Here is a 57,671-nt window from a genome sequence, read left to right on the forward strand (position 1 = left end):
GGGGCGGCAGCCACGGCCACGCCACCCTTGGGTACGCGCGACAGGCGCACGACTTCTTCGCCTTCCTTGATCTCAAGTTCCGCGAGGTTGGATTCCTCGAGCAGGTCAATGAGCTTCTTGATCTTGCGCAGGTCCATGGTTCAAACCTTTTCGTTAGGGCCGCGGTGGCGACCGGAATGGGAATATGGGGGCGAAAGCCCGGGCTTCAGGAGGCGGACGCGCCGGCGCGGTCCAGCCGGTTCAGGGCGGCATCCAATGCCAGCCGGTAGCTGTCCGCGCCAAAGCCGCAGATCACGCCCACGGCGATGTCCGAGAGGTACGAGTGCCGACGGAACGCCTCGCGGGCGTGCACGTTGGAGAGGTGCAGCTCGATGAACGGGATGGCCACGCCCGCCAGCGCGTCGCGCAGGGCGATGCTGGTATGGGTGAAGGCGCCCGGATTGATCAGGATGATCGCCGTGCCGTCCAGGCGTGCCTGGTGGATGCGGTCGATCAGGGCGTGCTCGGCGTTCGACTGGAACGATTCCACGGCATGCCCGGCGGCCTGTGCGCGTTGCGCCAGCAGGGCGTCGATATCGGCCAGGGTTTCGCGGCCATAGACGTCCGGCTCGCGTACGCCCAGCAGATTGAGATTGGGTCCGTGCAGGACCAGGATCTTCGCCACGCCCATACCTTGAACGCGCCGGTGGTGGCCGGCGTCCGGCGCGGAGTGTGCGCGTCCCGGCGGATGTTGTCCAGTTCGGCGCAGTTCGGCGATGTTTGAAGGAGAAGTTAAGGTTAAACCGTGCGGAGACGTATGGCGGCGCAAACCGCATCAGGGCGCGGCTGGCGCTGCCCAGGCCTTCAGGTCGTCCGCGTCCAGCACGCCGCGCCGGTTGAACACCACGCGGCCGTTTTCATCCAGTAGCACGCTATATGGCAGCACTTCGCCGACGTTACCCAGGCGTAGCGAGGTGCTGGGGCTGTCCAGGCTGCCGAGCAGGATGGGATAGTTCACTGGATGAGCCGCCAGGAAGGCGCGCACTTGCGCCGGTTCGTCCATGGCGATGCCGAGGATGATCGGTCCCGTTTTATCGGCGTGTTCGCCGACGTTCGCCTGCGCCTGCGCCTGCACCAGCGCCGGCATTTCCTTGAGGCAGGGCCCGCACCAGCTTGCCCAGAAGTTGAGCAGTACGCGCTTGCCGCGATAGTCGGACAGGCGATGTTCCTTGCCGTCGAGGCCGGGCAGGGCGAGATCGGGCGCGATCTGGCCGGCCTGCGTCACCTGCACGCCATCGGGTACGCGCGCCCGCTGGCTGGCGTGCTGCAGCCAGCCGCCCACCGCGGCCACCAGCACTGCGGCGCCGAGGATGGCCCAGTTGCTGCGGCTCATCATGGGTTGGCGGCGACCGGCGTGCCTGCAGCCTTGGTCAACGCGTCTTCGACCAGCGACGAGGTGAGCACGGTCGGCAACATGCGGCCCTCGCCGCCGTCCTTGGGGAACACGACGTAGAGCGGAACGCCCGGCGAGTGGTATTGCTGCAGGAAGGCGGCGATGGTCGGGTTCACGTCGGTCCAGTCGCCTTTCATGTAGACCGCGCCGGTCTTCTTGAGCAGGTCGCGGAAGGCATCGGTATCGAGCACGGCGTGCTCATTGGCCTTGCAGGTGACGCACCAGTCCGCCGTCATGTCCACGAACACCGGCGTGCCGGCCTTGCGCAGTTCGGCGAGCTTCTCGGGCGTATAGGCGACCACACCGTCCGTCGCCACGACGGCCTGCGTCGGCGCCTGCACCTTCGAGAGATAGAACAAAGGCAGCACCGTGAGCAGCGCGAGCAACACCACGGCCACGCGGCTGATCGCGCCGCGCGAACGGCTGCGCTCGAACCACCACAGCGTGGCCGACAGCAGCACCACCGCCACCAGCACCAGGCCCACCGCATCGGCACCGCGCTGGTGCGCGAGCACCCAGATCAGCCATACGGCGGTGAGATACATCGGGAACGCCAGCACCTGCTTGAGCGTCTCCATCCATGCGCCGGGGCGCGGCAGCATGCGCGCCAGCGCGGGCACAAAGCCGATCGCCAGGAATGGCAGCGCCAGGCCGATGCCCAGCGTCAGGAACACCAGCAACGCATTGATCATCGGCGCGGCAAACGCATAGGCCAACGCACTGCCCATGAATGGCGCGGTGCACGGGCTGGCCACGGCCACGGCAAGCACGCCGGTGAAGAAATCACCCGCATGGCCCGAGCGTGAGGCGAGACCCGAGCCCATATTGCCCAGCGAGGTGCCGAACTGCACCACGCCCGACATCGACAGGCCCACCGCCACCATCACGCAGGCGAGCACGCCCACCACCACCGGCTGCTGCAGCTGTGCGCCCCAGCCCAGCGCATGGCCGGCCGAGCGCAGCGCGACGATGGCGATGCCGATCAGCGCGAACGTGCTAAGCACGCCGGCCGTATAGAAGAGCGCATGCGAACGCGCCTTGGCGTGGCTTTCGCCGCTTTCCAGCAGACCCACCGCCTTGATCGACAGCACCGGCAGCACGCACGGCATCAGGTTAAGCACCAGGCCGCCGCCCAGTGCCAGCAGCAGTGCGGTGAGCAGGCTCACCTGCAGCGCGCCGGTGGCGAGACCGGCGGGCGGCATTTCCGGCGCCGGCATGGCGGCGCTGCCGCTGGTGGGCGTGGCCGCGCTGAGGTCGATAGTGAGCGCGCGGGTCATCAGCGGATAGCAGATGCCACCGTCCTGGCAACCCTGGAAACTCGCCTCCAGGTTCACCGTCTTCAGGGCCGCGGTGTCGCCCTCGATGGTCACCGGCACGTCGATCTGGTCGAAGAACACCGTGGTCTTGCCGAAGTGCGCATCCTCGTGTTCCACGCCGGCCGGCCACTCGGGCTTGGCCAGGCTGAGGCCGTTGGCGTCCTTCAACTTGAGTGCGGTCTGGTCGCGATAGAGGTAGTAGCCCTTGGCCATGGTCCAGCGCAGCAGCAGGTGCTGGTGGTCCTTGGCGAGTGCCTCCAGGTGGAACGCTTGCTCCGCTGGCAGGGTGGCGCCGTCGGTACCGCCCTTGGCGGCGCCGAGCTTGCCGAGTGCCGCGGCCATGGCATCGCCACCACCGGCGCCAGCGCCGGCTGGCACGGGCAGGCTCAGCTGCTCGGTATGCGGCGGATAGCAGATCTTGGGCGCCACTTCGTGGCAACCCTGGTACTGCACGCTGAGCTTCAGCTCGGTGGTGCCGGCCGCCACGGTGTACGGCACGGTGGCGTCGACGCCGTGGTGGTAGGTCTCCACGTCGCCCAGGTATTCATCGTGGTGCTTCTCGCCGTCGGGCAGCTGCGCCTCGCCCAGCGTGGCACCGTCCGCCGCCTTGAACTTCATGCGGCCGCGGTAGAGGTAGTAGTCTGGCGCAATGGTCCAGTGCAGTTTCACCACGCCGGGCGTGGAGGCGTCGGCGGTGAGCTTGTACGCTTCGGTGACGGGCAACAGACCGTCGAGATCGTCCTGGGCCAGCGCGGGCAGCGCGCCGAGCAGCAGGCAGAGCAGGGTGAGGAAGCGGGCGGCCAGTCGGCCAGGATGGATCAGGCGCATTGCGGCTCCAACAAGGAGAGACCCGCGCCGGGGCGCAGGTGAACCGGGATTATGGCTCAGCTTGCCGGCGGGCCGGGGAAAACCCGCCAGGGCTCAAGAGTGTTCTACAACTACTTCGGTGGAAACGGCTCCGCGGTTACGGCGAAGACGCAACAAGCCGGTGGTGAGTGCCACGCCAAGCAGGATAACGATGCATCCGCCCGCCATCGCCAGCGTCACCGGCTCATGCAGGAACACCAGGCCCCACACCACGCCGAACACCGGGATGAGGAACATCACCACCATGCTGCGCGAGGCCCCGACGCGGGCCATCAACCCGTAGAACAGCACATAGGCGAGCGACGTGCACAGGGCTGCCAGGCCCAATACGGCCAGCCATGCCGTCCATCCCGGGGTCCGGGTGGGCCACATCCAGACGGTAAAGGGCAGCAGCAACACGGCGGCGGCGAGCTGGCTGCCAGTGGCAACGCTGAGCGGCGTGACGCCACTGCGCAGGCGGCGATGGCTGTAGTGCGCACCAAAGGTGTAGCAGACATTGGCACCCAGGCAGGCTGCCATCGCCCAGCCCATGGCATGCGTGCCACCACCAAAGCCCACCGTGCCAGCCACCAGCCACACCACGCCGGTAAAGCCGATCACCAGTCCGCTGGCCTGCATCGGGTTCAGCTTCTCGCCCAGCAGCATCCAGCCCGACAGCGCGACCAGCAGCGGCGCAATCGCATCGGAGATGGCAGAAACGCCTGCCGGCAGGCTTTGCGCCGCGAACGAAAACAGCACGAACGGAAGTGCCGAATTGGCGATGCCGACGATGGCGATGTCGCGCCAGTGCGTGCGCATCTCGGTCAGTCGTGTGCGGGTCAGCAGCGGCGCCGAGCAGATCGCTGCACCGATGGCGCGCATGCCGGCCAGCGCCATGCCGCCGAACTCATTGGCGCCCATGCGCATGAACAGGAACGAGGCCCCCCACAGGGCTCCCAGTACGACGAGTGCAGTGATGTCGGAGGTTTTCATGGCAGTTCTTTGCTCGTCATTCCAGCCCAGGCCGGAATGACGGGGGTGAGAGGTGGCTTTCGATTTGGAAGTCTAGCCGCCCGTTGCGTCAGAACCTGTCAGCAGTCTTCAGGCCTTCGGTGCCGCGCCTTGACCAAACAGCACGCGACGCTCTTCCTCGGACAGCGGCTGCTTTGGCGTGTATGCGTTCTCGACGCCTTCATAGGTACGCACCGTGGCGGGACGCTGCGACATGGCGATGAACCAGCGCTCCAGGTTCGGAAAATCCGCCAGGTTCTGGCCGTGCGCCTCGTGCGGCACGATCCATGGATAGCAGGCGATGTCGGCGATGGAGAAGGCGCCCGCAATGAACTCGCGTCCATCGAGTCGTGTGTCGAGCACGCCGTACAGCCGGGACACTTCGCGCGTGTAACGGTCGATGGCGTAGGGCACCGGCTCGGGCGCATACACCTTGAAATGCCCGGCCTGGCCGGCCATGGGGCCCAGCCCCGCTACCTGCCAGAACAGCCACTCCAGCACTTCCACGCGGGCGGCCGTGTCCTTGGGAATGAACTGGCCGATCTTCTCGGCCAGGTACAGCATGATCGCGCCCGACTCGAACACCGCCACCGGCGCACCGCCGCCAGCGGGCGCGTGGTCCACGATGGCCGGGATCTTGTTGTTCGGGGAAATGGCCAGGAACTCGGGCTTGAACTGCTCGCCCTTGCTCAGGCTCACCGGCGTGATGAAGTAGGGCAGGCCGGCCTCTTCCAGAAACAGCTTCAGCTTCAGGCCGTTGGGCGTGGCGGCGAAGTACAGCTCGATCATGGCAAGGCTCCGATGAGTGGATGGCGACAGTGTCGGGGTTTCACTGGTCTTGAAAAAGATCCAGAACAGGGGAAATCTTTAGGACCAGTCAACCCGTCCGGACGCAGGCATGGAACAACCCCTGGCCTTTTCGCTGGATATTCCCCTACGCGGTCGCTTGCAGGCGTTGCACGGGCAGTTGCGTGCGGCCATTCTCGACGGCCGTCTTCGCACGGGGCACCCGCTGCCGTCCACGCGCACGCTCGCGACCTCGCTGGGCCTGTCCCGCAACACCATCGTGGCGGCGTATGACCGCCTGCTCAGCGAGGGCTACATCGTCTCGCGCCAGGGCGCCGGTTATGTCGTCGCCCATGCCGGGCCGACGCAGGCGAGTCCGTCGCGTTCCAGCGCGGGCGAAGAAAAGCGCCTGCAACCGCAATGGCGCGGGGCGATGTTTCCCGCGCCGATGAACGCCTTGCCGCCTGCCCGCTACGACTTGCGCGTAGGCCTGCCCGACGCGTCGCGGTTTCCGTTTGAAGCCTGGCGCAAGTTGTCGGCGCGAGCTTTGCGCGCGTTGTCGCGCGCGCCATCGTTCTACGGCGCGGTCATGGGGCGCGAGGCCTTGCGCGAGGCGATTGCGGGGCATGTGTCGTTCACGCGCGCGGTGACCTGCAGCGCGGCCGACATCATGGTCACTGCCGGCGCCCAGCAAGCATTTGATCTGCTGGCGCGCATTCTCGTTACGCCGGGTCGCACGGTGGTGGCGGTGGAAGATCCCGGCTACCCGCCGCTACGCCAGGCCTTTGAAGCGGCTGGCGCACAGGTCGTGCCCGTGCCGGTGGACGATGAAGGTTTGATCGTCGAACAGATCCCACCCAACGCACGCGTGATCTACGTGACGCCGTCGCACCAGTTTCCTTCCGGCATGGCGATGTCGCCCGCGCGCCGCGTGGCCTTGCTGGCGTTCGCGCGACGGCATGAAGCAGTGATCATCGAAGACGACTACGACGGCGAATTCCGCTACGGCGGACGTCCGCTCGATGCGTTGCAGACGCTGGATCGCGACGGCTCGGTGTTCTACGTCGGCACGTTTTCCAAGAGCCTGTTTCCCTCGCTGCGCCTGGGCTATCTGGTGGCGCCTGCGTGGGCCATGCCGGCGCTGGCCTGCGTGAGGCAACTCGGCGATCGGCACAACGATGTGCTCGCACAGGACACGCTGGCGCTCTTCATCAACGAGGGTCATCTCGCGCGCCACGTGCGCAAGATGCGGCGCATCTATGCGGAACGACGCGAGGCGCTGCTCGAAGCACTGGCGCAACGTGCCGGCGAAGCGCTGCATCCACTGGCATCGGATGCCGGGCTGCACATCGCCGTGCAACTGCGGTGGCCCGTGCCCGCCAGCCAGCTGGTGAAGGACACCCAGGCACTCGACATGTGCATCGAAGCACTGGGCGATTACGCCATCGGCAACACGAAACCGAACGGCCTGGTGTTCGGCCTGGGCGGCATGCCGGCCACGCGCATGGACGAAGCCGTGCGCGTGCTGGCCGGGTTGTTGGAGGCGCATCGCCCGACTTAGCACTGGTCCATTCGTTTCCACGAAAACTGGATCTGTTGTCGGACCACCGGCGGGCGGAACATGGGCTCACCTTTCAAGGACGTGCTGCCATGCGCTATCTGTTCTTTCTTTACCTGGGCCTGGCCTGCGCGCTGGCGCATGCCTCGGAGTCCGGCCAATCGCGCGCCGAATCGGCCGGGCGCAGCCTGGTCGGCCAGCCGGCGCCGCGCATGGTGGTGAAGACCATCGACGGCGAGACCATCGACCTGGGTGCGCTGTACGGCAAGAAAGCCGTCTACCTGAAGTTCTGGGCCACCTGGTGCGTGCCCTGTCGCGAACAGATGCCGCATTTCGAGCGCACCTACGAGCAGGCCGGGCCGGACATGGCGGTGATCGCCATCGACGTGGGCTTCGACGACAGCGTCGAGGACGTGCGCAAGCTGCAGAAGCAACTCGGCCTGGGCATGCCCATCGTGTTCGACGACGGCACCCTGGACGAAGCGTTCCACTTGCGCGTCACGCCGCAGCACGTGGTGATCGGCCGTGACGGACGCATTGCCTACGTGGGCCACATGGCCGACGAGAAACTCGACGCGGCCTTGGCGCAGGCGCGTCGTCCATCGTCGGCACAACTGGCGCCCGCCGTCGCACCGAAGGACGAGCCGCACTACGAGGTGGGCGATCGTGTGCCGGCGTTCGACGTACACACGCTCGACGGCACATCGCTGCCGGCCTTCGATGCCAAACGACCGACCGTGCTGCTGTTCCTGTCGCCGTGGTGCGAGTCGTATCTGGCCACGAGCCGCCCCGCCATCGCGCAGAGTTGCCGCAGCGCCCGCGAACGCGCCGAGGTGCTGGCGCGCGACACGCACGCACGCTGGCTCGGCATTGCCTCGGGCTTGTGGGCCAGCCACGACGAGCTGGCCGATTACCAGCGCGAGCATCACATCGCCATGCCGCTGGCGCTGGATGATTCGGGTGCCTTGTTCCGCCGCTTTCGCGTGATGCGCGTGCCCACCGTGATCGTGCTGGATACGCAGGGCAAGGTGATTCGCCGCTCGGAAGAGGTGGAGGCCGCGCTGCCGATGCAGCAAGCCGTCACGGTCACGAGGCGCTGATCATGCGTGCGTCCCTGTTTCTCGCCGCGATGTTCGCTCTCGCCGTCGCCGTGCCCGCCGCGGCGACGCAGGATGATTCACTACTCACCGCCGCGTTGACGCAGGCGCCCGGCAAATCGCTGGAAGCGTTGCGCGTGAGCTACGCGCCCGGCGAAGCATCGAAGCCGCATTCGCATGACCGCGATGCCTATGTGTACGTGTTGAGTGGCCGCGTGCGCAGCCAGGTGGAAGGGCAGCCGTTGCGCGTGTATGCAGCAGGCGAGAATTGGTTCGAGCCGGCAGGTGCGCGTCATCTGGTGAGCGCGAATGCCAGCGATGGCGAGCCGGCGACGATCCTGGTGATCTTCGTCGGCACGCCGCACGCTCAGCCCGGGTCGCGCACCCAGTCCAGGTAAGGACGATGGCCATCGGCGACGGGCACCGCGATCAGTTCGGGCAGCTCGTAGGGATGCAGCGCGAGCAGGCGCTCTTTCAGTGCGGGGAACTGGCCGGCCGTGGTCTTGATCAGCAGCAGTTCCTCGTGGTCGGTGACCACCTGGTCTTTCCAGCGATAGGTGGAGGCGATGGCGGGAATGCGGTTCACGCAGGCAGCCAGCCGTTCGCCCACCAGGGCATCGGCCAGCTTCTGCGCGCTGGCGGTGTCGGGGCAGGTGCAATAGCAGAGCAGCACGGTATCGGACATCACGACCTCGACATCAGCCCATAGTGGGCGAATTTCTCCAGCACGGCGGCCACCTCGTCGTCGGTAAGCATCACCGGCGTGCCCACTTGCAGGGCCAGCACGTACTGCCGCGCAAGATTCTCCACTTCCACGGCGCGCCACATCGCCTGCGCCAGCGAGCTGCCCAGCGCGATCATGCCGTGGTTGGCCATCAGGCACGCGAGCCGGCCTTCCAGCGCCGCCACGACCGCATCGGACAGCGCCTGCGTTCCATAGGTGTGGTAACCGGCGCAGCGGATCGAGCCGCCGCCGCCCACCGCGATCATGTAGTGCGCGGGCGGAATATCCCTGCGGCACATGGCCAGCGCGGTGGCGTAGGGCGGATGCACGTGCACGATGGCCTGAGCATCGGGCCGGGCCAGGTAGATGTCCCGGTGAAAACGCCACTCGCTGGAGGGTCGCTGTCCGTCCGGCCAGTGGCCGTCCCGGTCCACCGGCACGATGGCTTCCGGCGTGATCTCCTCGTACGGCGTGCCGCTGGGCGTGATCAGGAAACCCTCGCCACAACGGGCACTTAGGTTGCCGGAGGTGCCCTGGCTCAGGCCCGAGGCGGCGAGCTTGGCGCCCTGGGTCACCAGATCCTGGCGTAGCGTCTGCGCATCACTCACGGGCCAGTCGCCTCAAGGAACAGGCGGGCATGGTCGTGCGTCCCGTGGCCCCTGTCGATAGTGCGGGATGGTGAAATTTCGCCCCGGCGTGCCTTGAAACACCCGACGGGTCCCCCCATTGGAAGTTTCAGCCATCGGACGGGCGCCTCTTGCAGGGGGCTTTTGCGTCGTTAGAATTGGCACTCACCTCCGGGGAGTGCTAACAGCGCCAGCAACAGGCGCCGCTCCGGGGTCCCGAATCTTGTTCAACCATCCAACTGAAGCTGGAGCCCACCCATGAGCAAACTGCGTCCGCTGCACGATCGCGTCATCGTCAAGCGCCTCGAAGAAGAGCGCGTCTCCGCTGGCGGCATCGTCATTCCCGACAGCGCCACCGAAAAGCCGACCCGCGGCAAGGTCATCGCTGCCGGTGCCGGCCGCATCCTGGAAGACGGCAAGGTCCGCCCGATGTCCGTGAAGGAAGGCGACACCGTGCTGTTCGGCAAGTACGCCGGCCAGGAAATCAAGATTGACGGCGAAGAGCTGGTCTTCCTGAAGGAAGACGACATCGTTGCGATCATCGAAGGCTAAGAGCCAGGAAACAGCGGAAAGAAAAGGAGTAGTGAGAGTTAGAGCGCGATTGTCGCGCGCACTCCACGACTCACGTAGTTCCCGCTGTTCTCTCACCCCTCACTCCTCTTAACTTACTTCTAAAGGTTTTTACTTATGGCAGCTAAAGAAGTCCGCTTCGGCGAAGACGTCCGCGCCCGCATGCTCAAGGGTGTGAACACCCTGGCGAACGCTGTGAAGGTCACCCTGGGTCCGAAGGGCCGCAACGTGGTGATCGAGAAGAGCTTCGGCGCACCGACCGTGACCAAGGACGGCGTGTCCGTGGCCAAGGAAATCGAACTGGCCGACAAGTACGAGAACATCGGCGCGCAGATCGTCAAGGAAGCCGCTTCCAAGACCTCCGACGTTGCCGGCGACGGCACCACCACCGCCACCGTGCTGGCCCAGGCGTTCATCCAGGAAGGCCTCAAGGCCGTTGCCGCCGGCATGAACCCGATGGATCTGAAGCGCGGTATCGACCAGGCCGTCAACGCCGCCGTGGCCGAGCTGAAGAAGCTCTCCAATCCCACCGCTGACGACAAGGCCATTGCCCAGGTCGGCACCATCTCCGCCAACTCCGACGCCAACATCGGCGACATCATCGCCACCGCGATGAAGAAGGTCGGCAAGGAAGGCGTGATCACGGTCGAAGAAGGCTCGGGTCTCGAGAACGAGCTCGACGTGGTCGAAGGCATGCAGTTCGATCGCGGCTACCTCTCGCCGTACTTCATCAACAACCAGCAGTCGCAGCAGGTTGAACTGGACGACCCGTTCATCCTCATCCACGACAAGAAGGTCTCCAACGTCCGTGAGCTGCTCCCGGTGCTGGAAGCCGTCGCCAAGGCCGGCAAGCCGCTGCTGATCGTGGCCGAGGAAGTGGAAGGCGAAGCCCTCGCCACCCTCGTGGTCAACACCATCCGTGGCATCGTGAAGGTTGCCGCCGTGAAGGCGCCGGGCTTCGGCGACCGCCGCAAGGCCATCCTGGAAGACATCGCCATCCTCACCAATGGCCAGGTCATCTCCGAGGAAGTGGGCCTGCAGCTTGAGAAGGCCACGATCAACGATCTGGGCCGCGCCAAGCGCGTGGTGATCACCAAGGAAAACACCACCATCATCGACGGCGCCGGCGAAGCCGAGCGCATCCAGTCGCGCATCGGCCAGATCAAGGCGCAGATCGAAGAGACCTCTTCGGACTACGACCGCGAGAAGCTGCAGGAACGTGTGGCCAAGCTGGCTGGCGGCGTCGCCGTCATCAAGGTTGGCGCGGCTACCGAAGTCGAGATGAAGGAAAAGAAGGCCCGCGTCGAAGACGCCCTGCACGCCACGCGCGCAGCCGTTGAAGAAGGCGTGGTGCCGGGCGGCGGCGTCGCGCTGATCCGTTCGCTGAAGGCGCTGGAAGGCCTGAAGGGTCAGAACACCGACCAGGACCTGGGCATCGCCATCACCCGTCGTGCGCTGGAAGCCCCGCTGCGCGCCATCGTCGCCAACGCCGGTGACGAGCCCTCCGTCGTCCTGAACAAGGTGAAGGAAGGCAATGGCAACTTCGGCTACAACGCGGCGACCAGCGAGTTCGGCGACATGATTGCCTTCGGCATCCTGGACCCGACCAAGGTGACTCGTTCGGCCCTGCAGTTCGCCGCCTCGGTGGCCGGCTCGATCATCACGACCGAAGCGGCCGTGACCGAAGTGCCGAAGAAGGACGAAGGCCATTCGCACGGTGCGCCGGGCGGCATGGGCGGCATGGGTGGCATGGACTTCTAAGTCCTCGCCTCACCGGCACCGCAATACGAGAAACCCCCGCCTTGTGCGGGGTTTTCTTTTGCCCGCGAAAAAAAGATCAAAAAAATGCCGCCAACCATTTCCGTTTTGCCGCACTGGCACGTCTTAGCTCTCGTCACAGTCACGTACGAGTCGGGAAGCCTTGAACGAACGGAATCTTCAGCCTGGGGAGGAACCCCTGGACGCCGATCTGGTGTTCGCTGCTAGCGGCTGCGCCTACGCGGCGCAACGCTCCCTGGAGCGCGAACTCTGGTGGGCGGGCTCGCCCGACCCGCAGGTGGCTGGACCCAAGGAGAGTGCGGCCACGGATGGCCACCCTGGTTTGTCGGTGTGGTGGCGCTCGCTGCGCCGGCGCACCGATTGGAGCGGCCATGCCGGCCAGCGCATGCTGGCGGCGGCGAAATATCTGGTGCGTGCCGCGTCGATGCCGCTGATGCACCCGTGGTACCTCGCGTTCCTGTCGTCGCATCCGCTGTTGCAGGCCTGCGTAGGTCGCGATCCGCGTTTACAGGAGCGTCACCTGCATCGCTTCGTCAATCGTCAGTGGCATCGCGTCGATCGCGTACTGGCTTTGCAGGCGCACTATCGATTGCTGTTGGAGCGCTGGCCGGCGGAGCTGATCGAGGCGGTGTACGTGCATGGCCGCGCCACGCTCGGTGCATTGCGGCTGAAGGATGGCGGCGAAGTGCGCCTGCATGTGCGCCCACCCGCGCCCATGACCTGTGAAGGCGAGCTTGCCCTCGAGTTGACCGATGCGCAGAACCACACGCTGTATCGCCTGGTGATGACGCTGATCGACGACGATACGCTGGCCATCGGTTGTATCCAGGGGCCGGCGGGTGCGGGCGCACGCGAGTCCGTGCGCGAGCTGACGCGCAACATGCATGGCATGCGACCCAAGCAACTGATGCTGGTGCTGGCCTATGCGTTCGCAGGACAGTGCGGCCTGCGCCGTATTCTCGCCGTAGGCAACGCGGCGCATCCACTGCGGGGGCGCGCGCAGCTGTTCTCCGATTACGATGGCTACTGGCTGGAGCAGGGCGGCGCGCCCGTGGAGGGCGGCTGGTTCCTGATGCCGGCCAGCTTGCGTCACCGCACGGAAATGGAACGGGATAGCAAGCGCCGCGCCTTGTTCCGGCGCCGCGCGGAACTGCGCTGGGAAGCGGTCAAACTATTGAACGACGCGTTGCGCCCGGTACCGTGGTGGCGCGACGCGATGGAAGCATCGGCAGCCATGGACGTCTCGCCGTCGCTTCCCGACGTAACCAGGGCAGCCTAGTGGACAAACCAGCCAGCACGCCTGCCAACGCGGGCGTGAACCTCGATCCGGCGTTCGCGATGCGCATCGCGGATCTGTTTCGCGATCACAACCGCGCGCTCGTGGCGTTCCTGCAGTGCCGTCTCCATTCGATGTCGGACGCTCAGGAAGTCGCGCAGGAAGCGTATGTGCGCCTCGTGACCATGGAGAGGCCCGAGCAAGTGGATTCGCTGCGCGCCTATCTGTTTCGCATCGCCTCCAACCTGGCGGTGGATCGGCTGCGCGCTCGCCAGGTGCGCGCCGATCATCCGCAGGTTGCGCCAGATGAGGACCTGCACCTCGCGCCCATTCCCGAACGCCACGTGCATGCCACGGGGCAATTGCAGCAACTGCACAAGGCGTTGCGCGAGCTGCCGGCCAAGACCGGGCGCGCCTTCGTCATGCACGTCATCGATGGCTGCGAGATCAGTGCGATCGCGCGGGCCATGAAAATCAGCGAGCGCATGGTGCGCTATCACGTTGCCCATGCCCTGGCGCATTGCCGGGCGCGGGTGGACGAACCGGAGATGCCATGATGGCCAACACATCCCACGAACAAACCCTGCGCGTCGCCGCCGATTGGTGGGTGCGATTGCGCGACCCTGCTGCGACGGAACGGACCACCGAGCAGTGGCTGGCCTGGACCGACGAAGACGCCGAGCACCTCGTCGCCTTCGAGCGCGTGACCGAACTGGCCGCGCGCTTGCAGGCGCTTGGCGAAGTTTCGCGCGAACGATTGGTAGCGGAATTCGCACCGGCCCAGTCGCCGCCGCGCCGCTGGTGGGTGCCTGCCTCCGTGGCCGCCGCACTGGTGCTGGCCGTCGGTGGCTACGCGGGATGGCGCGCCATGCAAGATACCGACACCACGCAAACCTACGCCAGCGCCATCGCCGCCCAACGCAGCGTGACGCTGGAAGACGGCACGCGCGTGACGCTGGGCGGCGCGACGCGCTTGAGTACGCACTTCAGTCGCGGGCGTCGCGAGGTGGAGCTCGTCGACGGCGAGGCCTATTTCGAAGTGGTGCACGATGCCGCCCGACCGTTCGAGGTGCGCGCCGGCGACGTCACCATCGAGGACATCGGCACCGCGTTCAACGTGCGCCGCACGGGCAAGTACGTCACCGTCGCCATGGCCGAAGGGCGCGTGCGCGTGGCCGATGCCACGGGCGGGGCGCACAACAGCCTCGAGGCGGTGGCGGGTCAGTCGGTGATCTACGACCCGTCGCGCTCGGCCATGAACATGGTCGCCAGCGATCCGGCGGCCGTGGCGACCTGGCGCCAGGCGCGGCTGGAATTCGACAACGAGCCGCTGTCCGTGGTGGTGGCCAACATCAACCGCTATCGCGCGCAGCCGCTGCACATCGCCGACGCCGATCTGAAAGCGCTGACGTTTACCGGCACGGTGAAAACCGATGCCATCGACGACTGGTTGCATGCGTTGCCGCAAGTGTTGCCGCTGCGGGTGAACGACAGCGGTGGACAGACCGTGCTGTCCGATGCGCGCCGCAAGCCCGCGCCACATTGAGCCTTTGCCGATGACTGGACAGTCTTTCGAAAGAAAGCATTTATGCAGGTGAAGTGAGCACACAAGCGCCGCATCGCATGTCAAACTCGCGGTTTTCGCTTGCCATGAAGCGGGGGCTATGAGGAAGCGTGCGAAGCTGCTGCTGTCGGGCAGCCTGTCGATGTCGATTTGGCTGACCGTGCCGGGCACGGGCATGGCCGTCGCGTCGATCACGCAGGATGCCCCGCGCATCGACTTCGCGATTCCGGCGCAGCCGCTCGCCACCGCGCTGATCGCCTTCGGCAAGCAGGCCAACGTGCAGGTGTTGACGGCGGGCTGCACCATCGCCCGCTTCCGCTCGCTCGGTGCCACGGGCAACCTCACGGCACCAGCGGCGTTGTCGAAACTCCTCGAAGGCACGGGGCTCGTCTACGAATTCACCGATAAGGGCACCGTGGTGGTGACCTTGCCTGAGCCGCCCGGAAAAACCGCATCGTCCAAGCCACGTCCGGAAGCGAGGGAGCTGACGGCGGTGGAGGCCAACGCACTGACCGGTCGCGACGTGGGCTTCAAGGCGTCGCTCACCAGCGTGGGTTCGCGCAACGATGCCGAACTCATCGACGTGCCGCAGTCGGTGAGCGTGGTGACGCGCGAGCTGATGGATTCGCAGCAATCGCTGACTGTGGAAGACGCAGTACGCAACGTGGCCGGCGTGGCCTTCGTCGAAGGTTCGGACGGCCTGCCGCTGTTCCAGATCCGCGGCTTCTACACCGGCAACGGCCTGATCGACGGCATGCCCAACAGCAATGCGGGCTCCGGCGATTTTCCGCCGCTGATCGGCCTGGAACGGGTGGAAGTGATCAAGGGCCCGCAATCGATCCTGGGCGATTCCACCGGCAACAGTTTCGGCGGCCTCGTCAACGTCACCACCAAGCAGCCGCAGAGCGAGCCGCTGCACGAAATCAGTTACTCGCTGGGACAGCAGGGCATGGTGCAGGCCGGCCTGGACATGACCGGGCCGCTGGGCCATGTGTCGGGCCTCACGTATCGACTGGTGATGTCGGGCGATTACGCCGATCGCACGCCGCAGGGCTACCGCAACCGCCGCAGCGGCTACCTGGCGCCGTCGATCGGCTGGAGCAGCGCAAGCACGCAGCTAGTCGTGGGCGCGCAGCGCATTCTCAATCGACTGCCGATGCCTGATCACGTGGTGATGCTGGGCGACACGCTGTCCAGCGCCACGCCGTTCGGGCTGCTTACCGGCAACGAATACGACTACGCCAACTACCAGACCAACCGCCTGTACTACCTGCTCGACCAGCAGCTGGGCAACGCATGGACATGGCGCAGCCGTGGCCAGTACGTGGAGCAGCAGAACGACCTGCAGAGCTGGACGATGACCAACCCCACGCCGATGGGCAACGTGTCGCCGTATGCGGAGGCCTATCGCTACAACGACACCTACTACTCGCTGCAGAACGATTTCATCCGCGTGTTCGGCACCGGCCCGGTGACGCATACGGTGACGCTGGGCATGGACTATTCGCGTTCGCGCGTGGGCCACACGGACGACTTCTGGCATTCGTACAACGACGGCGCCGTCTACAACTTGTTCAGTGATGCCGCGTTGCCGCGCGTCTCGGCCGTGGTGCAGCCGGAAGACAATGTGCCGCTGTCAGGCACGCCCTGGTCGGTGGACAACGGCTTGTTCCTGCAGGATCAGCTGTCGCTGGGCGAGCGCTGGGACATGTTGCTGGGATTGCGCCGCTCCGCCTACGAAGTGTCGACCACCGACGCGCAAGGCAATCCATGGACGCCCAAGCGCATCAAGTGGGTACCCAACGCCGGCATCGTCTACAAGCTCACGCCCGATGTCGCGCTCTACGGCTTCACCAGCAACGGCTTCCAGCCGTTGTCGTATCTCGGCGAGAACGGCCGCCCGCTGGTGCCCGCGCTGTCGCGCCAGCTCGAAGCGGGCGCCAAGTTCAATCTGTTCCACGAGCAGGCGTGGCTGACTGTGTCGCTGTATCGCATCATGCTCGACCACAGCTACTTGTTTCTCGAAGCCATGCCGAACTTCGCCAGCTTCGGGCCGGGGCAGACCAATCGCGGTGTGGAGATCGAGTTCGCCGGGCGTGTGGCGCCGGGTTTCGACGTCACCAGCAGCTACACCAACGCGCAGATCACCAACCACGACGGCACGCAGCCCACGGGCGCGCCGCGCCAGCGCTTCAACCTGTGGGCCAGCTACTGGTTCCAGGGCGGCGTGTTGCAGGGCTGGGGCGTCGCCGGCGGCGTGCAGGCACGTAGCCGATCGCTGGGACAGAGTCTGGATTACTCCACCTATTACCCATCGCCGGGCCAGGCGGAAGTCGATGCCAATGTGTCGTATCGCACGGACCGTTGGCGAATGACGTTGGGCGTCAAGAATCTTTTCGGACGCGACCTGTATTCCGCCGACTTCAATGAAACCTTCGTACCGCTGCGCACGCGTCGCAGCGTGATGCTATCGGGCACGTACGACTTCTGATCTTGCCCAAGAAAAACCCCGGGAGTTGCCTCCCGGGGTCTGGGTTTACATCGTGCGGAGCGAGTTACTGCTGGGCGGCCGGCGCGGCGGCATCCGTCTTGGTGGCGTCGGTGGCAGCGGCCTTGGCCTTGTGGCTGCTGTGCTTGGCCTTGTGCGCGGTATCGCTGCTCTTCATCGCGGCCTGATCGGTAGCCTTGGCCGTGTCCTTCGCTGCCGCGCCAGTGGTGGTCGCGCTGGCTTCGGTCTTCGTCGCTGCAGCGGCGTCCTGTGCAAACGCGGGAACGGTCAGGACGGAAGCAGCGGTGACGAGGAGAGCGGCAAGCATGGTCTTACGCATGAGGTAAACCTCCAGTGTGGGAATGCCAGCGAAGGCGTTGCTTCGTGGCTGGAATCGAAGCTAGAGGCACATCGCCATACCTAACCTGAACCGACCGGGCTCCCTTTAGCGCGCAGACAGATCGATGAATCCACGTTATGACGCGTGCGCGAAATCGTTTTCGTACCGCTTGAAAACCGCGAAAAACGGCGGCCTTGCTCGTTTTCGTTTGGACGTCCATTCCCTTGATGGCGTTAGGATGCCGTTATTGGTGGCTGCCCACGGCTTCGACGCCATCGGCCGGAACCAGCGGCGCCTCTTCCATGAAGCCTGCCGTCTGCAGGTCGACCTTGGGCAGCAGCGCATCGAGCTTGCCCTTCATGCGCAACAGCGCGACGTTAGCCATGTCGTCGTCTTCCTGGTGCTCGGAGTTGTCCTCCGCTTCCAGCGGTGCGCCGGGTGCGCGGGTCAGGCCGGCGAGCTGCGGGGCGATCACCTGGGTGAGCGCGAAGTAGGCATCGTCGCGCACGCCGGCTTGTTCGAGCAGGCGGCCGGGCAGCATCCACGAGGCAAGCGCCTCCCGCTTCGCCGGCAACGGATTGTGTGGATCCACCAACAGCCACGTGCCGGCCTGGCTGAGCATGTCCTTGCCATCGACGAAGCCGGTGGTGTTGTACGTATCGGTCAGCGCGGGCAGGTGATCGCCGTAGAACAGCAGCAGCGTTGGACGCTCGCGATGGGCGAGCAGTTCGGCCAGCCGGCCCAGCTCCTGGTCAGCGTGACGCATGTGGTAGAGATAGTTCTGCAGCTCCCGCTTGTTCTGGCCGGTCACGCCTTCGGGCACGGGAATGGCGTCGCGTTCGGCGGCATTCGCCGGCGGTACGTCATAAGGGCCGTGCGCTTCGATGCTGATGGCGAAGAGGAACTGCGGCGGGCCGGCGTCCTTCAGTTGCGCCATGATTTCGTCGGTCATCGCGCTGTCGGCCATGTATTTCCCGTCCATCGCGGCGTGCGCGGGGAACGACTTGCGCGATACGAAGCGGTCGAAGCCGATCGCCTGGAACGCCGTGTTGCGGTTCCAGAACCCCGGATCGTTGCCATGCACGGCGATGGTTTCGTAACCGTGCGAGCGCAGTACGCGCACCATGCTCGGCACCACCTTGTGATTCATCTGCAGATACGGAAACTGCATGTCGTCGAAATAGCGCAACGACAAACCCGTGAGCACTTCGAATTCCGTGCGGATGGTGCCGCCACCGTAGGTGGGCACATGCAACGGGCCGCTTTCACCTTGCGCGGCGAGGCGGCGCAGGTTCGGCGTGAGGTCGGCGTGCTCGTAGCCTTTCATGATCGACGGATCGAAGAACGACTCGCTCTGCACCACCACGATGTCGGGTTCCTCGCCGTTGTTGCGCACCGGCCCTTGCAGATGTTCGCGCAGCGCCACATCGGTGCGCTCGATCAGCTGCAGTGCCGCTGCGGGGTCCGCCTTCTTGCGTGCGTGGCCCTGGTGCAGGTGGAACATCATCAGCGAACTGACCAGGCCCGAGTGCTCGGCGGTGGCCGTGGCCGACCAGGGTTCCAGCCAGAGGTGGTGTCCGCCGTAGAGCTTCATCCATCCCGGCATGCCGGCGAACAACGAGCCGATCAGGGCCAGCAAGGCCACGCCGGTGACGAGGCGCTTGCCGCGCGTGCGTCGCGCGAACATCGGCCGTTCCATGCGCCAGGCGACCAGGATGATCGCCAGGGCAGCCAGCAACCCGAGATACGGCCATGGACTGGATGGCAGGTAGCTGCCCAGCAACGTCAGGCCGCCACGACGCAGTTGGCCCAGCATGCGGAAATCCGCGGGCATCAGCGGCGTGCTGAGGTTGCTCACCTTCAGTGCATTGACGGCATACACCAGCGTCTGCAGCAGGAAGGCCAGGCCAAAGGAGAGGAAGGCCCGGCGGCTCAGAACCAGCAGCAGCGAGGCCAGCATCAGGCCGGGCAGGGCGTTGGCGATCAGGAACAGGGGCTGGCTCAGCGCCTGCATCGGCCCTACGCCGACGCCGCCATCGACCACACCGGTCAACAGCGTGAATGCGATGCCCAACACGAATACCAGCGCAAGGCGGAGGGGCATGGAGCGCGCGAGCAGCGCGGGTGGAGTCGCTGAGGTGGTCATGGCACCCTGTGGGCTGGCTGTCATGGCTCGGAAAAGGAAATGTAATGTCCTGGATCTGAACCAATCGTTGTGGGAACGGGCGCGTGTCCCGTTGGACGTCACCATGGCAACGCCTCGTGCGTCGTCGGCGTGCACGCAAGTGGTAAAACCTGCGGTATCCGGTCATGAGCCGGTCATACTGCGAAAGATTTGTCGCGTGCGAACGCAACAACGCACGCGACACTGCGGCAGAATGATCGGATGACTGTCATCAACAGGCCCACGGAATCCCCGGCGCTGCGCGCGCTGATCGACGACCGCTACCGCGAGCTGATCGCGCGGTGCCGCCAGATGGGCGTGCCCTTGCACGACGACGCCGGCGTTGCCGAGCGCATCCGGCGCACCTTGCTTGCCAGCGATTTCGCCTTCGATACATGGTTCCGCCAGCCGCAGTTGCTGGCGCCGCAAGGTCTTGAGCGCCTGCGCTCGGGCAGCGACGCCAGCGCACGCATCGAGGCGTTGAAGCTTTCCGACGACGAAGCTACCTGCCTGACGCAATTGCGGCGCTTCCGTCACGCCGAAGCCTTGCGCCTCGTGTTCCGCGACGTGAATGGCCTGGACGAATTGCCCGAAACGCTTTCGGCCACCAGCGTGCTGTACGAAGTGCTGCTGGAGTCGTCGCTGAAGTGGTCCGAGCACGTGCTCGCTGCACGTTATGGCCATAGCCGCAGCCACGAGGGCGAGTTGCAGCGCATGGTAGTGGTGGGTTTCGGCAAGCTTGGCGGCAGCGAGCTGAATTTCTCGTCCGACATCGACCTGGTGCTTGCCTATCCGCACAGCGGGCAGAGCGATGGCGCTCGTTCGCTCGACAACAGCGAGTATTTCGTGCGCCTCGCGCGCCAGCTCGTGCGCCTGCTCAACGAGCCTACCGTGGATGGCATCTGCGCACGCGTCGACCTGCGCCTGCGTCCGTTCGGCAATGCCGGCCGGCTGGCATTGCCGTTCTCGGCGATGGAGCAGTACTACCAGAGCGAAGGCCGCGACTGGGAGCGCTACGCGTGGATCAAGGCCCGCCCCGTGGCCGGCGACCGCCATGCGGGCAAGCAGTTGCAGGATCTGCTGCGGCCGTTCGTCTATCGCAAGTATCTCGACTACACCGCGTTCGCGGGATTGCGCGAGATGAAATCGCTGATCGATGCGGAAGTGGCGCGCAAGGATCTGGCGGACAATCTCAAACTCGGTCCCGGCGGCATTCGCGAAATCGAATTCGTGGTGCAGCTGATGCAGTTGATCCGCGGCGGACGCGAACCCAGCCTGCGCGTGCGCGGCCTGCTGCCCGCGCTTACTGCATGCGAGGCACGCGGGCACATCAATGCGGCGCGTGCGCGCGAATTGCGCGAGGCCTATGTGTTTCTGCGTCGCGTGGAGAATCGCGTGCAGATGCTGCGCGATGCGCAGACGCACGACATTCCGGACGATGCGCTCAGCCGCGAACGCATCGCGCTCGGACTGGGCCATGGTTCGTGGGAGGAGCTGGAAGAGCAGCTCGCCGTCCATCGCGCCAAGGTCAGCCAGGAATTCGCCGAAGTGTTGGTGCCGCAGGGCGGTCGTACCGCCGCCGCGCCGGTGGCGGACGTGGCGCTGTGGCAACACGCGTGCGCCGAATCGCTGGACGCTGGCCTGATGGAATCCTCTGGCTTCACGCCGGGTGGCGAAGCTGCCGAAGCGCTGCAGAAGCTCTCGCAGGCGGCGTCAGTGCGTGCGATGTCGCAGCGTTCGCGCGAGCAGCTCGACCGTCTCATGCCGCAGTTGCTGGCGGTGGCGCGCAACAGCATCGCGCCGGTGCCCTGCCTGTTGCGCCTGTGCCGATTGGTGCAGGCAGTGGCGCGACGATCGTCGTATCTCGCCCTGCTGGAAGAACAGCCCGCCGCACGCATGCGTCTGGCGCGGCTGTTTGCCGAAAGCGCCTTCCTCGCCGAGCGCGTGATTGCGCAACCTCTGCTGCTCGACGACGTGCTCGATCCGCGCATCGATCAGCTGCCGCTCAAGCGTGCGGACATCAGCGCGGAAATCACCCGCGTGCTGGCGACACTGGACGAGCGCGAGGCCGAAGCCGAACTGGAGCGCCTCAACGAATTCAAGGCGAGCGTGGCGTTCCGCCTCGGGTTGGCCTTCAGCGATGGACGCGCCGATGCCGTGGCAACCGCGCGCCGCCTGGCCGTGCTGGCCGAATCCATCGTGCTGGCGGTGCTGGCGCTCGCCGAACGCGAGCTTGCCGCGCAACACGGTCGCCTGCCGGGCGTCGGCACCGGTTTTGCAGTGTTAGGCTACGGCAGCCTGGGTGGCGAGGAACTGGGTTTCGCTTCCGATCTCGATCTCGTGTTCGTCTACGACGGCAAGCGCGCGCATGCGATGAGCGATGGCGCGCGACCGCTGGAAGGTTCGCGCTGGTATCAGCGCCTCGCCCAGCGCGTGATGAACTGGCTCACCGTGCTCACGCGCGCCGGACGCCTGTACGAAGTGGACACGCGCCTGCGGCCCGATGGTTCGAAAGGCCTGCTGGTGAGCAGCCTCGACGCGTTCGAGGCGTACCAGAAGAGCCGCGCATGGACCTGGGAACACCAGGCCCTGCTGCGCGCACGTCCCATTGCAGGCGATGCTGCGCTCCACGTCGATCTCGCCGCCGTGCGCCGTGAGGTGTTGGCGGTGTCACGCGAGCGTGCATCCGTATTGCACGAGGTCAGCAGCATGCGACAGCGCTGGCGCGCCGAACGCGATCGCTCCGACGCGCAACTGTTCGATCTCAAGCAAGGCCATGGCGGTTTGCTCGACATCGAGTTCGCGTTGCAAGGCCTGGTGCTGGCGCATGCAGCGGAACGGCCCGCGCTGCTCAACATCACCGCCAATGCCGGCCTCATCGAGGCATGTCGTAACGCAGGCCTACTCGATGGGCAACAGGCCGGGGTGTTCGCCGAGGCACACGCGGAATTGCTGCATCGCGCACTGGCATGCACTCTCGACCTGCGTTCACGCATCGCGCCGCGCGACGGCGAACTGGAGCGATTGAGCGTCAGCGTGCAGGAAGTCACGGCGGCGCTCGGTTTCCTGTTATGAGTTTGGTGTCTTCCTGGATAGCTGTTCGGTTTGCTCAAGTGGTTGCGGCGCGCGCTTTGCTCTCAAGACCTTATTGAGGCAGGTCTTTAGCTGTATGGGCGACGCGCATCGCACCAAAGGGTTTCGTAGGCGTTGGTGATTTGATCTGGGTGGGTATCTTACGTCCCTGGGTCGCTGACCTCTGTGGTGCACTGTCTTAGTCGCACATTGCGAATATTTACTCGCTCAGTGACGAGGACGTTAGTTTTCGAAATACTGCCAAAGGAAATCCGTTTTTTATGCCCTTCTCGAAAGGGCGGTACTTGTTATTGGGGGAGACATGGAAGTGGCAAAGACACCGGATTGTCGATCACGCGGGCGTCTGAAAAGCCCTGCTCAGGGGCATGAAACCGACGCGAAGGCGTCATTAGTAAAAAAGTTGGCGAACGCTGTCGCGATATCGTTGTTCATGGCTTGCGGCGCAAAAGCCGCAGTTGCAGACGGCGATTATTTTTACATGGCCAGCGGACAGTTCATCACGAATGCGGGCGTTCACTACCAAACAGCGGACGCAGCCTGCCGCACGGCTTATGCGATGGACAGCCAAGCCGTTCAGGGGTGGGGTGCCAATTACCGAGTCCTGTCCTACCAAGGGCCCGTATTTGACTCAGCCCACTCCGATCCCTTAGGAGGCTCACTACTCTATTCATGTGCCACCAATGTCCTGGTCAGTTACCCGGATGGAAGCACCAGCACACTGGCAATCGGCGATGGCGTTTTGGGTGTACGAAGCAGCTGTCCATCGGGGCAGACGCTCAACCCAGTCACAGGGGCATGCGAAAAACCCACGGACGACCAGGATCGCAAGGAAGCAGGCGACCCTACAGAGCCTCTTTTGGGCGGCGTGGTTACGTGTGCTGGTAATCCCGTCAGCATTGCCAGCGGCAATAAGTATCAGGAAGAAGAGGATTACAGCGACGCGGATGGCGAGCTGCAGTTTGTACGTCGCTATAACGGCTCAGTTGGCGGTTGGTTAACGACCTACGATACGTTTCTAGACCAGGATTCCTATGGAAGAGGGTTCGCGCTTGTTCATGCGGATGGTCGTCAATCCATCTTTACCTTGGTCAACGGCATCCTCTCGCCAGAATCCACGGAGCAAGGCAACCTTAAGCAGGTCAATGGCCAGTGGACTTATAGCTCGCCCACCAACGAGCAATACACGTTTAGCGCAGACGGTAGTCTGGTCCGATGGCAGTTGGCAGATGGTCGCGCACAAACCATTGCGCGCGTCGTCGCGCCAAACTACGACACCACCATCACTGTTACGGATTCGCTCGGCCATAAACTGCAATACGTTAGAGACGGGATGACCTGGTGGCCGAAGAGCCTAACGGCCAGCGGACTTGCCGTTAGCTATCTTTACGACTCGCAACAGCGCTTGAGCAAGGTCACTCGTACCTGGATCTACGGACGACAAGAAGACATCACGTCGCCACCACTTCGGCTCACCGAGGTGAGCTTCGTCGCCACGCCAGAAGAGCTCAGGTCCATAGCGAAATTCTTCACGGCACAAGCCGATGCTTTGTCTGAGGGTAAAGCCTTCGACCACAAGCACTACTTGGATTTCGTGGGAATAGATAATGAGCAGGAAGACATTATCTTGGTTGATCCAAGCTCCCTGACCCAAAGCTAAGGACTGGGGTGAACACGACGGGTACGTGACATCGGTAGCGCGATACTCCGCTACCGATGTCACATGCAAGGAGAATCGCCTCCGAATGCAGGCGCGCGCAAAACCATCTCAAGGAATTTTTAGCCAGGACGTACCGCCGCCTCATGCTCGCTGCGCTCGCCAAACCGCGTCGCATCAAGGAAAGTCACCGCCGTAGGCGCAGAGGTGCGTCAAGGGTGTGGTTACCCGGCCAGTACTACGATGCCGAAAGCGGCCTTGTCCACAATGGTTACCGCGACTACGAGCCGGCCATTGGTGGATACGATCAGCCCGACCGTCGGGGCTGGTCGCAGGACCGAGCCTGTATGCCTGTGTGGGTGGGAATCCGCTGAGCCGAGTCGATCCGCTCGGCCTTCAGGAATACATCCCGGAGCCGGATAAGGATGACGAGATTGAAAGCTGGGCTCCGCTACTAGGCCCAAATCTGGTGAGGGGTTTCCCCGAGACCGACATCGGAAAGGAATCGCGCTGGGATTCGTGTCCGAGACCTAACACACTTCCAACAAACCCCGGAAACCTTCGACACATCTTCCGGAGTTCATCCGGCCATTTGGCTGAGGACACTTCCGCCAATCGGGATATTCTGCTCTCTACCGCAAACAACCTGGACTATTTGCGTGGACCAGATGCTTACGGCAACTCCGTATACACGCAATCTCAATCGGATGGATCGCAAGTTTGGGTCCTCAGTCAGGGTGGAGTTATTCAAAATGGCGGAGTGAATAGCCAACCTTGGACCTATATTCCAGGAGTAGGCTTAAGGCCTGGTCGATGAGATGAACTCACAAGGGTTTCAGTGATGGCTCTGATATTGGATGAGCAACTTGTATTTAAGGCGATGGTGACTTTTCTCACCACGCTGCATGAGCAGTTGGGTTGGGATAACTTGCCTGGGCTCTTGGGCAGTATGGCGTTGATCGATGGTGTGCCGCTTGACCCGGCAATCGAGGACGATTGGAAGACAGCAGTGGACCAAACGCTCGCTGATCTTCGTTCCTCAGGCGCTGTTGAGGGTCTGACGGTCCAGCAGGCGTATTCTGCCGTCCAGCATTTTCTCGATAAGCGGTTTTTTAAGGAGGGTAAGACGGATGTTGGTAAAGTTCTGAAAGAACTGCAGCCGGTCGATCTCTTGTCTGTGCAGACCGACTTCAAAGTCGCATGGGCTGACTCCATAGCTTTTGGCGTCGATCCAACGAAATCCATTAAAGCCGTGGTTGTGCAGGATGACGTCGCCTACGAAACACACACCAAGCCAAGGGAAACATCCTGATCCCTTGCGCTTGTCCCACATGAAAGAAGTGAGGCGCGTTATCGCCCTTCACGTACCATCTGTGGCGCAACAGGAACGGCGGCCAGATCGACAGCGTTATTTCGAGCAGTGAGCCCTGCAGAGCTTGAGGATTTGATGGCCAATGGCGGCGCATTTCGGAACCCTCTAGGAATTGAGAACAAATACTTCTCAACTACTCCAGACGGTGCCGCGTCCTACGCGAGTCAACTGTACGGTACAGGCTTGTACGAAGAGCCGTATACGATTGTTCAATCTTCAATATCGAGTGATGCAATCACTCCGCTGATGCGAACGACGGTGGACCGACGGATTGACACTGTCACCATACCGACAAAGCTTCTTCCTGGGCTAAGCTCAGGAACGCCCATGCCTTTCACTCCCAAGCCTCCCTCAAGGCCCTAAGCCATGACACATCGACCGGACTTCATTGCGACAGTGCATTTCTATCCTACAAGCGAGGGTGGAAGACGCGGCCCCACAAACTCGGGCATCTTTCGTTGTCCTTTGGAATTTGAGGGCGAAAAGTTCGACTGCGGGCTGTATCTCGATGAGACTGGCCCTATCACTCCCGGACAAACAGCGCGCGTCCCGATTACGCTCGTGTCGCCAAGCCTTGTAAAACCAGGGCTCCGAGCTGGAAGTCCCTTCATCCTCTGGGACTTGAGGACAATCGCCGACGGTGTTGTGGACGAGATACTTTGATCTGACTGATGAGTTTCTGAGTTCAGCGCGCAACCATAGAACTGCCTCAAGGAATTTTTAGCCAGGACGCACGTCGCCTCATGCTCGCTGCGCTCGCCAACCGCGTCGTATCAAGGAAAGCCAGCGCCATCGGCGCAGGGGGGCATCAAGGGTGTGGTTACGGGCCAGTACTACGATGTGGAAAGTGGGCTGAACTACAACGTCCATCGGCATTACGAATCAGCCACAGCGTCTCGAGCTCGGCTCCGTTTATGAGGTTCCCGTCAAGTTTCTCTATCGAGAACTTGCGATACCGAAGCTTTTCGTTGGAAAGGGGGGGGACTCTTTGGGAGGGGCGCGATGTTGCAAAGGGGGAGATAGTCAATATCAATAAATAACTCCTAGGTACATGTAGCCGTCCAGTCCACATTGCGCCGGCGCCAACTGACCCAACACGCCCGCGCCATTGCCGACAGCACCGGGGGCAATACCGCTGGCACCAACCCGGCGACGGAAAGCTAGACCTACGACCCGCTTTACCGCCTCGGCAGCGTCAAAGACGCCAGCGGTAAGGCCATTGAAGCGTACACGTATAACAAGACTGGCGACCGCCTGAGCAAGGCGGCCTCGGGCCTGGCCAGCGGCACCTATAGCTACAAAGCTGACGCGCACTGGCTAAGCAGCGTGGGTAATGCCGCGCATAGTTACGACGCCAACAGCAACACCACCGTCAACGTGATCGGCGGCGAGAGCTTCGGTTACGGCTACGACGGCAGGAATCGCTTGATCACCGTGCAGCGCAATGGCGGCACGGTGGACACCTATGCGTACAACGCCAACGGCGAGCGCGTGGCTAAGATCGCCACGTGGCCCAGTGCCATCAATCAACGCTACGTCTATGGCCCAGCCAGTCAGCTGTTGGGCGAGTACGGCGGTGGCGCGAAGGACTATGTGTGGCTGGACAACTTGCCGATTGCGGTGGCCTGACGCAGCGCGATCAGGTCGCGCAGTGTGGTGGCAATGGTGTCAGTTACGCGAAGCGGGGGGACGGGCGGCGTGTTCATGGCGTCGAGCGCATGCAGCAGGCCGGCCTTGCGCAGCGCGTCGTGGAAGCGCGCGAGCTTGTCGGGTAGCGAGCCCACCACGAAGGTATGCACGGGACAGCCCACGGCACAGGCTTCGGAGAGCATGTTGACCGAGTCGGGCGTGACCACGAGCCGGTCGGCCCAGCCCAGCACGCCGGGGTAGGGATTGCTGCCGTCGTCGTGGCCGGCCCATACCAGGCCGGGCACGTCGCCCAGGCCCTGGCGCATGCGTTCCACCAGTTCCGGTGGCGTGCGTCGCGATGCCATCACCAGCAGGCTGCCGCCATCGTGGCGGCGCCTGGCGTGCAGGCCGCTGATCAACTGGTCGATGTAACTCTCGTTGAAGGTCACGCCCTTGCGCGGTCCACCCAACAGCACGCCCACGCGGGGGCGAGGCAGCGCCGCGAAGGCAGGATCGGCCTCGCGGCCATCCTGCAGCCAGGCGTCGTCCACCGGATTGAGCGAGCCCAGCGGGCGGATCACGTTGCGGCCGGTCAGCTGGTCGTGCTGTGGGGCGATCACCGTGTCCCAATGCTCGGGGTTCACGCGCGGATCGAGAATCTGCACCGTGTAGCACGCGCCGCGGCTCAACGAGCGGAGCAGGCGCGTGTAGAGCGCGGCGGATCGGCCGCACCCGATGGCCACCGCGGGCCAGGGCGCTGCGAACTGCTGGCGCTGTGTGGCGTCCAGCGCCAGCCGGGCACCCAGCGTGACGCGGGGTGCCAACCACGACCACGGTGCCCCGGGTTCGAGCTGCAGGTGGCGCACGGGCATCTCCAGCCGCTCGGCCAGCGCCAGGGCCTGGCGCTGGTTGCCGGCCGCGCCGTCCGTGATCACCCAGCAGTCGCCGCGAGGCTTCAGCATGTGACCGTTGCCCGCCGCATTGTTTCCCCGGACGGTACAGTTCGTTCCATTGGCCTGGGTCCTGTTTGCCTGCGACCGCGCTTACACTTGAGAACGTTGCGCCGCTGTCGGCGCGCCATGCCCACAGGATACCCATGAGCGAGATGCTTTCCGAGGCCGCCTTCGACCAATTGTTCCGCACGGCACGTACGTACAACGCGTGGCTGCCGAAAGAAGTTACCGACGAGCAGCTGCACAAGATCTACGAACTCGCCAAGTTCGGCCCGACCAGCGCCAACTCCTCGCCGATGCGTGTGGTGTTCGTGAAGTCGAAGGAAGCCAAGGAGAAGCTGTCGCCGTTCCTCTCCGAAGGCAACCGCGCCAAGACGCTGGCCGCGCCGGTCACCGCCATCGTGGGCACGGACCATGAGTTCTACGAAAAGCTGCCCCAGCTGTTCCCGCACGCCGATGCGCGCAGCTGGTTCGCCGGCAACCAGGCGCTGATCGACGTCACCGCCTTCCGCAATGGTTCGCTGCAGGGCGCTTACCTGATGCTCGCCGCCCGTGCGGTGGGCCTCGATTGCGGCCCCATGTCCGGCTTCGACAATGCCGGTGTGGACAACGCGTTCTTCGCGGGCACCACGGTGAAGTCCAACTTCCTGGTCAACATCGGCTATGGCGATGCCAGCCGCGACCTGTTCCCGCGCAGCCCGCGCCTCTCGTTCGAAGAAGCTTGCCGGATCGCCTGAGGCCTTCATCGGCATCGGTCCGTCAACCCCCAACCCAATGGAGATTCAACCCATGCGTGCACTTCGTTACCTCCTTCTCGCCGGCCTCGTCAGCGCCGCCGTGTCCGCCCAGGCTGCCCCGGTGACTTACAAGCTGGACCCGGGCCACACCATGGTCCTGTTCAGCTGGAACCACTTCGGTTTCTCCAACCCCACCGCCAACCTCGGCCTGGGCGAGGGCACCCTGGTGTTCGACGAGAAGGACGCCGCCAAGTCGTCCGTCGACGTGACGCTGCCGCTGGCCAACCTCGACACGCACGTGAGCGCGCTGGACGAGCACCTGAAGAAGCCGGATTTCTTCGACGCCGACAAGTTCCCGACCGTCACCTTCAAGAGCACCAAGGTGCAGGCCGTGGGTGGCAACAAGTACAAGGTCACGGGTGACCTCACCGTGCACGGCGTGACCAAGCCGGTGACGCTCGATGCCACGCTCAACAAGAGCGGCGAGCATCCGATGCTGAAGACGCAGACGGTGGGCTTCGACGCCACCGCCACGCTGAAGCGTTCGGACTTTGGCATGGGCGCCTACGTGCCGAACGTGAGCGACGAGATCAAGGTGCGCATCACCACCGAGGCGTCGGTGCCGAAGGCCGACGCCGCCAAGTAAGCCCAACGCTGGGCGTGAGAAAGGCCCGCGCTTCACGGCGCGGGCCTTTTTCTTTTGGCCGTCAGTTGCTGCTCACGCCTTCGTTCTTCAGCGATTCGAGCTTGTCCAGGTCCATGTCGCCCACGGCCTGCTTGAGCTGGTCGATGTCCTCGGCATTGCCGCTTGCCTTGACGCTGAAGCGGTTGGCCACGATCACACCGAATTCGCCCATCCTGGTTTGCGTGTCCCACGATTCGTGCACGAGGCGGTCGTGGTCGGTATAGGTCTTCTGGTAGCCGTGTTCCGTCTGCTGCTCGGACGATGGCGCCATCGCGCTGGCCATGGCCATCATGCCGCGCATGTTGCCGGTGTCGGCCACCTCGATCTGCAGGCTGCGTTCCTTGCCGTCGCTGTAGTTGGCGCGGGCGGTGGAGATCTGCATGCCCATCGCGCCGGAGCGCTGGGCGTTGAAGTCGCTGCGCTTCATGCCGTCGAGCTCGTCCGGCAGGAAGCCGCGCAGCGTTTCGGGTGACAGCGACACGGACACCGTCTTGCCGTCGCCGCTCATGATCTTGCCCATCGCAGCCTGCTGTGCGGCGACGTCGCCGGACTTCTGCGCGTTCTCCAGATCCTTCTCGGCGCGCGCCGTGTTGGCGCTCATGGCGGAGAGCTTGCCGAGCGTGCTGTCCGGATCCACTGTCACGGTGCTGCCGTCACCCGAGACGTGGATGCCGCTCACGGAGGTACCGGTAAGCGCCGCGGTGCCAATGATGCCGCCTACGATGAGCGCCACGATCCAGCTCAGCACGATGGCGATGATCACCACGACGGCGGTGTAGCCGCCCGCGCGTTCAGCCGGGCAGCGCATGGTGTGGGGCAGGCCGAGATAGAGCAGGTAGATGCCGTAGATCAGGCCCGCGATGCCCACCAGCCAGCCGATCCACGGGATGATCACCGCGATGCCTGCCACCCATCCGGCGGTCCACGCATAGGCCACCGTCTTGAGCGCCTGCACCGAGTCCTTGGTGCCGCCGAAGGTGGGCGCGAGCGCATCGACGATCAGTGCCACCAGGTAGGTCACCACCAGCGCGAGCAGGTAGTGCAGGATCAGCCCGAGCAATCCCATGCCGATGGGCGTGTGCGCATGCATGCCAAAGCCGCCGAAGCCAATCAGGCTGCCGCGGATGAAATGGGCGATTACCGGCAGCGCGGCGACGATGCAGATGTAGTTGCGATAAAGGCCGCGCACGGTGTCGGGCTCGGCGGCGATGACGGGCCACTCGGTCTGTGGCGAGCTGAGGATGGCCTTGATGCGGCTGACGATCTTTCCGAAGTCCATGACTGCTCCTTCATCAGGATGAGCATGTTCCCGCGGTCCGCCCTTGGCCGGATTACGGGCCGTTCGTTTTTTCCCCTGCGCCTGGTCAGGCGTGACGCATTCTCTGCCTCAGGCGGACCCCTCGACATCGGTCGCTCGCACTATGCCCCAGGTCGTCGTCGGGCGCCCGCGGGGTCGCGATATCGGGTTGGCCTGCTAACATGATGGGTCTGGTGTCCTGATGGAGTTTGACCCCATGTCGCGTTCCCCTGCGGCTGCCCCGCTGATCCCGGCGAATGCCGAAAATCGTTACGAAGTGACGCGCTCGGACCTTCCGCTGTCCTGTCCGATGCCCGGCATGGTGTTGTGGAACTCGCATCCGAAGGTCTATTTGCCGATCGTCGAGGACGGTGGCGAGTCCACATGTCCTTATTGCGGCGCGCATTACGTGCTCCGCGACTGATTTCGGTCTCGAAAGTTACATCTGAAACAATCTCAAGTGCTGGTTTCGGCACGATTGCTGCTTGCCTCTAGGAATGAAGGCACCTTTCGAACAAATCATGTCAGCAGTCGCCACACCAGCGCGGTCTCTGACCGTGGTCCAGCTGATCCCTGCCCTGCAATCGGGCGGGGCGGAGCGGTCTGCGCTGGAGATTGCTCGTGCTTTGGTGCAGGCTGGCCACCAGTCCATCGTGATTTCGGCCGGCGGTCGCATGGTGTCGCAGCTGGAAGCCGAAGGTAGCCGTCACATCACGCTGGATATCGGCCGCAAGTCGCTGGGCACGTTCATGAAGGTCGGTGCGCTGCGCAAGCTGCTGCGTGAGCTCAAGCCCGACATCGTCCATGCTCGTTCGCGGCTGCCGGCCTGGCTGGGCTGGTGGGCCATCAAGGGCATGAAGCCGGCGCCGCATTTCGTGACGACCGTGCATGGGCTCAACTCGCCCGGCCGCTACAGCGCCATCCTGCTGCGCGGCGAGCGCGTGATTGCCGTGTCGCAAACCCTGCGCGATTTCATGCTCAGCCACTACTCGTGGCTGGAGCCGGGCCGCGTGCGGGTGATTCCGCGCGGCATCGATCCGGACGCCTTTCCGTACGGCCATCGCCCGGACGACAACTGGAGCAAGGCGTTCTTCGCCGAATTTCCTGCGCTCGCGGGCGGTCCGCTGCTGACCTTGCCGGGACGTGGCACACGTCTGAAGGGCCATCACGACGCCATCGAGCTGGTGGCCGAGCTGAAGCGTCGTGGTATCGACGTACGCCTGCTGCTGCTGGGCGTGATCGAGGCCGGCCGCGAAGCCTACGTGGAAGAGCTGCGCCATCTGGTCCGCACGCGCGGGCTGGAACAGCAGGTGGTGATGACGCCGGCTCGTTCCGACGTGCGCGACATCTATGCCATCTCCTCGCTGGTGCTGCAGCTGTCGAACAAGCCCGAATCGTTCGGTCGCACCGTGATCGAAGCCTTGTCGCTGTGCCGTCCGGTGCTGGGTTACGCGCACGGCGGCGTGGGCGAATTGCTGGCCGAGCTCTATCCTGCCGGCCGCGTGCCACCGGCTGACCGCGAGCGACTGGTGGAGCGTGCGGCCGAGCTGCTGCGCGTGGCGCCGCCCATCCCGATGCTGCAGAACTATCGCCTCACCGACATGCAGCAGGCCACCTTGGCCCTGTACGACGAGCTCGTCACCGCCTGAAGCGGCCCGCCGGTCGCGGCGGCTCACTACAATGCGCGCATCATCCTTGCTGATCGACGCATGAGCCCACTCGCTGCATCCCTGAAGGCCGCCCTGCGTTCCCCCTTGCTGCCGTTCTGGCTGGTGATCGGCCTGTTGCCGTTCGGGCGCAGCGCCGAGCTGGGAACCTTTCTTTGCCTGATCGGCGTGGTGCTGCTGTTCGTGCGCCATCCGTCCGCCTTGCGCGAGCACGCCGGTGCACAGCTGTTGCTGTGGTTGCTGGCGGCCTACGTCGGAGCCGCATTGATCTCCTCAGTGGACTCGTTGGCGCCGGGCAAGAGCTGGGGCACGGTGGCGTCGCTGCTTCGCTACGTGCCGTTGGGCTTGTACGCCTGCTTTGCCATCCGGCGTGAAGACAAGCTCGACGCGCTCTATCTGGCCACGGCCGTCGTCGTGGTGTTCTGGGCGCTCGATGCATGGGTGCAGGCCCTGACCGGCTGGAGCCTGGGTGGGCACGCGGAGCCCGAGCGCATTTCCGGCATCTTTGGCGCCGCGAATCTGAAACTTGGCCCCTCGCTGTCGGTGCTGGCGCCGTTCGTGTTGTGGGTGGCGCTGCGGCGCTTTGGCCTCAAGGGGCTGCTCATGGCCTTCGTGCTGTTGCTGGGGCCGGTGCTGATGTCGGGTTCGCGCGCCTCGTGGATTTGCTACGCCGTGGTGGCACTGGGTTTCGCGTGGCGAGTGACAGGCTCGCCTCTTCGGTTCGCCGCCGCTGCCAGTGCCCTGGTCGTGGTGATCCTGCTGGCCGGCGGCATCGCCTGGAAAACCTCCGAACGATTCCAGCTACGCATCGATCGCACGCTGCAGGCGCTGCAAGGCTCGGACAAGTCGGTCGATTGGGCACTGAGCGGTCGCCTGGATATCTGGCGCACCAGCGTGGCGATGTTCGAGGGGCATCCCATCAATGGTGTGGGCGTGCGCGCCTACCGCTATGCCTATCCCACCTATGCACCAGCCAATGACCGTTTCGTAGTTACCGGCGATGCCTGCGGCGTTGGCGAAGGCGCCTGCCATGCCCATCAATGGCTGCTCGAGGTACTTACGGAAACGGGCTCGTTGGGCATGGCCTGTTGGTTGGCGGCCCTGGGATGGGCGGTCATCGCCTGGCGACGGGTGGGCGAGGCTGCACGAACGCGCGCCTTTCCAGCCACGCTCGCCCTGGGGGCGATGCTGTTCCCGCTCAACACGCATCTGGCTTTCTATTCGGCCTGGTGGGGTTTGCTGTTCGCGTGGTTGCTGGGCCTGTGGTGTGCGGCGCTGTATGTGCATCCGTCGCGCGGAGAGGCGGCATGACACGCGAGCCGTTGTCGGTAGTGGTGATCACCTTCAACAACGCGGACACGCTCGATGCCTGCCTCAGCGAGGTGGACTGGGCCGAGGAAATCGTGGTGCTCGATTCGGGCTCGACCGACGACACCGTGGCCATCGCGCGCAAGCACGGCGCACGCATCGCGGTGCATCCCTTCGACGACTACGGCCCGCAGAAGCAGCGCGCCTACGACATGGCCAGTCACGACTGGATCCTCAACCTCGACGCCGATGAAATCCTCTCGCCCGGCACACGCGAGGAGATCGAGCGTGCCCTGGTGCACCCGACGCACGCCGGCTTCCGCCTGCCGCGACGCGAACGCATGTTCTGGACGGTGCAGCACCGCTGGAGCTGGCGCAACGGTCACCTACGCCTGTTCGATCGCCGCCGCGGCGGCATGAACGATGTCGATGTCCACGCGGCCGTGGAAGTTCGCGGCCCGGTGAAGACGCTGCGGCGCGCCGATTTCGTCAACGATGGTGATGGCGACATCGCCACGCGCGTCGAAAAGATCAATCGCTATACCACCGGCATGGTGGCCTACAAGTTGCGCACGCGGCAGCGCTTCACCGGACTGCGCATGGTGTTCTATCCGCCGGTGTTCTTCCTGCGCCAGTACATCGGCAAGCGCTACTTCCTCAATGGCTGGGCCGGTTTCATCGCCAGCGTGACCGGCGCGTTCTACGCTTTTCTCAAGTACGCCAAGCTGCACGAGGCACGCGAACAGGCGACGCGCCAAGCGCGCAACAAGCAGCGTTAGTCGCGAAGCACGAGACTATGTTTGAAGGGCACTTTCCGCTGAATTCAGTGGACGTTTAGATAGCTGTACGACCCATCGCAAACTCTTGCATGGACGAAATTCCTTTCATCGATGCGCGCGGGCGCTTTGGCGCCCTTACCTCGTGAACCCTCCGTCAATCCATCGATTTGGACGAACGAAATTGCGTGAGGCAGGTCATGCTTGCCGTCGTGTTGAAACAACGCGCGAGTACGGCGCAACACGATGATTCTGATGGCATGAACGTTCCCGTCACGATGCAGCGCACGTTTTCCATCGGGCCGCATTGTGGCGGCTTCCACTGCGTACCTACACTCGCGTGGTTTGGTGGGGTGTCATCGCGAGGTAGCTCACTCTCGCGCCGTTTGGGGTGATTTTTCATTGCAACGAAAGCACGTCGCCGCTTTGGCGACGTGACGGGAGCGTTTGTCTGCTGCACAGCGCGAATCGGAAAGGAGGTCAGGAAGAAAACAGCGGTGGCAAACCGAAACGGGGGGCTTGTTCTCAATGGATCACATCAGGGAGACATTGCATGAAACACGAGCACCTGAACCTGCTGGCGGCCATGACCTTGGTCCTTGCAGGCACGCCGATCGTTGCATCGGCACAAGCGGGTTCCGCCCAAGACGCGGCGCTGGCGGGCATCAACACAGCCGAAGCGCCACGGGTGACGCAGACAGTCGATAATCGCGCGACATCGACGCTGCAGCGCAGCCATCTGAGCCTCGTCGACCGCGCCACGCCGACCAAGGCCGTGGACGATGCGGCGCCCATGAATCACATGAATCTGGTACTGCAGCGCAGTGCCAAGCGGCAGGTTGCCCTGGACGCACTGATATCTGCCCAGCACGATCCGACGTCGTCGAAGTTCCGCCAGTGGGTGACCCCGGCGCAATTCGGCCAGACGTTCGGCGTTTCGGATGCGGATGTCGCCGCCGTCAGCGCATGGTTGAAGTCGCAGGGTTTCACCGTCAACGGTGTCTATCCCAACAAGATGCAGATCGACTTCAGCGGCAACGCGGGGCAGGTGAAGCGCGCCTTCCGCACGCAGATGAACCACTACACCATCAACAACACGGCGCACGTGGCCAATGCCAGTGACATCAGCATTCCGCAGGCGCTGCAGGGCGTGGTGGCGGGCGTGGCGGGCCTCAACGACATCCATCCGCAAGCGCAGCACACCGCGCCGAAGCTCGGCCAGTTCAACGCCAGCTCGCAACGTTTCACGGTGCAGCAACCGAAGACGGCCGCCGTCGGCCTGACGCCGCAGGCGGTCAACTTCACCAATGGTTCGCGTGGCCTGGTGCCTTACGACATGGCGAAGATCTACGGCACCGACAAGCTCTATGCGAGCGGACTCACCGGCACGGGTATCACTATCGCGGTGGTGGAAGATAGCTCGATGGTGCCCGATGACTGGACCAACTTCGTGAGCCAGTTCGGGCTGACCAGCTATGGCGGCACGTTCAAGCAATTCCAGCCGCAGGCAACGGGGTTCACCAACTGCATCGACCCGACCATTGCATTCCCTGGGGAAGACGACTTCGAAGCCCTGCTCGATGCGGAGTGGTCCACGGCGATGGCGCCCGGTGCGAACATCTGGCTGGCCAGTTGTGACGATTCGAATGCCACCAATTTCTTTGGCGGCGTGGTCACGGCAGCGACCAACCTGATCAATGGCACAGACCGTCCCAACATCATCAGCGCGAGCTACGGCTACGGCGAGGGCTTTGTCGATTCGGCGAGCAAATCGGCCATCGACCTGATGTGGGCGCAGGCGGATGCGGAAGGCATTTCCGTGTTCGTGTCCAGCGGCGACTCGGGTTCCAACCCGAGCTTCAATGGATTCTTCATCAACGGCGCAGGCATCGACGCCAATGCGTTCGGCACCTCGCCCAACGACACGGTGGTGGGTGGCACCGATACGGCCGACATCCTCGATGGCACCACCAAGAAATACTTCAGCGCATCCTTCAACGCGCAATACGGTTCGGCGCTGTCGTACGTGCCGGAGATTCCATGGAACGAATCCTGCGGCAACGAAGTGGCGGCGAAGTCGCTGGGCTATGCCACCTCGCTCGCGTTCTGCAAGGCGTATCTGCAGTTCGACCCGAACGGCTACTACATCACGTCCGAATCGGGCAGCGGGGGCCCATCGTCGGTGAATGCCAAGCCGGCCTGGCAGCGGCTGGTCTACAACGCTGCGAAGGACCAGTCGCGCGACGTGCCTGACGTGGCGCTGTTCGGCGGCTCGTACGGTGGTTCGACCTGGGTGATCGTGTGCTCGTACTACTACCCGTGCACGCCGGGCTTTACCGGCAGCACGGCGCTGATTGGCGGCACGTCGCTGTCGTCGCCGATGTTCGCCGGCATCCAGGCGCTGATCGATCAGGGACTCGCGGCGAAGGGCTTGTCGCCCAACCAGGGCAATGCGGCACCGACGCTGTATACGTTGGCGGCGGATGAATACGGCGGCCCGAAGGGCGCGCCGCCGGCCACGCTGGCGACCTGCAATTCGGACAACGGCGCCAAAGGGACGGGCAAGTGCGTGTTCCACAACGTCACGCGCGGCAGCATCGCGACGCAATGCGTGCAACAGTTGCCCGATGTGGTGACGCCCGATTGCTACTACTACGGCACGCTGCCGAACTCCTACCTCGGCCCGATCCAGCTCGGCCTCACCTCGACCAATGCCAACAAGTACAACGCCAACACCGAGGCGTTCGCGGCACAGGCGGGGTGGAGCTTCGCCTCCGGGCTGGGTTCGGTCGACGCCAACAATCTGCTCAAGGCCTGGAAGGCCTTCGTCAACGTGAAATAAGGGAGAGCCTCGACATCCCCGGCCTTGCGCCGGGGATGTTGTTTCGACGGGTCAGGCGGCCTGCGATAACGGCAGTTCCTGGTCACGCAACGCGGCCAGCAAGCGTGCGCAGGCTTCGCGGCGGAGCATCTCACGGCGACGGAAGGCGGAGCGATGCTTGCTCTCGACCTGCAGCTCGCTGCGTTCCGGCTCGGTGGTCGGCAGCGCGAAGAAACCGTCGGGCTGCAGCACGCCCTGGCATTCCTCCCAGAAGCTGTCGTAGTCGGCCTTGATCTTGTCGGCCTCACCGGCAAACGGATGCGCCAGGTTGCTGACGCCGCGAATCTGCGTGGCGCCGCTGAAGGTGCCGAAGGCGAGCAGCAGCGAATGCAACAGGTTCTTCGGTCTCAGCCCGTAACACTGCTTGGTGAGTTCGCGCACGGCCTCGCGACCGAGTTCGGGAGCGGCGCCCTGCAGGCAGCCGATCAACAACGTGCGCCCTTCATCGGCAATGCTGAAGATGGTCGACGACAACACCTGTCCTTGCGTATTGGCGAGGCATAGCGCGAGTTCGCCTTCGCGGCTGCGGCCGGTCGGTCGGCGCAGTTCCAACTGCAGTTCGCTGCCGTCCTTGAGGTTGAGCGTGCCAAGCACGTGGCGGCCGCGCAGGTATACCGCATCCATCATCGCTGCGGGCAGTCGCCGGAACGCGAAGCGGTAGTGCGCGCTCACGATGGCCATGCGTTCGGCACGGCCGATGCGGCGATTGATGTAGTGATGATGCCAACGCTCATGCAGACGCGGGTCGTGCTCAAGGATCGACACGAGTCGCGGCGAGCCGTACAGCTCGCTCAGCCACGCAGACTGTCGTCGCGCCATGCGCATGCTGCGGGCGATGTATTTCAGTGCGGCAGCGAGGCGTTTGGATGACGAGCCACGCCAGTCGCGGCGTTGGCGCAGCGAGCGCAAAAACAGCCGGAAAGTCATGTATGGGCGGATAGGTGGGGAATGTGCGAGCGTTGTTTTACCCGCACAGACTGTCATCTATCTGTCAGCGAAAGCGACGGCTTTACGAAAGGTTTTAGTAGACGGAAGCGCTGCCTTCCGGACGCGTCTTGAAACGCTTGTGAACCCAAAGGTATTGCTCGGGCGCGGCGCGCACCATGTCCTCGATGCACACGTTGACGCGCGCGGTGTCATCCAGCGGATCCTTGCTGGGAAATGAATCCAGCGGCGCGCCCAGCTTCAGCGTGTAGCCCGCGTTGCCGGGCAGGCGGCGGTGATAGAAGGGAATGACCAGCGCACCGGACAGCCTCGCAAGATGATGCGTTGCCGTGATGGTGGCCGCCGGCACGCCGAAGAACGGTACGAACACATTGTCCTTGCTGCGCATATCCTGATCGGGCGCGTACCACAGCGTGCCGCCGTTGCGCAGATGCTTCACGGTGCCGCGGATATCGTCCTTCTCGAACATCGCCTCGGCGTAATCCAGGCGCGCGCGCAACACGGCGAATTCGAACACCGCTGAATCCATGCGCCGATACATGCCCGAGATGCGGATGCGCTGGGAGACCAGCCGCGCGCACAACTCCAGATGCGAGAAGTGGCCGCCGACGAGCAACACGCCCTTGCCTTGCGCGCGTGCGGCTTCCAGATGTTCGAGACCTTCGAGAGTGACCGGCACGTTGGCGATGGCGCGTTCGCTACCCATCCAGCCCAGTGCGAACTCCGCCATCATCAGGCCGATGTCGCGCAGGTGCGCATCGACCAGCTTGGCCTGTTCCTGTTTGGACAGCTCCGGAAAGCACAGCGCGATGTTCACTTCCGCCACGTGCCGCCGTGGCGAGGGCACGCGCTGCACGAGCCAGCCCAGTCCACGCCCGAACGCCATCAGCCAAGTGCGCGGCAGCCGCGCGATGAGCCAGATCACGCCGGCACCCAGCCACGCGGGCCAGTGCGTCGGGGCGAGCAGGGAGCGGGAGAAGGTGGGACGTGGCATGCCGGGCATCGCACGCATTGTAGGGAACAAGCCAAAACGAGGCGAGCGACCAGCCGGGCCCACGGGCCCGAGCCGATATACTGGCGCACCGACTCCGCTGGGCTTTCCGTTGCGCTATCTCTACACCCTCGCCCTGTACCTGGTGACGCCGCTGATCGTCTTGCGGCTGATGGCGCGTGGCGTGCGCTACGGCGATTACCACAAGCGCTGGCGAGAACGATTCGGCTACTTCGAGGCATCGGGCATCACGGGCAGCCTCTGGGTGCACGCCGTGTCGGTGGGCGAGGTCAATGCCGCCGAGCCGCTGATCAAGGCGTTGCAGACGGACTATCCGAACGCGCCGCTGGTGGTGACCACGGTGACGCCCACCGGCTCCGAGCGCGTGCGCCAGCTGTTCGGCGACAGCGTTTTCCATGTGTACCTGCCGTACGACCTGCCGTTCTCGGTGTCGCGTTTCCTCAAGCGGGTGCGGCCACGCCTGGCCATCATCGTGGAAACCGAGATCTGGCCGAATCTGTACCGCGCCTGCTGGCGCCGAAGTATTCCGCTGATGATCGTCAACGCCCGTCTCTCCGAACGCTCGCTGCGCGGCTACAAGCCGCTGGGCAGCCTGGTCAGGCATGCGATGCGTTGCGTCTATCAGATCGCCGCGCAATCGCTCACCGATGCGTCGCGCTATCGTGCGTTGGGCGCCGATCCCGACAAGATCGTGGTTGCCGGCAACATGAAATTCGACATGCCGGTGCCTTACGATGCGGAACGCAAGGGCGAGGAGCTGCGCGAGCAATGGGGGCGCCTGCGTCCCGTGTGGATCGCCGGCAGCACGCACGAGGGCGAGGAATTGCCCGTGCTTGAGGCGCACCTCGAAGTGCTCACGCGCTGGCCCGATGCCTTGCTGCTGATCGCGCCGCGCCACCCCGAGCGCTTCAAGCTGGTGGAGAATTCGGCGCGCAGCCTTGGCTTCACCGTGGGCACGCGCAGCGCCGATCGCGTGCCGTCGGCGGCGCACCAGGTGTTCGTGATCGATGCGATGGGCGAATTGATGCCGTTCTATGCCGCCTCTGATCTGGCCTTCGTGGGGGGCAGCCTGGTGCCGATTGGCGGCCACAACGTGCTGGAGCCGGCCGCGCTCTCCACGCCGGTGCTGGTGGGGCCGCACACCTTCAATTTCGAGGAGATCACGCTCACTCTGATCCGCGAGGGCGGCGCGTCGCGCGTGAACAGCGCCGAGGAGCTGGGGCCGGTGGTGCTTCAACTGCTGCGCGATCCGCCGCAGCGTACGCGCATGGGCGATGCGGCACGCATCGTGTTCGATAGCGAGCGCGGTGCGGTGAAGCGTGTCATGGGCATGATCGACAACCTGCTGCAGGAATAGACGTCCAGACGTCTTCCCATGCTTGAATGCAACAAGGCCGGGACATGCCCGGCCTTGTCGTTTCCAGCGCGTGCGTTATGCGTTACTGCAGCATCGCGTTGACCAGCTCCACGTCCTTCACGTCGATGGAACCCGCCGACTGCTTGAGCTGCAACTGGTCGAGCACCAGCTGATGGCGCGACTGCGAGTAGCTGCTCTCGGCCTGGGTCAGCGTCTGAATCGCGTTGAGCACGTTCAGCATGGTCTGGGTGCCCACGTCGAAACCCGCACGCGTAGCTTCCAGCGCCTTCTGGCCCGATTCCACCGAGGCCTTGTTGGCTTCCACCTGGCTGATGCCGGCGGCGACCGAGCGGTAGAAGTTCAACGTATCGCGAACCACCTGGCGGCGCGTGGACTCCAGCGAATCCTGGGCTTCGTCGCGCTGGTAGATCGACTGGCGGACGCGGGACTGCGTGGCGCCGCCCGAGAAGATCGGGATATTCATCGAGATGCCGACTGTGGTGCCATAGGCGCCGTTGCCGGGCACGTTGTAGTTGCCGTGCTCGAGCCAGGTGGTGTCCTTGCCGCGCGAGACCGAAGCACTGATGGTCGGCAGATGGCCGGCGCGGGCGGCGTCGATGTCGTGCTCGGCGGCCTGCACGCTGTACTGGCTGGCGTGGATGGTGGCGTTGGACTGCAGGGCAGCCTGCACCCAGGCGTCCGGATCGGCCGGGTTGGGTGGCGTCAGCGGCAGGTCTTCGCGAAGCTTCTTCAGGTCGCCCACCGGCTTGCCGGTGATCTGGGTGAGGGCTTCCTTGGCGTCGTTGAGCGTGTTCTGCGCGGCGACGGTCTGGGCCTTGGCCAGCTCGTATTCCGACTTCGCCTGATACACGTCGGTGATGGCAGACAGGCCCACCTTGAAGCGCTGGTCGGCCTGGTCGTAGGCCTGCTTGAAGGAGTCTTCGCTGGCCTTGGCGAATATCAGGGCATCCTGGCTGGTCAGCACGCCGAAGTAGGCCGTGGTGACACGCACGTAGAGGTTCTGCGCAGCCGCGTCATAGGTCGCGTCCTGCGAGCGGGCCGCCGAGCGGGCCGCCGCCAGGTTGGCCCACTGGCTCAGGTCAACCACCGACTGGGTCAGCGTGGCCGACATGTCGCGGGTGCGCGAATGGCCGTAGCTGGAGCCCGTGATGGTGCCATTGGCAATGTTGTTGCCGGCCGACTGCTGTTGCAGGCCGTAGCTGCCATTGAGCTGGGGCAGCATCAACGCACGCGCCTGAGTGACGCCCTCACCGGTGGCCAGGCGGGTAGCTTCCGCCTGCGACAGCACCGGGTCATTGGCGCGGGCTTCTCGGTATGCATCCAGCAAGTCCTCGCTGTGGCCGGCCAGCGGGAACGCCGACAGGGCCAGGGCGAGGGTCAGAAGCTTCAAGCGCATGGGTTGCCTCATGTATGGGGAAATAGGTCAGAAAACGAAGCGACGCGGCGGCTCGGCGTGCTTCAGGTACGGCAGGTCGGTTTCAAACAGCGACTCTTCGCGATAACGGCCGTTGCCTTCATGGGTAAGCAGGAGCACATGCTGCACGGGCGACTCGCCACGCACCACCAGCACGCGGCCGCCGGGCTTGAGCCAGCCCAGGAAGCGCTGCGGAATCTGGTACACGGCGCCGGTGACAACCAGCGCGTCGAACAGGCCGTTCGGCTGCCAGCCATTCACCGCTTCGCCCACTTCGAGCCTCACGTTGTCGATGCCCGCGCCGGCCAGTCGCTGGCCTGCGGCGGCGACGAAATCAGCATGGATGTCCAGGCTGGTGACGTGTGCCGACAGCTTGGCCATGCAGGCGGTGAGGAAACCCGAACCCGTGCCGATTTCCAGCACCTGGTCGTTCGGCGTGAGTTCCAGCGCCTGCAGCACGCGGCCCTCGACCACCGGCTTCATCATCACTTCGCCATGACCCAGCGGCAGGCACAGGTCGGCGAACGCCAGCTTGCGATGCTCCGGGGCAACGAAGTCCTCGCGGCGCACGGTGCCCAGCACGTCGAGTACGCGGGCATCCAGCACCTCCCAGGGGCGCACCTGGTTTTCCACCATGTTCAGTCGCGCCTGTTCGAAGTTCATCGCCATGTTGCTTTGGTCCTAATTCGGATCGGAAAAAAGGCTAAAAAGGATAAGCGCTTAGCCATCTTCCGACAATGTGCAAAGCCTGCGGGTTCGTACAAACGGCACGAAGTGCCGGAAGTCATCGCGCTTGGTTGACGGAAGTCATGTGTGGCGCGGTGTCCGCGGACACTTCGTTGCAAAACGCTCAGGCACTGCGCCTATGGTTCCCCGTGCGCGCGACCACCGTCTGACCGGGGAGTCGTGTAAGTGCATCTTGCATGGCCTGATGCAAGGTTGCGTCAAGGCGCTGGATACGGCCCTCAGGCGAGATGGCGCCGCGACTTTGCGCCGCCACCTGCAGCCAGGCCAGCCAGCGGGCGATACGACTGCGTTCCGTGGCGTCCAGCCCCGATAGCGCCGCACGGGCGATAAATGCCGCCCGGCGCGCTCCGGAGTGCCCGTGCTCGAGCCAGGAGGCAAGCGAGCGCTGGGCGAGTCGGTACGCCGGGCTGAGCGAAAGTTCTGAGATAGTGGTGGACATGATGGAAGCCGTGTATCTTGGCCATGGAAAATAACTAAACCGTCGCGTATACTAAACCGGCGTTATCCATTTGTGAAGCCATTTGTGAAGGTATAGCCATGAGCACGATCCCGCAGACCAAGCCTCAGGGGCCCGGCCGTCCCAAGGACATGGAAAAGCGCGCGGCGATCCTTGAGGCCGCCAAGGCCCTGTTCATCCGCAACGCCTTTGCCGGCACCAGCATGGATGCGGTCGCGGCAGAGGCCGGCGTGTCCAAGCTCACCGTCTACAGCCACTTCGGCGACAAGGACAACCTGTTCCGCGAGGTGATCCGCGCCCGCATCCAGGACCTGATCCCCGAGGACACGTACCACTACGACCCGGCCGAGGACATCCGCGACATCCTGGAGCGCATTGCCCTCCACCATGTGCGCCTCGATTGCGACGTGCAGAACGTGGGTACGTTCCGCGCCATCCTCAGCGACTGCCGCCAGGGCAATCCTCGCTACGGCAAGCTGCTGTGGGAGGAAGGCCCGGACCGCACCAATGGCCTGATGAAACGCCTGCTGCAACAGGCCGTTGACGATCGCAAGCTGGACATTGCCAACGTGACCCGCGCCGCCGGGCAGTTCATCTCGCTGATCAAGGGCGAGATGCTCATGCGCCGCATGTTCGGCTGCGAAGAGTGCGCCCAGTCCTATGCCGCCGAGCTCGAGCAGACCGCTCGCGACGGCGTGGACATGTTCCTGCGCGCGTATCTGCCGCGCTGAAATCCGCGTGATTCAGGTGCCGGGAGGCCGTCGCACTCGCGGCCTCCCGCGCTTCGTGCTCAAATAGCGGCTTGAGGCGGGGGTGCCGGCAACAAGTCGGCTGAGAGAGTCCCTTCGAACCTGATGCGGCTAGTACCGCTGTAGGGAGCTTCGCCGCATGCCGTAAGGGCATTGCGTCCGGCGCCGTCCGCTTCTGTTGAGCCCATGCGCATGCACGCGCATCACTTCCGCACCCGCCAGTGTGGATTTCCCAGCAGAGCTAAGTCCCCTCGGGGACTCGCCAGAACCCGGACGGACCAGCCGATGAATGCCCTCCCCAACGATCTCGCGCGCGCCGCGCAGGAACTCTCCGAAGCCGTGACGCGCCCGATCCCGGGTTCGCGCAAGATCCACGTGCAGGGCAGCCGCCCGGACATCCAGGTACCGCTGCGCGAAATCTGCCAGGCGCAGACGCCCACGCTGTTCGGCGGCGAGGAGAACCCGCCGATCACCGTGTACGACACCTCCGGTCCGTACACCGACCCCGACTACAAGGTGGACCTGGTCACCGGCCTGCCTGCCCTGCGCGCCGCCTGGATCGCCGAGCGCGGCGACACCGAGCAGCTCGCGGGCCTGAGCTCCGCCTTCGGCCGCCAGCGCGCCGCCGACCCCAAGCTCGATGCCTTCCGCTTCACCGCCACCCGCGCGCCGCACCGCGCCAAGGCGGGCGCCAACGTCACGCAGATGCACTACGCACGGCAGGGCATCATCACGCCGGAAATGGAATACATCGCCATCCGCGAGAACCAGCGCATCGAAGCGCTGCGTGACAGCGCGCTGCGTAACCAGCATCCGGGCGAATCGTTCGGTGCTGCGCTGCCCAAGCTGATCACCCCGGAATTCGTGCGCGACGAAGTGGCGCGCGGCCGCGCCATCATCCCGGCGAACATCAATCACCCGGAAGCGGAGCCGATGATCATCGGCCGCAACTTCCTCACCAAGATCAACGCGAATATTGGTAATAGCGCGGTGAGCTCGGGCATCGCCGAGGAAGTGGAAAAGCTGGTGTGGTCGATCCGCTGGGGCGGCGACACGGTGATGGATCTGTCGACCGGCAAGCACATCCACGAGACGCGCGAGTGGATCATCCGCAACTCGCCGGTGCCGATCGGCACGGTGCCGATCTACCAGGCGCTGGAGAAGGTTGGCGGCGTGGCCGAAGACCTCACTTGGGAAATCTTCCGCGACACGCTGATCGAGCAGGCAGAGCAGGGCGTCGACTACTTCACCATCCACGCCGGCGTGCTGCTGCGCTTCGTGCCGCTGACCGCCAAGCGCGTGACCGGCATCGTGTCGCGCGGCGGTTCGATCATGGCGAAGTGGTGCCTGGCGCATCACAAGGAAAACTTCCTCTACACGCACTTCGAGGACATCTGCGAGATCATGAAGGCGTACGACGTGTCCTTCAGCCTCGGTGACGGTCTGCGTCCGGGCTGCATTGCGGACGCCAATGACGCGGCGCAGTTCGGCGAGCTCGATACGCTCGGCGAACTCACCCAGATCGCGTGGAAGCACGACGTGCAGGTGATGATCGAAGGCCCCGGCCATGTGCCCATGCAGCTCATCAAGGAGAACATGGAGCGCCAGCTGGAGAAATGCCACGAGGCACCGTTCTACACGCTGGGGCCACTGACCACCGATATCGCGCCGGGCTACGACCACATCACCAGCGCGATCGGCGCGGCGATGATCGGTTGGTTCGGCACCGCCATGCTTTGCTACGTGACGCCGAAGGAACACCTGGGACTGCCGAACAAGCAGGATGTGCGCGACGGCATCATCGCGTACAAGATCGCCGCCCACGCGGCCGATCTTGCCAAGGGTCATCCGGGTGCGCAGGTGCGTGACAATGCGCTCTCGAAGGCGCGCTTCGAGTTCCGCTGGGAAGACCAGTTCAACCTCGGCCTCGATCCGGAGAAGGCCAAGGAATTCCACGACGAGACCATGCCCAAGGATGCGCACAAGAGCGCGCATTTCTGCTCGATGTGCGGCCCGAAGTTCTGCTCGATGAAGATCACGCAGGACGTGCGCGACTACGCCGCGGAACACGGCACGGGTGAAGAGTCGGCGCTGGAAGAAGGCATGGCGGAGAAGTCGCTGGAATTCCGCCAGCAGGGCTCCGAGGTCTATCACAAGGCCTGATGCTCACCATCGTGCCGGCGATGCAGGTCGCCGGCGCGATGCGATGGATGCACGCAAAAGCACCGCCAAGGCGGTGCTTTTTTGTTGGCCGATGGAGGCGGTGCCGTCGAGGCATGAACATACGCATCGTTTTTTCACCTGCGTTTCGCGCGGTTCGACCTACGGTGCTGGCCTTGCCCAGCCAGCCGATGGAGCCACGCCCATGGCAACCAAGCCGTTCCTCACCGATATCGAAACCATCCGCAAGCGTGCGCGCGAACACATCGACGAAGGCGCGATCACCGCGGGATATGCCGCCGATCGCGAAACCGTGATCAAGCTGCTCAACGAAGCGCTGGCCACGGAAATCGTGTGCGTGCTTCGCTACAAGTATCACTACTTCATGGCCAAGGGCATTCACGCCAAGAGCGTGGCCGCCGAGTTCCTGGAGCATGCCAACGAAGAACAGGGGCATGCCGATCTCATCGCGCAGCGCATCACCCAGCTGGACGGCGCGCCGAATTTCTCGCCCGATGGCCTGCTTTCGCGCAGTCACGCCGATTATGTGGAAGGCGACGACCTGGTCGACATGATCAAGGAAGACCTGGTGGCCGAGCGCATCGCCATCGACAGCTACCGCGACATCATCAACTACCTGGGCACGGCCGATCCCACCTCGCGCCGCATGATGGAAGGCATTCTGGCGATGGAAGAAGAGCACGCGGAAGATCTTGCGACCTTGCTCGACAATCTCGGCAAGAAGGGCGAGCCCGCCAAGCCGGCCAAGCCGCGGGCCGACAAGAAGGCCACCAAGCACTGATCGTCATCCAGATGGCGGGTGCGCGCGTTGGAAAGACATCTCGAACCGGGAGACGCGTCATGCCGACAACGGACAACGCCCGCCAGGGACATGTGGTTCTGAGGGCCGTGCTGATCACGCTCGCGCTGGGCGTGCTGCTTGCCAGCGTCGTGATGGCCTGGTGGGTACGCAAGTCCGATGAGGGTGGGCCCATGACGGGCCAGGCTACAGTCTCCGCGGACACGGGCAGCTCGCCGGCGGAAGCGCCATAAAAAACGCCGCCCATGGGCGGCGTTTTCCTGAATCGATCAGGCCTTCTTGTCGGCCTGGTAACGCTTGATGCCTTCTTCGATTTCGGCCTTGGCCTCACCGGCGCCGACCCAACCGTCGATCTTCACCCACTTGCCCTTCTCCAGATCCTTGTAGTGTTCGAAGAAGTGGCCGATGCGCTCCAGCCAGTGGCCGGACACGGACTTGATGTCCTTGATGTGCGCGTAGCCCGCGAAGATCTTCTCCACCGGCACCACCACCAGCTTCTCGTCGCTGCCGGCCTCGTCGGTCATCTTCAGCATGCCGACCGGATGGCAACGGATCACCGAACCCGGCACCAGCGGCAGCGGCAGGATCACCAGCGCGTCCAGCGGATCGCCGTCGCCGCCCAGCGTGCCCGGCACATAGCCGTAGTTGCACGGGTAACGCATCGGGGTCGACAGGATGCGGTCCACGAAGATCGCGCCGCTTTCCTTCTCCACCTCGTACTTGACGGGCTCGGCATCCTTGGGGATTTCGATGATGACGTTGATTTCGTCCGGAACCTTGCGGCCGGCGGGTACGAGGTGCAGACCCATGAGCGTGTCCTTAGGCGTTGTCAGATGCAAAGACTCAAAAGGATACGGCAAAAGATGGGTGCATCGCAGCCATCAGGCTGCCCGCGCGTGATTCCAGTTCAGCGTGAGACCGGCCTGGACAAAGCGCTCAGGCCTGATAGGGGCGCTCGCGTAACCACTTGGTGGCAATCCATTTTTCGCCCTTGAGCACGGGCAGGCCCGCGTGCAGCGAAGCTTCGTCGCCGGTGTCGTAGGCGAAATAGACGGCCGAACCGCGCATGGCGGTCACGGTGAGGCCGATGCGCGGAAAGGCCGTGCCGCCGCCTTCCTCGGGCGTGTTGAGGTACATCACCACGCTGGCGATGCGCTGGCCGCCGCGTGCCGTGACGGTCGAAAAACCCGGTTGATCGGGATTGAACCAGTCGAAGTGCGGCTCGTATTCCTGGCCGGGCTGGTAATGCAGGATCTGCAGTCCTTCGCCGTGATTGACGGGAATGGCGAGCAGATCCGTGATGCGCTGTTCGATGCGTTCTATCAGTGGCGTCTCACCGATGCGGAAGAACATGCCCTGGCTGGTGCGGCGCTCATCGGTTTGATGGCGCCCGTCCACGTCCACCGTGAGCGAGCGCGCCAGCCGTGGCTTCGCTTCAGCCACTAGGTCGTCGCATTCCTGCAGGGTGAGCAGATTCTCCAGCACGCGCACCACGGGCGCGTCCGTGCTTACCGCGACGCGCACGGCATGGTCGCCGATGGTTTGTACCGGCGCCTGTGGATGACGCGTGCGCAAGCCGACGGCCTTGGCCTTGGAGGCGGCCATGACGGTGGCGAGAGGCAGATTCAGTACGCGCGCGACGATCTGCCGGCTCTGTTCACCGCCGTAGCCGGCGTCCTTCAGCATCTTCAGCAAGTCGCTGAGGCTGCAGCCGGAGCGGCTGGTGGAAAGAATCCATTCGCGCAGTTCGGGACGAATCGTGTGCTGGTTCATGCGGTTGGAAAAGGTGCGCCGGCACAGGCCGGCGCACCATGTTACGCACGTGCGGTGTTCTGATCCAACGCTGGATCTTTAGCCGTTTACTTCACGTGATCCCACAGGTAGGTGTAGCCCAGCGCGCTCATGAAGGCCGCCTGCTTGTTGTCCGCCGCTGCGCCATGGCCGCCTTCGATGTTCTCGTAGAAGCTGGTGTTGTAGCCGAGCGACTCGAGTTTGGCGGCCATCTTGCGCGCATGCACCGGGCCAACGCGGTCGTCGCGCGTCGAGGTGGTGAACAGCACGGGCGGGTATTTCTCGCCCGCCTTGGCGTTGAAATACGGCGAGAACGTCTTGATCCAGGTCCATTCTTCCGGCTTGTCCGGATCGCCGTATTCGGCAATCCACGACGCGCCGGCCGACAGGTGCGTGTAGCGCTGCATGTCGAGCAAGGCCACCTGGCTGACGATGGCGCCGTAGAACTGCGGATACAGCGTGAGCATGTTGCCCATCAACAAGCCGCCATTGCTGCCGCCCATCGCACCCAGGTGCTGCGGCGAAGTGATCTTGCGGGCGATGAGGTCTTGCGACACGGCCGCGAAATCCTCGTACGCGCGCAGGCGGTTGGCCTTCAGTGCCGCCTTGTGCCAGCGCGGACCGTATTCGCCGCCGCCGCGGATATTGGCAATCACATAGACGCCGCCCTTCTCCAGCCATGCGCGCCCCACGCTGCCGCTGTAGGCAGGCTGCAGGGACACCTCGAAGCCGCCGTAGCCATACTGCAAGGTGGGGTTGCTGCCGTCGGCCTTGAGGTTCTTCGGCGCAATCTCGAAGTAGGGCACGCGCGTGCCGTCCTTCGAGGTGGCGAAGTGCTGGCTCACGTCGAACTTCGAAGCGTCGAAGAAGCTGGGGCTGTGCTTGATGGCCTGCCCGTCGCCCTGGTTGAGCACGCCGTAGTAGAGCGTGGTGGGCTGCAGGAAGCCGGTGACGGTGAGGAAATACGCGTCGCTGGTGTCGTCATCCACGCCGCCCGCGGCGATGGTGGAGAGCGCCGGCGCGCCGCCCAGCGGAGCACGTGCCCACGCACCCGGACCGGGCGTGAGCACTTCGAGCCGGTTCACCACGTTGTCCATCACGTTGAGGATCAGGTGATGGCGCGTCCACGAATAGGCATCCAATGCGGTGGTGTCGGAAGGCTCGAACAGCACCGTGATATCGCGCTTGCCTGCCATGTAATCGTCGAACTTTGCCGCGAGCAGCGAGCCGGACTTGTAGGTCTTGCCGCCCACGCTCCAGTCGCTGCGGGGTTCGATCAGCAGCCACTCCCGATGCACGTCGACATTGGCATCGTTGGGCGCATCGATCTTGGTGAGCTTGCCGTCCTTGCCGCGCACATAGGTTTCGCTGTCGTAGAAGGCGAGCTGGCGATAGACGAAATCGCGCTCGAAGCCCGGCGTGTTGTCGCGTGCCGCGGAGACCGACATATCGTCGTCCTTCGCTTCGTAGACGACCGTTGCACTCGACAACGGCGTGCCGCGCTTCCATTCCTTCACGATGCGCGGGTAACTCGACTTGGTCATCGAGCCGGGACCGAAATCGGTGGCGACGTAGACGCGGTCGGCATCCATCCAGTTCACGACGCTCTTGGCTTCGGGCAAGTCGAAGCCACCCTTCACGAACTGCTTGTCGGCGAGATCGAACTCGCGGATCACGCTGGCATCGGCGCCTCCGCGCGACAAGGCGACCAGGCAACGGCGATAGGCCGGCTTCAGGCAATCGGCACCATGCCAGACCCAGTTTTCCTTCTCCGATGCAGCGAGGGCATCGAGATCGATCACGGTTTCCCAGTTCGGCTTGTCCTTGCGGTACTCGTCGAGCGTGGTGCGGCGCCAGAGACCCTTGGGGTGATCCTTGTCGCGCCAGAAGTTGTAGAAATAGTCGCCGATCTTGCTGACCATCGGGATGCGCGCATTGGAGTCGAGCACCTCCAGCAGGCGCGCATCGAGCTGCTTGAACTCGGCGCTATCGGCGTAGGTCTTCACCGTTTCGGCGTTCTGCATCTTGACCCAGTCAAGCTGCTTGGGGCCGTCGATGTTTTCCAGCCAAAGGTTGGGGTCCTTGGCGGTGGGCGTAATGCTGTCGGCTGCGTGTGTCATGCCGCTTAGTGTGAGGCTCAGGGCGAGTGTGAGCCAGAGTTTGGTTTTGGATGTCATGCGGATTCCTTGGATTCCGTTTCCGGGAGGCCTTTGTTTCTTGTTCGTCATTCCGGCGTACGCCGGAGGCGCTTTACAACAGCGAAGCTGGTCATCCAGTGACTTTGCATTTGGTTGTCGCAATAACTTCGGGCGTTCTTTTAGTCTGGTCTTCGCAAGGGGGCCGCCTGCGCGGGCGTTTCGATCGGCTGCCGCCGCTCGAGTCACTTTTCTCTTGCTGGCCCAAGAGATCCCACGGGGACTAGCTTCGCGTCGAAAGTAACCCAAAGAGAATGGCCCGAAGAGCTCGCAGCATTGTGCTGAGATAAGCCTCGAACGCTCGAGGTGCATCCCGACGGGATCTCCATGGGAGGTTGCCCCAGAGGTTAATAGCGGCGCTGCGCAACGCGCCCGAATCCCTGAGGACTTAAAGCGCGGGCTCGCTGCGCATGGCCTTTTGTCTTGCATGAACTGATCCCTCTCTTCATTTTCGAAGAGAGGGACAATTTCTCTGCGGTTTACAACAGCGGAATCAGCAGCAGCGCCACGATGTTGATGATCTTGATCAGCGGGTTCACCGCCGGACCAGCCGTGTCCTTGTATGGATCGCCCACGGTGTCGCCGGTCACGGCGGCCTTGTGCGCATCCGAGCCCTTGCCGCCGAAGTGATCGTCTTCGATGTACTTCTTGGCGTTGTCCCACGCGCCACCGCCGGTGGTCATGGAAATGGCGACGAACAGGCCGGTGACGATGGTGCCGATCAGCACGCCACCCAAGGCCTGCGCGCCGGCCTCCGGGCCGCCAAGCCATTTGAAGCCGAACACGACGATTACCGGCACCAGCACCGGCAGCAGCGAAGGCACCAGCATTTCCTTGATGGCCGAGCGGGTGAGCATGTCCACCGCGCGCGAATAATCCGGACGCGTGGTGCCTTCCATAATGCCCTTGATCTCGCGGAACTGGCGCCGCACTTCCTCCACCACCGCGCCGGCCGAGCGGCCTACCGCTTCCATCGCCATGGCGGCGAACAGATACGGGATCAGGCCGCCGATCAACAGGCCGATGATCACGTACGGATTGGACAGGTCGAAGCGGAAGTCGGTCAGGTTGAGGTGCTGGTTGAGGTTGTGCGTGTAGTCGGCGAACAGCACCAGCGCGGCGAGGCCGGCCGAGCCAATCGCATAACCCTTCGTCACCGCCTTGGTGGTGTTGCCCACCGCATCGAGCGGATCGGTTACGCCGCGCACTTCCGGCGGCAGCTCGGCCATCTCGGCGATGCCACCGGCGTTGTCGGTGATGGGGCCGTAAGCGTCGAGTGCCACGATCATGCCGGTCATGCTCAGCATGGCGGTGGCGGCGATCGCGATGCCGTACAGGCCGGCCAATTGGTAAGCGCCCCAGATCGAAGCGCACACCGCCAGCACAGGCAGCGCGGTCGATTTCATCGATATGCCGATGCCGGCGATGATGTTCGTCGCATGTCCCGTGGTGGACGACTGTGCAATGTGTTGCACGGGCTTGTATTCGGTGGCCGTGTAGTACTCGGTGATCACCACCATGGCGCCCGTCAGCACCAGGCCGATCAGGGCGCAACCGTAGAGACGGCCAACGCCGTAAGCCGACTCGCCCATCAGCTGGCTGGTGATGGGCCAGAACGCGATGGCGGCCAGCACGGCCGACACGGCGACGCCCGTGTAGAGCGCGTTCATGATCTTGGTGCTGCGCGCTTTCACGAAGAACGTACCGATGATCGACGCCACAATCGACGCACCGCCCAGCACCAGCGGAAACAGCACGCCGTTGCTGCCGGTCTGCTCGGCCATCACGCCGCCGAGCAACATGGTGGCGATCAGCGTCACCGCATAGGTTTCGAACAGGTCGGCCGCCATGCCGGCGCAGTCGCCCACGTTGTCGCCCACGTTGTCGGCGATCACGGCGGGATTGCGCGGATCATCCTCGGGAATGCCTGCTTCCACCTTGCCCACCAGGTCCGCGCCCACATCCGCGCCCTTGGTGAAGATGCCGCCGCCCAGGCGCGCGAAGATCGAGATGAGCGAGGAACCAAAGGCCAGGCCCACAAGGGCATGCAGTGCGTGCATGGTCTCGTAGCCCATGTGGCCCAGCGCCACGTAGTAGCCGGTAACGCCTAGCAGGGCCAGGCCCACCACCAGCATGCCGGTGATGGCACCGCCTCGGAAAGCCACGTTCAGTGCGGCAGCGAGGCCATGGCGCGCGGCCTCGGCAGTGCGCACGTTCGCGCGCACCGAGACGTTCATGCCGATGTAGCCGGTGGCGCCGGAGAGAATCGCGCCCACGGCGAAACCGATGCCGGTGCCCCAGTCCAGCGCAAACCCGATCACGAGAAACAACACGATGCCAACGGCGCCGATGGTGGCGTACTGGCGATTGAGATAAGCCTTCGCACCTTCCTGGATCGCGGCGGCGATCTCTTGCATGCGTGCGTTGCCAGGCGACTTTGCCAAGATCCAGCGCACGGACACTGCGCCATAAAGAACCGCCAGAACCGCACATGCCAGCACGATCCACAAGCCATACTGCTGCAGCATCGGAGCCTCCCCATGAGTGGTAACGATTTGCACCGGGACCACCCGTCGGCACCCCGATACGGCGGCCGCCCTGTGAAGGGCGGTCACCGGGAGTATAGACAGAGGTTCACGACAGTCGTGTTGTGCGGCGCAGCGCCAAGACTAGCCGTCGTGCGGATGCAGCGCAGGTGAATTCCTCACACCGATGACAAATTCTGCTTACAGATCGACCTCATTCAGGCCTTCATGGCCTGCGGGTGCCTACCGGTAAGGTGCGTCGATGTGATGGGCGCACGCCGGGGGAAGCAGGTGCCAAGGCGCATCCGCATGTTCCCGGCGCGACGCATCGCCGAAGGATCCAGTGAAAGCCGACATTTCCCAGCATGCCTCTTGCCGGTTGCGAACGGCTTGCAGGCGGGCTCGTAGGCGTGGCGGCTCCGCAAGGTCTTTCAGGTCCATCTTCGCATCGACACCCTGAGAGAACGCCATGAACGAAGAACAGACCACCAACGAGAACGAGATCAACGAGGCCGCCGCTGTCGAAGCGGTCGAGGCTCCGGACGCTGTTGAATCTCCCCGGGTTGTCGAATCCCCCGTCGCCACCACGAAGGCCGCGATGGATGCCAAGCAGGGCGGCAAGCCATCCTTCTGGCAGACACGCTATGGCGTGGTGCTGGCCGCCCCATCGAAAACCATCATGGCGCGCTCGCTCGCCGAGTATGGTGAGTGGATCGAACAGGAGCTCGACACCATCGGCGCCTTGCTCGACGAAGGCCATGTGGCACTCGAGTACGGTGCCGAATATGGCGCTCAGACGTTGTTGCTGTCGCAACTTGTCGGCACGAGTGGCCAGGTCTACGTGGTAGAGCCGCGCCGGTTCGAGCACATCGCGCTGTGTTCGACGCTGGCGCTCAATCAGGTCCGCAACGTCTATCCCCTGCACGCGGCGCTGGGCGACAGCCGTCACGCCACCGTCTTCCTTGCGGCGGCCGACGAGCAACCCGAGGAAACCTGTCGCCAGGTGGCACTGGACTCCCTGCGCATCGCCAAGCTCCATTTGATCAAGGTCAATCGCGCGGGCGGCCTGTTGCCGATGCTTGCCGGCGCGGAGGGCACGGTGCGAAACCACCGTCCGAGCATCTATTTCCGCCTGTCCAACACCGACCTGGCCACGGAAGAAATCAACACGCTGAAGTCCATGGGCTATCGCTGCTGGTCGCACCTTCCTTACCTGTACAGCGCCCGCAACTTTGCCGGCGCCACCAGCAACATCTTCCCCGGCTGGGTCAGCCAGAACGTCATTGCGACGCACAAGGATGCCACTGAAGAGTTCGTCCATCTGCACGAGCTCTGACCCTCGTGAAAGATGCGGCGCCAGCGATCGGGAAACTGCCAGGACGCTTCGCCTGGCGTACCGCAAGGACATGCGTTGGCGCGTTGCTGACCTGTGTCGCGCTGGTGGCGTGTTCCTTGTTCGGTCATACGGAGGTCAGGGCGCCTGTTCCGGTACACGACGCGCCGGAGCCCGCGCCGCCTCCGGTCCAGGCGCCAGCGCCGTATTTGGATGATGGTGAGGCAACGACGGAGGCCGCGACGTCACGCTCTACGGCGTTGCCGGCGCGCGTCAGTGCGGCGCCCCCTTTGGGATCGCCCATCCGTCTGTCGCCGTGGCCAACGGCGGAGACCGACTATGCGGCCGAACTGGCGACATCCTCATCGATGGAGCCCGCGGCGAACGTGGGGATGGTGCTGCCCGTGCAGTTCCCCGCAAATCCACGATCTGCCGTGGCCATGCAGCAAGCGCCACGCTCGAATGAAACGCGTAATCTGACAGGGAAAGTCTCGGCGATGTGGCTGCTTGAACGGCTGTGGGTGGCAGCGTTGGTGTTGGTACTGCTGGGATGCTGGCTCCTCGTGAGGGCACGTCGACGCGAAAGGCCGCAGGCGAGCCCCCTGGCCCTGCCCCGACTGACAGACGAAGAGGTCGCCTTTCTGGCACTCGCCTGGAAGGAGGAACCTGCGAACGATGTCGCGCCGCCAGCAGCACCCATGGATTTGGCACCGCCTGAAGAGTCGCCGGTCGACAACACGGTCAGCGTCCTCGAGCGGCCGATCGCACCCGCGGCTGCGCCGGAACCATCGTCCCCATTGGCCACCGTGTTCAACACCCTGTCTTCCCCTGGGGGCGTCTGCGAGCAGCGATCCATCGGCGATGCGCTGAGGAAGCAGGAGCCGATCATTCGCGCCGCAGTCGACATCGGTGAAGGGCAGGGCGTGTCGTTCAAGATTGCAAGCGCGGTCGAGTGGCCACTATGGGCGCGCCTGCATCACTCCGGTGTCGGCGTTGTATCGAATCCCACGCTATCTGCATCGCCCCTGGAAGCCACGTCCACCGGCGGGAATGAACCTTCGCCTTCTAGCCCCGAAACGCCGGCGGCGCCCACGCTGGAGAGCGTGGCGCCTGCCGAACTGGTGGACGCGCTCGAGGCTTTTCTTCGGCAACACCCCAACGATCTCGAAACAAAGCGAGAGGTGGGGCTGAGCCTGCTAGCAGATGCGCAGGAGCAGACCGATGAACTGGTACGGGCCACCATGCTGGATGCCAGTATCCGCCTCCTTCGCGAAGTAGGTGATGCAAATCCCGAAGCCGCCCGTGGCGACAAGCTGGGTGAGGCTTGCTACCTGCGCGCGCTTATCGGTGCCGACATCGACGAATCGTTGCTGGGAGAGGCCGAGTCCGCTCTGCGGGCTGCGATGTGGCGAGATGATCGGCTCGATTCTGCAGCCGCCTGGCAACTGCAACGCGTGTTGCAAGTATCGCCGCGTGGACTGGCACGCGAGCGTCTGGTGGAACGTCTCACGGAAACCTGCGGGCTGCTGCGCAAGGGTCTCGACGCATCCTACGGAGCATCGGCGTGGAAGGGCGCCTTGATGACTGCCGAATGGCGATGCCTTGTGGCGTCCTGTCAGAACGCTACCGAGCGCCGTCTACGCTTTCGTGAGCTGCATGCCAACTGGTCGCCGGCAATGGATCGGGAGACTGAAGCCGAAGTGTTGGCGGCGTGGATTGGACTGCTGTGCGCCATGGCCGAATCGCTGACGGGGCAGGTGGCCATGGAACGCTACGTCGAGGCGCAAGTGGCATTGCACCGGCTGCATGCCGCGGAGGGAGGAACCCCTCGTTACGCATGCGCCTTTGCCGAGACAGTGCTGGGGCGTGCACGTCTGGAGCGTGGCCCAGCGAGGGCTACGTTGCTGAGGGAGGCCGAGGCGATGCTGCAACCCTACGTCGACAGCGACGACCGTTTGCGGTTGAAAGCCTGCCGGGTGGCACTGACGCAGGCCCAGGGGAGCGACATGGTTGCCGCGCGCCCGTTCTATCTTTGCGCCATCGAGCTTGCCCGCCCACTGACGGCGGTGCCAACGCTGACCACCGATGCCTTGCGCTGCATGTTGACGGCGCTGCTCGCGCTGGGCGAGGAAAAAGACCGCCGGGTCTATGCCAGGTGCCTCGAGATCGTCACCGATTCCGATGACGTCGACTCATTGCTGCTACTGGCCGAGTGTCAACTGCGCGCCGGGGATCATCGGGCAGGTTGCCTGCACGCCGAACTGGCGTGGCGGGCAGGTGGCGCGTTGTCGCCCGCAGTGCTCGGCCTGTGGCAGGCCGCTCATCCCGCCTGGGCTGCGGAGGAAGGTGCGTCGGTCGAGGTGACCAAGAATCGCCAATGCCTGCGCATGGCCACCAGCGCCGGTGATCGCGTCCGCATGGCAGTGTGATCACCGGCCTGGTCGCCGCTGCCCAGGTGCCGCGTCAACGGATCACCATATCCAGAATCATGCTGTCACCGATGGAGACCAGCAGGA

48 protein-coding genes and 1 riboswitch (2 of these 49 running past the window's edge) are annotated in these 57,671 nt (G+C 64.1%); of the genes, 27 read left to right on the plus strand and 21 right to left on the minus strand.

Annotated elements, in window-relative coordinates; all coding sequences use genetic code 11:
- The 6 genes from accB to ABIC75_RS15605 all read right to left on the minus strand — a co-directional run.
- Window positions 1-137, minus strand: partial view of an acetyl-CoA carboxylase biotin carboxyl carrier protein gene (accB, locus tag ABIC75_RS15580; RefSeq protein WP_354014792.1) — the 5' portion only. Its footprint begins 322 nt before the window's first position; only the first 137 of its 459 coding nucleotides appear in the window; it begins with the start codon at window positions 135-137; its stop codon lies off the left edge, out of view.
- A 68-nt stretch (window positions 138-205) separates the two neighbouring features.
- A complete protein-coding gene (gene aroQ / locus ABIC75_RS15585) occupies window positions 206-664 on the minus strand; it encodes a type II 3-dehydroquinate dehydratase (RefSeq protein WP_354014793.1) in 459 nt (152 codons plus the stop codon).
- 150 nt (window positions 665-814) lie between these two features.
- Window positions 815-1,375, minus strand: coding sequence for a TlpA family protein disulfide reductase (locus tag ABIC75_RS15590; RefSeq protein WP_354014794.1), 561 nt, complete (start codon window positions 1,373-1,375; stop codon window positions 815-817).
- On the minus strand, window positions 1,372-3,576 hold the full coding sequence (locus ABIC75_RS15595) for a protein-disulfide reductase DsbD family protein (RefSeq protein WP_354014795.1): 2,205 nt from the start codon (window positions 3,574-3,576) through the stop codon (window positions 1,372-1,374). The genes ABIC75_RS15590 and ABIC75_RS15595 overlap by 4 nt, the downstream gene beginning before the upstream one ends.
- 93 nt (window positions 3,577-3,669) lie before the next feature.
- Window positions 3,670-4,587, minus strand: a complete 918-nt coding sequence (locus ABIC75_RS15600) for a DMT family transporter (RefSeq protein ID WP_354014796.1) — start codon at window positions 4,585-4,587, stop codon at window positions 3,670-3,672.
- A 108-nt stretch (window positions 4,588-4,695) separates the two neighbouring features.
- Entirely contained in the window at window positions 4,696-5,394 is a 699-nt protein-coding gene (locus ABIC75_RS15605; RefSeq protein ID WP_354014797.1) for a glutathione S-transferase N-terminal domain-containing protein, read from the minus strand.
- Window positions 5,395-5,503: 109 nt separating this feature from the next.
- Here ABIC75_RS15605 and ABIC75_RS15610 point away from each other — a divergent pair, with 109 nt between their 5' ends.
- The 3 genes from ABIC75_RS15610 (at window position 5,504) to ABIC75_RS15620 (ending at window position 8,444) form a co-directional block, all read left to right on the plus strand.
- Window positions 5,504-6,952, plus strand: coding sequence for a PLP-dependent aminotransferase family protein (locus tag ABIC75_RS15610; protein WP_354014798.1), 1,449 nt, complete (start codon window positions 5,504-5,506; stop codon window positions 6,950-6,952).
- Between the two features lie 89 nt (window positions 6,953-7,041).
- On the plus strand, window positions 7,042-8,049 hold the full coding sequence (locus ABIC75_RS15615; protein WP_354014799.1) for a TlpA family protein disulfide reductase: 1,008 nt from the start codon (window positions 7,042-7,044) through the stop codon (window positions 8,047-8,049).
- Between the two features lie 2 nt (window positions 8,050-8,051).
- Window positions 8,052-8,444 carry a cupin domain-containing protein gene (locus ABIC75_RS15620; RefSeq protein ID WP_354014800.1) on the plus strand — a complete coding sequence of 131 codons (393 nt, stop codon included), beginning with the start codon at window positions 8,052-8,054 and terminating at the stop codon, window positions 8,442-8,444.
- Here the strand turns inward: ABIC75_RS15620 and cutA are convergent.
- Together cutA and ABIC75_RS15630 are read right to left on the minus strand one after the other, a co-directional pair.
- Window positions 8,414-8,731 (minus strand): divalent-cation tolerance protein CutA, encoded by a 318-nt coding sequence (gene cutA / locus ABIC75_RS15625; protein ID WP_354014801.1) that lies wholly within the window; start codon window positions 8,729-8,731, stop codon window positions 8,414-8,416. The genes ABIC75_RS15620 and cutA overlap by 31 nt on opposite strands.
- Window positions 8,731-9,378: a class II aldolase/adducin family protein gene (locus ABIC75_RS15630; RefSeq protein ID WP_354014802.1), complete on the minus strand. Its 648-nt coding sequence runs from the start codon at window positions 9,376-9,378 to the stop codon at window positions 8,731-8,733. Before ABIC75_RS15630 ends, cutA begins: the two co-directional genes overlap by 1 nt.
- A gap of 276 nt (window positions 9,379-9,654) precedes the next feature.
- On the opposite strand from ABIC75_RS15630, the gene groES reads away from it, so the two are divergent.
- From groES to ABIC75_RS15660, 6 genes are all read left to right on the plus strand, one after another.
- Window positions 9,655-9,948, plus strand: a complete 294-nt coding sequence (groES, locus tag ABIC75_RS15635; protein WP_354014803.1) for a co-chaperone GroES — start codon at window positions 9,655-9,657, stop codon at window positions 9,946-9,948.
- Window positions 9,949-10,083: 135 nt separating this feature from the next.
- The gene (gene groL / locus ABIC75_RS15640; RefSeq protein ID WP_354014804.1) at window positions 10,084-11,727 is read left to right on the plus strand and encodes a chaperonin GroEL; all 1,644 of its coding nucleotides are present in this window, start codon (window positions 10,084-10,086) and stop codon (window positions 11,725-11,727) included.
- A gap of 160 nt (window positions 11,728-11,887) precedes the next feature.
- The gene (locus ABIC75_RS15645; RefSeq protein ID WP_354014805.1) at window positions 11,888-13,024 is read left to right on the plus strand and encodes a VirK/YbjX family protein; all 1,137 of its coding nucleotides are present in this window, start codon (window positions 11,888-11,890) and stop codon (window positions 13,022-13,024) included.
- 35 nt (window positions 13,025-13,059) lie between these two features.
- Window positions 13,060-13,578 carry an RNA polymerase sigma factor gene (locus tag ABIC75_RS15650; RefSeq protein ID WP_354014806.1) on the plus strand — a complete coding sequence of 173 codons (519 nt, stop codon included), beginning with the start codon at window positions 13,060-13,062 and terminating at the stop codon, window positions 13,576-13,578.
- On the plus strand, window positions 13,575-14,567 hold the full coding sequence (locus ABIC75_RS15655; RefSeq protein ID WP_354014807.1) for a FecR family protein: 993 nt from the start codon (window positions 13,575-13,577) through the stop codon (window positions 14,565-14,567). The genes ABIC75_RS15650 and ABIC75_RS15655 overlap by 4 nt, the downstream gene beginning before the upstream one ends.
- A 118-nt stretch (window positions 14,568-14,685) precedes the next feature.
- A complete protein-coding gene (locus tag ABIC75_RS15660) occupies window positions 14,686-17,076 on the plus strand; it encodes a TonB-dependent siderophore receptor (protein WP_354014808.1) in 2,391 nt (796 codons plus the stop codon).
- Window positions 17,077-17,140: 64 nt separating this feature from the next.
- On the opposite strand, the gene ABIC75_RS15665 is transcribed toward ABIC75_RS15660, so the two are convergent.
- A complete protein-coding gene (locus ABIC75_RS15665; RefSeq protein ID WP_354014809.1) occupies window positions 17,141-17,413 on the minus strand; it encodes a hypothetical protein in 273 nt (90 codons plus the stop codon).
- Window positions 17,414-17,657: 244 nt separating this feature from the next.
- Window positions 17,658-19,517, minus strand: coding sequence for an LTA synthase family protein (locus ABIC75_RS15670; RefSeq protein WP_354014810.1), 1,860 nt, complete (start codon window positions 19,515-19,517; stop codon window positions 17,658-17,660).
- A gap of 282 nt (window positions 19,518-19,799) precedes the next feature.
- Here ABIC75_RS15670 and glnE point away from each other — a divergent pair, with 282 nt between their 5' ends.
- From glnE to ABIC75_RS15690, 4 genes are all read left to right on the plus strand, one after another.
- Window positions 19,800-22,652, plus strand: coding sequence for a bifunctional [glutamate--ammonia ligase]-adenylyl-L-tyrosine phosphorylase/[glutamate--ammonia-ligase] adenylyltransferase (gene glnE, locus ABIC75_RS15675; RefSeq protein ID WP_354014811.1), 2,853 nt, complete (start codon window positions 19,800-19,802; stop codon window positions 22,650-22,652).
- Window positions 22,653-22,971: 319 nt separating this feature from the next.
- Window positions 22,972-24,327, plus strand: coding sequence for a DUF6531 domain-containing protein (locus ABIC75_RS15680; protein WP_354014812.1), 1,356 nt, complete (start codon window positions 22,972-22,974; stop codon window positions 24,325-24,327).
- 838 nt (window positions 24,328-25,165) lie between these two features.
- Complete coding sequence (locus tag ABIC75_RS15685; protein WP_354014813.1) at window positions 25,166-25,636, plus strand: hypothetical protein; 471 nt, start codon at window positions 25,166-25,168, stop codon at window positions 25,634-25,636.
- Window positions 25,637-27,022: 1,386 nt separating this feature from the next.
- Window positions 27,023-27,325 carry a hypothetical protein gene (locus tag ABIC75_RS15690; protein ID WP_354014814.1) on the plus strand — a complete coding sequence of 101 codons (303 nt, stop codon included), beginning with the start codon at window positions 27,023-27,025 and terminating at the stop codon, window positions 27,323-27,325.
- Here the strand turns inward: ABIC75_RS15690 and ABIC75_RS15695 are convergent.
- Window positions 27,286-28,287, minus strand: coding sequence for a mitochondrial fission ELM1 family protein (locus ABIC75_RS15695; RefSeq protein ID WP_354014815.1), 1,002 nt, complete (start codon window positions 28,285-28,287; stop codon window positions 27,286-27,288). The two genes, ABIC75_RS15690 and ABIC75_RS15695, sit on opposite strands and share 40 nt — an antisense overlap.
- Window positions 28,288-28,421: 134 nt before the next feature.
- On the opposite strand from ABIC75_RS15695, the gene ABIC75_RS15700 reads away from it, so the two are divergent.
- Complete coding sequence (locus ABIC75_RS15700; RefSeq protein ID WP_354014816.1) at window positions 28,422-29,015, plus strand: malonic semialdehyde reductase; 594 nt, start codon at window positions 28,422-28,424, stop codon at window positions 29,013-29,015.
- Window positions 29,016-29,067: 52 nt separating this feature from the next.
- On the plus strand, window positions 29,068-29,661 hold the full coding sequence (locus ABIC75_RS15705; protein ID WP_354014817.1) for a YceI family protein: 594 nt from the start codon (window positions 29,068-29,070) through the stop codon (window positions 29,659-29,661).
- Between the two features lie 61 nt (window positions 29,662-29,722).
- Here the strand turns inward: ABIC75_RS15705 and ABIC75_RS15710 are convergent, their stop codons facing one another.
- Entirely contained in the window at window positions 29,723-30,979 is a 1,257-nt protein-coding gene (locus ABIC75_RS15710) for a Yip1 family protein (RefSeq protein ID WP_354014818.1), read from the minus strand.
- A gap of 235 nt (window positions 30,980-31,214) precedes the next feature.
- On the opposite strand from ABIC75_RS15710, the gene ABIC75_RS15715 reads away from it, so the two are divergent.
- From ABIC75_RS15715 to ABIC75_RS15735, 5 genes are all read left to right on the plus strand, one after another.
- Window positions 31,215-31,421: a zinc-finger domain-containing protein gene (locus ABIC75_RS15715; RefSeq protein WP_354014819.1), complete on the plus strand. Its 207-nt coding sequence runs from the start codon at window positions 31,215-31,217 to the stop codon at window positions 31,419-31,421.
- A gap of 97 nt (window positions 31,422-31,518) precedes the next feature.
- Complete coding sequence (locus ABIC75_RS15720; protein ID WP_354014820.1) at window positions 31,519-32,646, plus strand: glycosyltransferase; 1,128 nt, start codon at window positions 31,519-31,521, stop codon at window positions 32,644-32,646.
- Between the two features lie 60 nt (window positions 32,647-32,706).
- Window positions 32,707-33,975: an O-antigen ligase family protein gene (locus ABIC75_RS15725; RefSeq protein WP_354014821.1), complete on the plus strand. Its 1,269-nt coding sequence runs from the start codon at window positions 32,707-32,709 to the stop codon at window positions 33,973-33,975.
- The gene (locus ABIC75_RS15730) at window positions 33,972-34,751 is read left to right on the plus strand and encodes a glycosyltransferase family 2 protein (RefSeq protein ID WP_354014822.1); all 780 of its coding nucleotides are present in this window, start codon (window positions 33,972-33,974) and stop codon (window positions 34,749-34,751) included. Before ABIC75_RS15725 ends, ABIC75_RS15730 begins: the two co-directional genes overlap by 4 nt.
- 550 nt (window positions 34,752-35,301) lie before the next feature.
- Complete coding sequence (locus ABIC75_RS15735) at window positions 35,302-37,590, plus strand: S53 family peptidase (protein ID WP_354014823.1); 2,289 nt, start codon at window positions 35,302-35,304, stop codon at window positions 37,588-37,590.
- Between the two features lie 51 nt (window positions 37,591-37,641).
- Here ABIC75_RS15735 and ABIC75_RS15740 read toward each other — a convergent pair whose 3' ends face one another.
- Window positions 37,642-38,556, minus strand: coding sequence for a VirK/YbjX family protein (locus tag ABIC75_RS15740; protein ID WP_354014824.1), 915 nt, complete (start codon window positions 38,554-38,556; stop codon window positions 37,642-37,644).
- 94 nt (window positions 38,557-38,650) lie between these two features.
- Entirely contained in the window at window positions 38,651-39,568 is a 918-nt protein-coding gene (gene lpxL / locus ABIC75_RS15745; RefSeq protein WP_354014825.1) for an LpxL/LpxP family Kdo(2)-lipid IV(A) lauroyl/palmitoleoyl acyltransferase, read from the minus strand.
- 109 nt (window positions 39,569-39,677) lie between these two features.
- On the opposite strand from lpxL, the gene waaA reads away from it, so the two are divergent.
- Window positions 39,678-40,943, plus strand: coding sequence for a lipid IV(A) 3-deoxy-D-manno-octulosonic acid transferase (gene waaA / locus ABIC75_RS15750; RefSeq protein WP_354014826.1), 1,266 nt, complete (start codon window positions 39,678-39,680; stop codon window positions 40,941-40,943).
- Window positions 40,944-41,025: 82 nt separating this feature from the next.
- On the opposite strand, the gene ABIC75_RS15755 is transcribed toward waaA, so the two are convergent.
- Window positions 41,026-42,360, minus strand: coding sequence for a TolC family outer membrane protein (locus ABIC75_RS15755; RefSeq protein ID WP_354014827.1), 1,335 nt, complete (start codon window positions 42,358-42,360; stop codon window positions 41,026-41,028).
- A gap of 27 nt (window positions 42,361-42,387) precedes the next feature.
- On the minus strand, window positions 42,388-43,047 hold the full coding sequence (locus tag ABIC75_RS15760; RefSeq protein ID WP_354014828.1) for a protein-L-isoaspartate O-methyltransferase family protein: 660 nt from the start codon (window positions 43,045-43,047) through the stop codon (window positions 42,388-42,390).
- A 615-nt stretch (window positions 43,048-43,662) separates the two neighbouring features.
- Here ABIC75_RS15760 and ABIC75_RS15765 point away from each other — a divergent pair.
- The 4 genes from ABIC75_RS15765 (at window position 43,663) to ABIC75_RS15780 (ending at window position 47,544) form a co-directional block, all read left to right on the plus strand.
- Window positions 43,663-44,313: a TetR/AcrR family transcriptional regulator gene (locus ABIC75_RS15765; RefSeq protein ID WP_354014829.1), complete on the plus strand. Its 651-nt coding sequence runs from the start codon at window positions 43,663-43,665 to the stop codon at window positions 44,311-44,313.
- A gap of 68 nt (window positions 44,314-44,381) precedes the next feature.
- Window positions 44,382-44,477: riboswitch (TPP riboswitch) on the plus strand.
- Between the two features lie 139 nt (window positions 44,478-44,616).
- Window positions 44,617-46,494, plus strand: a complete 1,878-nt coding sequence (gene thiC, locus ABIC75_RS15770) for a phosphomethylpyrimidine synthase ThiC (RefSeq protein WP_354014830.1) — start codon at window positions 44,617-44,619, stop codon at window positions 46,492-46,494.
- A gap of 202 nt (window positions 46,495-46,696) precedes the next feature.
- Complete coding sequence (locus ABIC75_RS15775) at window positions 46,697-47,293, plus strand: ferritin-like domain-containing protein (protein ID WP_354014831.1); 597 nt, start codon at window positions 46,697-46,699, stop codon at window positions 47,291-47,293.
- A gap of 59 nt (window positions 47,294-47,352) precedes the next feature.
- Window positions 47,353-47,544 (plus strand): hypothetical protein, encoded by a 192-nt coding sequence (locus ABIC75_RS15780; protein WP_354014832.1) that lies wholly within the window; start codon window positions 47,353-47,355, stop codon window positions 47,542-47,544.
- A gap of 36 nt (window positions 47,545-47,580) precedes the next feature.
- On the opposite strand, the gene ppa is transcribed toward ABIC75_RS15780, so the two are convergent.
- From ppa to ABIC75_RS15800, 4 genes are all read right to left on the minus strand, one after another.
- A complete protein-coding gene (ppa, locus tag ABIC75_RS15785; protein WP_354014833.1) occupies window positions 47,581-48,120 on the minus strand; it encodes an inorganic diphosphatase in 540 nt (179 codons plus the stop codon).
- A 127-nt stretch (window positions 48,121-48,247) separates the two neighbouring features.
- Window positions 48,248-49,084, minus strand: a complete 837-nt coding sequence (locus ABIC75_RS15790) for a 2OG-Fe(II) oxygenase (protein WP_354014834.1) — start codon at window positions 49,082-49,084, stop codon at window positions 48,248-48,250.
- 86 nt (window positions 49,085-49,170) lie between these two features.
- Complete coding sequence (locus ABIC75_RS15795; protein ID WP_436407933.1) at window positions 49,171-51,279, minus strand: prolyl oligopeptidase family serine peptidase; 2,109 nt, start codon at window positions 51,277-51,279, stop codon at window positions 49,171-49,173.
- Between the two features lie 497 nt (window positions 51,280-51,776).
- Window positions 51,777-53,825 (minus strand): sodium-translocating pyrophosphatase, encoded by a 2,049-nt coding sequence (locus ABIC75_RS15800; RefSeq protein ID WP_354014835.1) that lies wholly within the window; start codon window positions 53,823-53,825, stop codon window positions 51,777-51,779.
- Window positions 53,826-54,291: 466 nt separating this feature from the next.
- Between ABIC75_RS15800 and ABIC75_RS15805 the strand changes: the two genes are divergently transcribed.
- Window positions 54,292-55,158 carry a hypothetical protein gene (locus ABIC75_RS15805; RefSeq protein WP_354014836.1) on the plus strand — a complete coding sequence of 289 codons (867 nt, stop codon included), beginning with the start codon at window positions 54,292-54,294 and terminating at the stop codon, window positions 55,156-55,158.
- A 287-nt stretch (window positions 55,159-55,445) separates the two neighbouring features.
- Window positions 55,446-57,584 carry a hypothetical protein gene (locus tag ABIC75_RS15810; protein WP_354014837.1) on the plus strand — a complete coding sequence of 713 codons (2,139 nt, stop codon included), beginning with the start codon at window positions 55,446-55,448 and terminating at the stop codon, window positions 57,582-57,584.
- A gap of 34 nt (window positions 57,585-57,618) precedes the next feature.
- Here the strand turns inward: ABIC75_RS15810 and ABIC75_RS15815 are convergent, their stop codons facing one another.
- A protein-coding gene (locus ABIC75_RS15815; protein ID WP_354014838.1) for an RcnB family protein crosses the window boundary here: on the minus strand, window positions 57,619-57,671 show its end. It continues 343 nt past the right edge of the window; 53 of the gene's 396 nt are visible here — the last part of the coding sequence; its start codon lies off the right edge, out of view — the gene reads right to left on this strand; it ends in the stop codon at window positions 57,619-57,621.

It is taken from the genome of Dyella japonica, assembly GCF_040545895.1.
Lineage (GTDB): Bacteria > Pseudomonadota > Gammaproteobacteria > Xanthomonadales > Rhodanobacteraceae > Dyella > Dyella japonica_D.

Bases quoted from the DNA above. Each gene is read 5' to 3' on its own strand.
- ABIC75_RS15780 (WP_354014832.1), top strand. From the start codon at position 47,353: ATGCCGACAACGGACAACGCCCGCCAGGGACATGTGGTTCTGAGGGCC.
- glnE (WP_354014811.1), top strand. From the start codon at position 19,800: ATGACTGTCATCAACAGGCCCACGGAATCCCCGGCGCTGCGCGCGCTG.
- ABIC75_RS15610 (WP_354014798.1), top strand. From the start codon at position 5,504: ATGGAACAACCCCTGGCCTTTTCGCTGGATATTCCCCTACGCGGTCGC.
- ABIC75_RS15680 (WP_354014812.1), top strand. From the start codon at position 22,972: ATGGAAGTGGCAAAGACACCGGATTGTCGATCACGCGGGCGTCTGAAA.
- ABIC75_RS15720 (WP_354014820.1), top strand. From the start codon at position 31,519: ATGTCAGCAGTCGCCACACCAGCGCGGTCTCTGACCGTGGTCCAGCTG.
- ABIC75_RS15760 (WP_354014828.1), bottom strand. From the start codon at position 43,047: ATGGCGATGAACTTCGAACAGGCGCGACTGAACATGGTGGAAAACCAG.
- ABIC75_RS15595 (WP_354014795.1), bottom strand. From the start codon at position 3,576: ATGCGCCTGATCCATCCTGGCCGACTGGCCGCCCGCTTCCTCACCCTG.
- ABIC75_RS15715 (WP_354014819.1), top strand. From the start codon at position 31,215: ATGTCGCGTTCCCCTGCGGCTGCCCCGCTGATCCCGGCGAATGCCGAA.
- lpxL (WP_354014825.1), bottom strand. From the start codon at position 39,568: ATGCCACGTCCCACCTTCTCCCGCTCCCTGCTCGCCCCGACGCACTGG.
- ABIC75_RS15700 (WP_354014816.1), top strand. From the start codon at position 28,422: ATGAGCGAGATGCTTTCCGAGGCCGCCTTCGACCAATTGTTCCGCACG.
- ABIC75_RS15765 (WP_354014829.1), top strand. From the start codon at position 43,663: ATGAGCACGATCCCGCAGACCAAGCCTCAGGGGCCCGGCCGTCCCAAG.
- thiC (WP_354014830.1), top strand. From the start codon at position 44,617: ATGAATGCCCTCCCCAACGATCTCGCGCGCGCCGCGCAGGAACTCTCC.
- ABIC75_RS15660 (WP_354014808.1), top strand. From the start codon at position 14,686: ATGAGGAAGCGTGCGAAGCTGCTGCTGTCGGGCAGCCTGTCGATGTCG.
- ABIC75_RS15740 (WP_354014824.1), bottom strand. From the start codon at position 38,556: ATGACTTTCCGGCTGTTTTTGCGCTCGCTGCGCCAACGCCGCGACTGG.
- cutA (WP_354014801.1), bottom strand. From the start codon at position 8,731: ATGTCCGATACCGTGCTGCTCTGCTATTGCACCTGCCCCGACACCGCC.
- ABIC75_RS15795 (WP_436407933.1), bottom strand. From the start codon at position 51,279: ATGACATCCAAAACCAAACTCTGGCTCACACTCGCCCTGAGCCTCACA.
- groES (WP_354014803.1), top strand. From the start codon at position 9,655: ATGAGCAAACTGCGTCCGCTGCACGATCGCGTCATCGTCAAGCGCCTC.
- ABIC75_RS15620 (WP_354014800.1), top strand. From the start codon at position 8,052: ATGCGTGCGTCCCTGTTTCTCGCCGCGATGTTCGCTCTCGCCGTCGCC.
- ABIC75_RS15725 (WP_354014821.1), top strand. From the start codon at position 32,707: ATGAGCCCACTCGCTGCATCCCTGAAGGCCGCCCTGCGTTCCCCCTTG.
- ABIC75_RS15705 (WP_354014817.1), top strand. From the start codon at position 29,068: ATGCGTGCACTTCGTTACCTCCTTCTCGCCGGCCTCGTCAGCGCCGCC.
- ABIC75_RS15670 (WP_354014810.1), bottom strand. From the start codon at position 19,517: ATGCCCCTCCGCCTTGCGCTGGTATTCGTGTTGGGCATCGCATTCACG.
- ABIC75_RS15775 (WP_354014831.1), top strand. From the start codon at position 46,697: ATGGCAACCAAGCCGTTCCTCACCGATATCGAAACCATCCGCAAGCGT.
- ABIC75_RS15590 (WP_354014794.1), bottom strand. From the start codon at position 1,375: ATGATGAGCCGCAGCAACTGGGCCATCCTCGGCGCCGCAGTGCTGGTG.
- ABIC75_RS15655 (WP_354014807.1), top strand. From the start codon at position 13,575: ATGATGGCCAACACATCCCACGAACAAACCCTGCGCGTCGCCGCCGAT.
- ABIC75_RS15685 (WP_354014813.1), top strand. From the start codon at position 25,166: ATGGCTCTGATATTGGATGAGCAACTTGTATTTAAGGCGATGGTGACT.
- ABIC75_RS15600 (WP_354014796.1), bottom strand. From the start codon at position 4,587: ATGAAAACCTCCGACATCACTGCACTCGTCGTACTGGGAGCCCTGTGG.
- ppa (WP_354014833.1), bottom strand. From the start codon at position 48,120: ATGGGTCTGCACCTCGTACCCGCCGGCCGCAAGGTTCCGGACGAAATC.
- ABIC75_RS15695 (WP_354014815.1), bottom strand. From the start codon at position 28,287: ATGCTGAAGCCTCGCGGCGACTGCTGGGTGATCACGGACGGCGCGGCC.
- ABIC75_RS15805 (WP_354014836.1), top strand. From the start codon at position 54,292: ATGAACGAAGAACAGACCACCAACGAGAACGAGATCAACGAGGCCGCC.
- ABIC75_RS15755 (WP_354014827.1), bottom strand. From the start codon at position 42,360: ATGCGCTTGAAGCTTCTGACCCTCGCCCTGGCCCTGTCGGCGTTCCCG.
- groL (WP_354014804.1), top strand. From the start codon at position 10,084: ATGGCAGCTAAAGAAGTCCGCTTCGGCGAAGACGTCCGCGCCCGCATG.
- ABIC75_RS15790 (WP_354014834.1), bottom strand. From the start codon at position 49,084: ATGAACCAGCACACGATTCGTCCCGAACTGCGCGAATGGATTCTTTCC.
- ABIC75_RS15605 (WP_354014797.1), bottom strand. From the start codon at position 5,394: ATGATCGAGCTGTACTTCGCCGCCACGCCCAACGGCCTGAAGCTGAAG.
- ABIC75_RS15730 (WP_354014822.1), top strand. From the start codon at position 33,972: ATGACACGCGAGCCGTTGTCGGTAGTGGTGATCACCTTCAACAACGCG.
- ABIC75_RS15615 (WP_354014799.1), top strand. From the start codon at position 7,042: ATGCGCTATCTGTTCTTTCTTTACCTGGGCCTGGCCTGCGCGCTGGCG.
- ABIC75_RS15735 (WP_354014823.1), top strand. From the start codon at position 35,302: ATGAAACACGAGCACCTGAACCTGCTGGCGGCCATGACCTTGGTCCTT.
- ABIC75_RS15800 (WP_354014835.1), bottom strand. From the start codon at position 53,825: ATGCTGCAGCAGTATGGCTTGTGGATCGTGCTGGCATGTGCGGTTCTG.
- ABIC75_RS15710 (WP_354014818.1), bottom strand. From the start codon at position 30,979: ATGGACTTCGGAAAGATCGTCAGCCGCATCAAGGCCATCCTCAGCTCG.
- ABIC75_RS15665 (WP_354014809.1), bottom strand. From the start codon at position 17,413: ATGCGTAAGACCATGCTTGCCGCTCTCCTCGTCACCGCTGCTTCCGTC.